34 protein-coding genes and 2 pseudogenes are annotated in these 40492 nt (G+C 69.5%); 19 read left to right on the top strand and 17 right to left on the bottom strand.

Annotated elements, in window-relative coordinates:
• Nucleotides 1-230: 230 nt before the first annotated feature.
• On the bottom strand, nt 231-722 hold the full coding sequence (locus tag AB0J09_RS11485) for a hypothetical protein (RefSeq protein ID WP_360688841.1): 492 nt from the start codon (nt 720-722) through the stop codon (nt 231-233).
• A 738-nt stretch (nt 723-1460) separates the two neighbouring features.
• A complete protein-coding gene (locus AB0J09_RS11480) occupies nt 1461-2222 on the bottom strand; it encodes a DUF1963 domain-containing protein (RefSeq protein WP_360688847.1) in 762 nt (253 codons plus the stop codon).
• Between the two features lie 287 nt (nt 2223-2509).
• Between AB0J09_RS11480 and AB0J09_RS11475 the strand changes: the two genes are divergently transcribed.
• The 3 genes from AB0J09_RS11475 to AB0J09_RS11465 all read left to right on the top strand — a co-directional run bounded on the left by AB0J09_RS11475 (nt 2510) and on the right by AB0J09_RS11465 (nt 5942).
• Entirely contained in the window at nt 2510-3460 is a 951-nt protein-coding gene (locus AB0J09_RS11475; protein WP_360688839.1) for an SDR family NAD(P)-dependent oxidoreductase, read from the top strand.
• 116 nt (nt 3461-3576) lie between these two features.
• Nucleotides 3577-4221, top strand: coding sequence for a TetR/AcrR family transcriptional regulator (locus AB0J09_RS11470; RefSeq protein WP_360688837.1), 645 nt, complete (start codon nt 3577-3579; stop codon nt 4219-4221).
• 839 nt (nt 4222-5060) lie between these two features.
• Entirely contained in the window at nt 5061-5942 is an 882-nt protein-coding gene (locus AB0J09_RS11465; RefSeq protein ID WP_360688836.1) for an MBL fold metallo-hydrolase, read from the top strand.
• A gap of 3 nt (nt 5943-5945) precedes the next feature.
• Here AB0J09_RS11465 and AB0J09_RS11460 read toward each other — a convergent pair whose 3' ends face one another.
• The 4 genes from AB0J09_RS11460 to AB0J09_RS11445 all read right to left on the bottom strand — a co-directional run bounded on the left by AB0J09_RS11460 (nt 5946) and on the right by AB0J09_RS11445 (nt 9548).
• Nucleotides 5946-6392, bottom strand: coding sequence for a helix-turn-helix domain-containing protein (locus AB0J09_RS11460; protein ID WP_360688834.1), 447 nt, complete (start codon nt 6390-6392; stop codon nt 5946-5948).
• Nucleotides 6393-6948: 556 nt separating this feature from the next.
• Nucleotides 6949-7461, bottom strand: a complete 513-nt coding sequence (locus AB0J09_RS11455; RefSeq protein WP_360688832.1) for a flavin reductase — start codon at nt 7459-7461, stop codon at nt 6949-6951.
• 32 nt (nt 7462-7493) lie between these two features.
• Nucleotides 7494-8636 carry an acyl-CoA dehydrogenase family protein gene (locus AB0J09_RS11450; protein WP_360688830.1) on the bottom strand — a complete coding sequence of 381 codons (1143 nt, stop codon included), beginning with the start codon at nt 8634-8636 and terminating at the stop codon, nt 7494-7496.
• 120 nt (nt 8637-8756) lie between these two features.
• Nucleotides 8757-9548, bottom strand: a complete 792-nt coding sequence (locus tag AB0J09_RS11445; RefSeq protein WP_360688828.1) for an SDR family oxidoreductase — start codon at nt 9546-9548, stop codon at nt 8757-8759.
• A gap of 247 nt (nt 9549-9795) precedes the next feature.
• Between AB0J09_RS11445 and AB0J09_RS11440 the strand changes: the two genes are divergently transcribed.
• The 7 genes and pseudogenes from AB0J09_RS11440 to AB0J09_RS11410 all read left to right on the top strand — a co-directional run bounded on the left by AB0J09_RS11440 (nt 9796) and on the right by AB0J09_RS11410 (nt 16613).
• Nucleotides 9796-10134, top strand: coding sequence for a metalloregulator ArsR/SmtB family transcription factor (locus tag AB0J09_RS11440; RefSeq protein WP_360688826.1), 339 nt, complete (start codon nt 9796-9798; stop codon nt 10132-10134).
• Between the two features lie 80 nt (nt 10135-10214).
• On the top strand, nt 10215-10514 hold the full coding sequence (locus tag AB0J09_RS11435; RefSeq protein WP_360688824.1) for a hypothetical protein: 300 nt from the start codon (nt 10215-10217) through the stop codon (nt 10512-10514).
• 468 nt (nt 10515-10982) lie between these two features.
• Nucleotides 10983-11570, top strand: a pseudogene (locus AB0J09_RS11430) (LLM class flavin-dependent oxidoreductase); the annotation flags it as partial.
• A gap of 585 nt (nt 11571-12155) precedes the next feature.
• Nucleotides 12156-13274, top strand: a complete 1119-nt coding sequence (locus AB0J09_RS11425; protein WP_360688822.1) for a substrate-binding domain-containing protein — start codon at nt 12156-12158, stop codon at nt 13272-13274.
• A 50-nt stretch (nt 13275-13324) separates the two neighbouring features.
• Entirely contained in the window at nt 13325-14089 is a 765-nt protein-coding gene (locus tag AB0J09_RS11420) for an ATP-binding cassette domain-containing protein (RefSeq protein WP_360688820.1), read from the top strand.
• A complete protein-coding gene (locus AB0J09_RS11415) occupies nt 14086-15348 on the top strand; it encodes an ABC transporter permease (protein ID WP_360688818.1) in 1263 nt (420 codons plus the stop codon). Before AB0J09_RS11420 ends, AB0J09_RS11415 begins: the two co-directional genes overlap by 4 nt.
• Before the next feature lie 38 nt (nt 15349-15386).
• On the top strand, nt 15387-16613 hold the full coding sequence (locus AB0J09_RS11410; protein WP_360688816.1) for an ROK family transcriptional regulator: 1227 nt from the start codon (nt 15387-15389) through the stop codon (nt 16611-16613).
• Here the strand turns inward: AB0J09_RS11410 and AB0J09_RS11405 are convergent.
• From AB0J09_RS11405 to AB0J09_RS11395, 3 genes are read right to left on the bottom strand one after another with little or no spacing between them, the layout of a single operon-like run.
• Complete coding sequence (locus AB0J09_RS11405; protein WP_360688814.1) at nt 16606-17349, bottom strand: neutral zinc metallopeptidase; 744 nt, start codon at nt 17347-17349, stop codon at nt 16606-16608. The two genes, AB0J09_RS11410 and AB0J09_RS11405, sit on opposite strands and share 8 nt — an antisense overlap.
• A 19-nt stretch (nt 17350-17368) precedes the next feature.
• Entirely contained in the window at nt 17369-18181 is an 813-nt protein-coding gene (locus tag AB0J09_RS11400; protein WP_360688812.1) for a neutral zinc metallopeptidase, read from the bottom strand.
• Nucleotides 18182-18224: 43 nt separating this feature from the next.
• Nucleotides 18225-19067, bottom strand: coding sequence for a neutral zinc metallopeptidase (locus tag AB0J09_RS11395; RefSeq protein ID WP_360688810.1), 843 nt, complete (start codon nt 19065-19067; stop codon nt 18225-18227).
• Between the two features lie 177 nt (nt 19068-19244).
• Here AB0J09_RS11395 and dxs point away from each other — a divergent pair, with 177 nt between their 5' ends.
• Together dxs and AB0J09_RS11385 are read left to right on the top strand one after the other, a co-directional pair.
• A complete protein-coding gene (gene dxs, locus AB0J09_RS11390; RefSeq protein ID WP_360688845.1) occupies nt 19245-21125 on the top strand; it encodes a 1-deoxy-D-xylulose-5-phosphate synthase in 1881 nt (626 codons plus the stop codon).
• Between the two features lie 461 nt (nt 21126-21586).
• Nucleotides 21587-23059: an amino acid permease gene (locus AB0J09_RS11385; RefSeq protein WP_360688808.1), complete on the top strand. Its 1473-nt coding sequence runs from the start codon at nt 21587-21589 to the stop codon at nt 23057-23059.
• 34 nt (nt 23060-23093) lie between these two features.
• Here the strand turns inward: AB0J09_RS11385 and AB0J09_RS11380 are convergent, their stop codons facing one another.
• From AB0J09_RS11380 to AB0J09_RS11365, 4 genes are all read right to left on the bottom strand, one after another.
• Nucleotides 23094-23483, bottom strand: a complete 390-nt coding sequence (locus AB0J09_RS11380; RefSeq protein ID WP_360688806.1) for an SSI family serine proteinase inhibitor — start codon at nt 23481-23483, stop codon at nt 23094-23096.
• Between the two features lie 90 nt (nt 23484-23573).
• Entirely contained in the window at nt 23574-25664 is a 2091-nt protein-coding gene (locus AB0J09_RS11375; protein WP_360688804.1) for a 3-hydroxyacyl-CoA dehydrogenase NAD-binding domain-containing protein, read from the bottom strand.
• A 64-nt stretch (nt 25665-25728) separates the two neighbouring features.
• A complete protein-coding gene (locus tag AB0J09_RS11370; protein WP_360688802.1) occupies nt 25729-26913 on the bottom strand; it encodes a thiolase family protein in 1185 nt (394 codons plus the stop codon).
• A gap of 39 nt (nt 26914-26952) precedes the next feature.
• Nucleotides 26953-27681, bottom strand: a complete 729-nt coding sequence (locus tag AB0J09_RS11365; RefSeq protein WP_360688800.1) for a hypothetical protein — start codon at nt 27679-27681, stop codon at nt 26953-26955.
• Nucleotides 27682-27965: 284 nt separating this feature from the next.
• Here AB0J09_RS11365 and AB0J09_RS11360 point away from each other — a divergent pair, with 284 nt between their 5' ends.
• From AB0J09_RS11360 to AB0J09_RS11330, 7 genes are all read left to right on the top strand, one after another.
• Nucleotides 27966-29381, top strand: coding sequence for an LCP family protein (locus AB0J09_RS11360; protein WP_360688798.1), 1416 nt, complete (start codon nt 27966-27968; stop codon nt 29379-29381).
• Nucleotides 29382-29695: 314 nt separating this feature from the next.
• The gene (locus AB0J09_RS11355; RefSeq protein WP_360688796.1) at nt 29696-30766 is read left to right on the top strand and encodes a hypothetical protein; all 1071 of its coding nucleotides are present in this window, start codon (nt 29696-29698) and stop codon (nt 30764-30766) included.
• An 80-nt stretch (nt 30767-30846) separates the two neighbouring features.
• Nucleotides 30847-31839 carry a LacI family DNA-binding transcriptional regulator gene (locus AB0J09_RS11350; protein ID WP_360688794.1) on the top strand — a complete coding sequence of 331 codons (993 nt, stop codon included), beginning with the start codon at nt 30847-30849 and terminating at the stop codon, nt 31837-31839.
• Entirely contained in the window at nt 31836-32609 is a 774-nt protein-coding gene (locus AB0J09_RS11345; RefSeq protein WP_360688793.1) for a sugar phosphate isomerase/epimerase, read from the top strand. Before AB0J09_RS11350 ends, AB0J09_RS11345 begins: the two co-directional genes overlap by 4 nt.
• A gap of 25 nt (nt 32610-32634) precedes the next feature.
• The gene (locus AB0J09_RS11340) at nt 32635-33561 is read left to right on the top strand and encodes an alkaline phosphatase family protein (RefSeq protein ID WP_360688791.1); all 927 of its coding nucleotides are present in this window, start codon (nt 32635-32637) and stop codon (nt 33559-33561) included.
• 60 nt (nt 33562-33621) lie between these two features.
• On the top strand, nt 33622-36192 hold the full coding sequence (locus tag AB0J09_RS11335; RefSeq protein ID WP_360688789.1) for a PEP/pyruvate-binding domain-containing protein: 2571 nt from the start codon (nt 33622-33624) through the stop codon (nt 36190-36192).
• A 4-nt stretch (nt 36193-36196) separates the two neighbouring features.
• On the top strand, nt 36197-36805 hold the full coding sequence (locus AB0J09_RS11330) for a class I SAM-dependent methyltransferase (RefSeq protein WP_360688787.1): 609 nt from the start codon (nt 36197-36199) through the stop codon (nt 36803-36805).
• Nucleotide 36806: 1 nt separating this feature from the next.
• Here the strand turns inward: AB0J09_RS11330 and AB0J09_RS11325 are convergent, their stop codons facing one another.
• From AB0J09_RS11325 to AB0J09_RS11310, 4 genes and pseudogenes are all read right to left on the bottom strand, one after another.
• The gene (locus AB0J09_RS11325; protein WP_360688785.1) at nt 36807-37673 is read right to left on the bottom strand and encodes a sugar phosphate isomerase/epimerase; all 867 of its coding nucleotides are present in this window, start codon (nt 37671-37673) and stop codon (nt 36807-36809) included.
• A complete protein-coding gene (locus AB0J09_RS11320) occupies nt 37670-38782 on the bottom strand; it encodes a dihydrodipicolinate synthase family protein (protein WP_360688843.1) in 1113 nt (370 codons plus the stop codon). The genes AB0J09_RS11325 and AB0J09_RS11320 overlap by 4 nt, the downstream gene beginning before the upstream one ends.
• 20 nt (nt 38783-38802) lie before the next feature.
• Complete coding sequence (locus tag AB0J09_RS11315) at nt 38803-39948, bottom strand: Gfo/Idh/MocA family oxidoreductase (RefSeq protein WP_360688783.1); 1146 nt, start codon at nt 39946-39948, stop codon at nt 38803-38805.
• Between the two features lie 288 nt (nt 39949-40236).
• A pseudogene (locus AB0J09_RS11310) lies at nt 40237-40492 on the bottom strand (ribonuclease D); the annotation flags it as partial.

Here is a 40492-nt window from a genome sequence, read left to right as displayed (position 1 = left end):
GCTCGACGGCCTGCCGCCAGGCCGCCACCGCAAGGCCGGTTGCCGCCGTGGCCGCCAGCACCAATCCGGCGGCGATCCCCGCTAGCACCGAGCGTTTCATCTCGGCCTCCAACACCCGGCTCAGAGCGTCCCCTACCCTCCTGCCTGGGGCAATGCACCACAGGGGCGCCAGCGCGCCTGTTCCAGGTAGGGGGCAGTACTGGAGAAAGGGATAGTGGGGTGCTGAGCTGCTAGTCAGAGGGGGTGTTCCTCGATGATGTGACTCTCCGCTTGGATTGCGGTTTGGTGAACAAGGCATTCGTTGGAGTTGATCGTCGCAACGGTTTCGGCGTCTGGCCCAGCAGCTGCTGCCCGGCGTCCTGCTGGTCAAGGCCTTCAACAACATCCTGGCCCATCACATCCCCCTGCTCGCCCGGCCCGCCGGAGCCCCGGACCGCAGCGCCCTGCCCATCGCCGGCGATAACGTCGACGCGAAGGTTCGGGCAGCGGAGCTGATCGGCCGGCTCGGGTTCGACACCGTCGATGCCGGATCTCTGGCCGACAGCTGGCGTTTTGAGTCCGAGTCCGGCGCCTACACCCAGATCTACCTCGCCGATCCCGACGTGCCGGTCGAGCGCATCCTTCAGACCCCCGCCGCGTCGTTGCCAGCCGACAAGCTGCGCGCCGCGTTGCAGGCAAGTCGGCGGGTGAAGGTCGCCGAGCGCGTTTTCTAAAGTGCGCACCGAGGCCTCCGCCCGGAACCGGCGGGGCCTCGCCTGGCTGGCGCGAGCCGGCGAAACTCATCACCTTGACCCACGTCGGATGGCGTCCGAATTGCCCGGTGTCGGCGTAAGGCTTCAAGTGCAGAGCCATGTCATCTCGGACGCGACCATTCCAGCGGCAGCAGGTCGCTCTCGAACAGCGGGTGCGCGGGCAAGAGTGGAGTGGGCCTGACTAGGTCAGTAGGGCCTGCCCAGATCCGGTATGACGATCGACACGCTGGCGCCGTTCCGCTGGCTGCGACCGCCGTACGGTGATCAGGGCAACCTTCTCGGCGAAATCTACTGCATGACCTTGCTGCGCGGCTCGACCCGGCCGAGGTGCTGCGCCGGTTCGGCGCCTGCACGAGTACGGAGATGAGCTTCGCCGAGCTGAATCGCGCGGTCTCCGACTTCACGATGGCGACCGGTGGCGGTGAGGGAGGTGGCCACGTTGGAGCGGTCGCAACCCGCGATGGGTGCGGTGGTGGAACCGTCCGGCTGGTCGGGGACGGACGACCCGATGCTGGCGCGGCTGTTGGCCGGTGTCCGTTCCGGCCGAACCTTGCAGGGGCCGGGACGCTGACCTGTGGATTGAAAGGTAGATCCGAACGGCGACCGCCGAGCTTGTTCAGACTTAATTTGCATCTTCCGTGGAAGTGGTCACCGGGGATCTGACGGTAAGCAGATCGATCCTGCCGGGGCCCGCCCGTATCCCAATGGTCACCAGATGTCCGGGGTTGGGATCGCCCGGCTGAAGTCGCCAGTCCGCAGCGCTTCGGTGGGGATCGACCAGTGCATCAAGCCGCCGTCCCCGCCGATGCGCCACTCATGCTGGTCAGACAGCTGGAGCAGGTGTTGGTAGCGGTTCGGGTCGTCCTTGCCGGGAAGAAACGGCGAACTTCCCGTAGGGAAGATCGGCCAGCCGAAGGCGGCGTCCCGGCCGTAGAGTGCGCCCGGCCGTTCCGGCCAGTCGCTGTCGAGGTTCGTGAAGTTGGTGTACTCGATGATGTAGTCGCTGTCGTAGGCGCCGGGTTCCAAGTCGATGGTCCACCAGGCCGGGTCAAAGGTGTCGGGGAAGGCGAACCCCGGCGAGGCCGCCCATGCGACCGGCGCGAAGACACTGGACCGGGCGGGTGGGTCCGTCTCCACGGCGTGCCCGGATCGGGCGGCGACCACGGCTCCCATCTGAGGGGCGTGAATGCCGAATCTGCCGGCCAGCTCGGCGGCGGCAGGGTCACACGGCTCGGAGTCGCTGTCGAGGTAGAAGAAGTTGAGCAGGCCTGTGCCGGCCGGAAGGAGGTCTCCGAGCCAGGGGGCCAGGGCGTCGGTGTCGAGGACGGCGAACAGGCTCAGCGGGAAACCCTCGCAGGTGGGCCAGGGCGTTCCGGGTTCGAGCATGGCCCGGCCACCGAAGCGGCTGTGTCCGGCTGCCTCATCCGGCGCGGCTCTGGTCAGTTCGAAACCGGGCCGGGCAAGACCCATGACGCGGGAGGCGAGCTCCGCGCCGAAACGGTCGGTACAGAATTCGTGCAGGGCGGCACGTGTTGTCGTTGGTTCCGTATGGGCCGTCAAATCGGTCATAGCTGGCATCTTCCTCTGCCACATCTCTTGTCGCAGGGTTGGTGCGGACGTTGCAAGATCGATCGCAGGGTAGGTCCGGACGTCGCAAGGTTTGCGCGGCCAGGACAGCCGGCACAGCCGTCTCGCCCCCGACGGACTCTATGGGACGACTAGCTCGGCTGCCTAACCAGACTTGCTAGTATGCTTTTGTGAACGATCGCGTATGCCGACGGTGTGAGTGGAGGAGAGTCGTCGCGCCGTGTGGCCGACGCGGCCAAAGGGCACCGTGTATAGCCGGTGAATCCGCACATGACAACGACAAGGACGCCGATTTGATGAAGACCTATGTGATCACCGGTGGCACCGACGGCATCGGTGCGGCAATGGCCCGCACGTTGTTCTCCCGGGGCGACAGGACCGTGATAATCGGGACCAACCCTAAGAAGGGCGAACCACTAGTCGCCGAGGCCGCCTCAGCCCCGGGAAGCGCGGCGTTCATCAAGGCCGATCTCAGCCTGGTCTCGAACACCCGCCGCATCGTCGACATGCTCGCCGAGGAGTACCCGGCCATCGATGGCGTGGTGCTGTGCGCGCGGTTCATGCGGTCCTACCGGTCGGTGACCGCCGAGGGATTTGAGAGCAACTTCGCACTGTTCTATCTCAGCCGCCTGCTGTTGAGTTACGGGCTGCTCGGCCCGCTGGAGCAGGCGGACCGGCCAGTGATTGTGAACGTCGCCGGCCCCGGCCACGACACTACGGTGGCCTGGGACGATCTGCAGAGCATCCGGCACTACGACCTGGTGCACGCCATGTTCATGACCGGACGCCTAAACGATCTGCTCGGTGTGACCTTCGCGGAGCGGCACGGTAGGGGTCCGGTGCGGTACGTGCTCTTCCATCCCGGCACCACGGCGACCAGCTACGCGGGGGAGTTCGACTCGCAGACCGCGCTCTACCTTCAGCAGCAGCGGATGATGGCCAAGCCCGCAACAGACGTGGTCCCGCCGCTCCTGCGGCTGCTCGACGATCCGCCGACGCCACCGTTGACCGCGTTCAACCTGTTCACCGAGCTGAACGTGCATACCGAACTGTTCTCCGCAAAGGATGCGGAACGACTGTCTGGCCTCACCGACGAGTTGCTCGCCAAGGTCGCCGGGTAACCGTCGGGCGCCGGCCACTGGCCGATCCCGATCCACCGGTTGAGGAGCCCGACCGCTTAGGCTAGTTAATTGGATCGATGAGTCTGGTTTGGCAGGCTGTTGCGTATGCTGAGCGCATGAGTGAAGCCATCGCGGCGCGTGGCCGGATCGACAAGCGGCAGGCGATCCTGGACGCCGCGTTTACTGTTTTCGCCCGGACGGGATACGCCCAGGCGGGGGTGGACGTGATCGCGGCTGAGGCGGGAGTGGCCAAGGCCACCGTGTACAGCCACTTCGGTGACAAGGAGAACCTGCTCCGCGAGGCCATCGCCGCCTCCGCCGACCAAGCGCTGGCCGACAACCTGGCCGCGGTCGACCGGCTCACCGACTGCGGCACCGACCTACGCGCAACTCTGGAAGGTGTCGGCATGCGCCTGCTCCAGTGCTACTGCGACGACCGATCCTGGGCGCTACGTCGGCTGCTGTCCGCCGAGATCAACCATTTCCCTGACCTGCTCGACATCATCCACACCCGCGCGGCCGACCGCATCACCGAAACCCTGGCCGACCGACTCGCGCGCCTTACCGTCGCTGGACACCTGCATACCCCGGATCCACTCTTGGCCGCCGAACAGTTCTTCGCCCTGCTATGCGGTCCGATGGACAAACGAGCACGCCTCGGCACCCGGCACGTTCCCAACACCGAACTGCGCGTCCTCTCGCGCGCCGCGGTCCACACCTTCCTGCAGGCATTCACCCCGAAACCAACCGGAACCGCCTAACGAGCCTGAGCGGTCCAGGCCGAGACCTGTACAGCGTGAAGGGCGGCAGAGCCGTCCTATCGAGGAATGGCTTTCAACGCCAACAAGCTCGTGGGCGCGAGGACCAGTACCTACGCTCTGGCGGCGCACCGGCGCGCGGACCGGCCTTTCGACCAGGCGCGCACCGAACTGGCGTACGGCGAGCGGCTGCGCCGGGCCCGGCGCCGCAGCGACGCCCGCGCCGCTCGGGCCCCGCCCCTGGGTCTCTGGCCCCGATTTGACCCCGCTCTGCCTGCTCGCCGAGGGCCTGTTCCATGCCGGCCACATCGACCGCGGCGAGGATGCCTCCGCTGCCACCGGGCACTCGGCACGCGCCGCCTCCTGAACCCGGGGCCGTCTCACGCCGCCTGGCCAGATCTTGGGCGTTGCGCTGCTTCCAGCCGGTCGGGCACGCACTGATCGCGGCGATCTTCACCGGCACAGGGCGAAAAGGGTGCCCGAGCTGGGCGAACGTCGCCTGCGTCTTTGAGGTCTTGCGTGAGGAACTGGCCAAAACCGGCGTCGACCCAGACGCGCAGATGCGCCCGTGTCAGAGGGCGCATCCCCACAGCCCGTCGGCCGGGGGCTTTGCGTGAGGTGACGCGCACTGAGGTGAGAACTTCAGCCCACGCCGGCCTGTCGTTGACGAAGCTGTCGCCAAGTGCACGAGTGAGGAGCCTGTCCATGGAACCGGCCTCAACGACGTCCCGGAGATCCTCGCGCTCACCCGCGTACGCACTTGCAAGTGCGTACTTGCCGCCTGCCGATCACTAACCAATAGTTAGTGAAGAAGCCAAGCCCGGCAAACAAGGAGGCACCCCATGCTCGACCCGGCGTCGCGCAGCCAGATCACCCTAGGGACGACCACCGTCACCTACCTGCCCGACGGCGAGGCGCATCTCGACCCCGCCGTCCTGTTCCCCGCGTCGGGGTCGGACGGCTGGGCCGCCCACGCGCCCTACCTCGACGCCGACGGCCGGCTCCCGGTCAGCATCGGCTCGTTCCTCATAGACACCGGCGCGCACCGGGTCCTGGTGGACCTCGGGCTGGGGGCGGTCGACTTCGAGGCGCCGGGGATCGGCTCGTTCCGCGCCGGCGCGCTGCTCGACAGCCTGGCCGCCGAGGGCTTGCGGCCGGACGGCGTCGACACCGTCGTCTTCACCCATCTGCACCACGACCACGTCGGCTGGACCAGTGACGTCGCCCCCGCCCCCGGCAACGAGCCCGCCAAGCCGGAGCGGGGCCTGACCTTCGCCCGCGCGCGGCACCTCGTGGACCGCGCCGAGTGGGTCCATTGGCGCGGCACCGCCGAGGTCACCGGTCCCGACCCGCTGGCCGTGCAGGAGCCGCTCAGCGAGGCCATCGAGTTCGCGCGGCGCGGCGAGCCGATCGTGCCCGGCGTCCTGGCGGTCTCCACGCCCGGGCACACCCCCGGCCACCTCAGCCTGCTGGTCACCGACCCGGGCACGGACCGGCGGCTGCTCGTCCTCGGCGACGTCATGCACACGCAGGCGCAGGTCAGCGAGACGCACTGGAACTTTCTGTTCGACGTCGACGCCGAGCAGGGCACCAAGACCCGCCGCGCGCTGCTGGAGGACTACCAGGACGAGCGCACGCTCATCGCGGGCGGCCACTTCGCCGGCGAGGTGTTCGGCCGGTTTCTCCCAGCGCGGCGCCTGCACCGCTGGGCCGTCGCCCGCTGACGGTCATGCCCCGCCACCGAGGGCCGGGCTCGCACCGGCGTCGGTGGCCTCTCGGGCCTGTTCGACGTCGTTGATGTAGCGCTCGGCCCAGGCGCGGATGGCGTCCATCGGCTCGCGCAGGGTCCGGCCCAGCGGCGTGAGGCGGTAAGTGACGCCCCGGTCCGGGCCGGGCCTTCGGGAGACCAGCCCGTCGCGCTCCAGGCTGCGCAGCGTCTGGGCGAGCATCTTCTCGCTGATGCCGTCGACCCGCTCGCGCAGCTGCCCGAAGCGCAGCGGACCGTTCTCCAGGGCGCCGACCAGCAGCACACTCCACTTGTCAGCCAGCCGGTCGAGAGCCTGGCGCGAAGGACAGACCGCGCTGTAGACGCTCGCCAGATGGCCGTCGGGCAGGCGAGCGCGAGAAGGCCTCCGACTGCCCGGACGCGGACGGGGCACTGGGTTGTTCGGCATGCCTGATAGCTAACCAATGGAAAGCTCGCCGGGCAAGAGCCGCCCGGAACGCATGCCGACGGCCAGGGCTGTTGCGGGGGCATGAGGGCGGCGATCCGTGCCGCCCTGTCGGTGGCCGGCCGGCGGTCGAAGCTCAGCAGGCCCGGGTGGAGTTCCCGGGCGCGGACCAGGTCGGAGCCGTAGCCGCCGTCGCGGTTGAGGAAGTCCACGGCTTCGAACGTGGCGTTCTGCGCCCGGACGTCCTCGAGCGGGACCGGGACGTACGGGACGTCACGGCTGAGGACCTGGCTCGCCGCCCGCGCGATCCGCGGCGGGGTGAGCGCGTCGCCGGCGATGAGGCATCCCCGGGCGGGCGAGCTCGCCGCCCGCCACCCGACCGTACGGGTGAGGAGCGCGCCGGTGCCCGACGACGGCGACGACCTGCGGCCGGCCGTGGTCATCGCCTGTGCCTGCGGCAACCTGCGGCGCGGCGTCGCGACCACCGCCGGGCCTTCCGTCACTACCCTCAACCGCGCTGATCCGGGCTCGTGCCTGCCCGGGCGTGGGCGCCCACGCCTCAGAGTCCAGAGCCAACGCGATGGAAGCCCCGGTTGAAGTAGACGAGGCTCTGGCCGCCCTTCCGGGTGCGGATCTGCTCGATCTCGACGAACAGCACGCTGTGCGATCCCAGGGGCTTGCAGTCTTTCACCATGCCGAGGAGGGTCACCAACGCGTCTGTGAGGACCGGCACTGTCTGACCGCGGTCCCAGACGTCCCAGGAGAAGCGCTCCGCCATCGGAACGGCTGTCGCCCCGGCGAAGTGCATCGCCAGGTCCTGCTGGTCGCCGCCCAGGACGTTCACGCAGACTCTGCCGTTGGCTCTGAACACGTTGTGCATGGCGCTCTTGTGGTTGAGACAGACCAGGACCGTCGGCGGATCGTCGGTTACCGAGCAGACCGCGCTGACGGTGACGCCGCAGCGGCCGTACGGACCATCGGTGGTCATGATGCTGACCGCCGCGGGCAGGTGCGCCATCGCCTCCCGGAATTCGGCTTGAGAGGGGGCCCGCGCGGGTTCTCTGACCGTCACTGCTTGCTCCTTTCCTGCGGAGGGGACGGATCTCACAGATAGCCGGGGAAGGGAGGTACGCCCATGAGGACCGCACCGGCGCCGTCGTAGATGCCTTCCTGGAGGAAGGCGTGCTGGGGGACCACCGAGGCGTCGCGCAGGTAGCGCTGCATCGGGCTGTCGTCGGCGATGGCGGGGATGCCGCTCAGCTGGTAGGCCGTGCGAACGACGTCGAAGGAGCTTCTGGCCAGGTGGGCGGAGGCCAGGCGGAGCAGGCTGGTCTGGTTCGCGGTCGCCGGATCGCCGGCCAGGATCGTTTCGTACACCTCGTGGGTGGTCTCGTAGAAGAACGCGCGCGCGGATCGCAGTTCGGCCTCGGCCTTGCCGACCGAGATCCGGTAGGCGGCGCGATCGGCCGGCTTGGGGCCGCCCGTGTAGCCGCCGCGTATGACGTGGTCGAGGGCGGCGCGTGCGATGCCGAGACCGACGACCGCCAGGACCTGGGAGGCGTAGGGGACGCTAGGATAGCGGTACAGCGGCTCGTCCACGGTGGCCTCGGCCCCGCGCACGAACGTCCACTCGGCGGGGACGATGACATTGTCCACCTTGAGGTCGTGACTGCCGGTGCCGCGCAACCCGATGACGTCCCAGTTCTCGACGATCTCCACCTGGTCAGGGGGTAGCACGGCCTTCAGGGGGCGGTTGCCGTTCTGCGCGCCGGCGGTGATGCCCACACTGAGCAAGTCGGCGCCCAGGCAGCCGCTGGCGAACTTCCAGCGGCCCGCGACCCGGTATCCGCCCTCGACGATCTGGGCGGGCTGCACCGGGTACAGACCGCCCGCGAAGGCGACGTCCGGTCCGTCGGCGTACAGCTCGGCCTGCGTCTCCAGCGGTAGCGCCGCCAGGTAGATCAGTGAGGAGCCGAAGCTGGCGACCCACCCCGCGGAGCCGTCGATCATCGAGATCCGCTCGATGCGCGAGAGGAATTCGGCAGGTGGCAGCGCGTCGCCGCCGAAGCGTCGGGGGGCGCTGGCCCGGTAGATTCCCGCGCGCTTGAACTCGGCGATCATGTCGCGCGGGACATGTCGCTTCTGGTCGAATTCCGCTCGCCGTTCGGCTACCTGGACCAGGATGTCTTCAAAGGCATGCGTCGCATGCTGGTCGGGTGAGGTCGCCGAGTCCAACGACTGCGTCATGATGATCCTCCTCATACTTTCCGCTCGACCGGTCAACCGGCCTGCCACGGCCTGGCTCCCGTCGGGAACCAGGCCGCGCCGGCCGTGGCCAGGCCACCTTGCCGGACCTTGCGGGCATCGTCAGTCGATGACCATGCCGCCGGTGAGGTTGGCGATCGCCCCGGTGATCGCGCCGGCGCGGTCCGAGGCGACGAAGGCGGCCACGTTGGCGATCTCGGCGACCGTGGGCAACTGCTTGCGCAGGGTCCGCTCCGTCATCAGGGCCCCGAATGCCTCACTGCTGATGCCGTAGGCATCGGCGTGCAGGCCGTACACCTCCGAGAGCTGCGGCGTCTCCGGCATCCCCGCCGCGTTCAGGCATACGACCCGGACGCCCTGCGGTCCGACCTCGGCGGCCAGACCTCGCGACAGCGACTCGATCGCCGCCCACGCCGGCGCCATGCCTCCCATGAGGGCAAGGGCCGACCGCGACGGGCTGGCCGTGATCGTCACGATCACGCCTGATCCCTGGCCGGTCATGCGCCGCGCGGCTGCGCGGGTGGTCAGGAAGTTGGCCTTGGGGTAGGTGGACATGGGCAGGTCGAAGTTGTCGACCGGCAGATCGACGATCCGGGTGCCCTGAATGCCGGTCTGCGGGAGGCTGAAGGCGTTGAAGGAGACGTCGATGGAACCGGCTGCCCGGACCACCGCGTCGGCGTGCGCCTCGACGGCGTTCTCGTCCAGTACGTCCACCGTGGCGACGTCGGCGACGCCCCCCGAGGCCTGGATCTTCTCGGCGACCGCCTCCAGCGCGGCGCTGTTGCGCCCCACGAGGAAGACCCGTGCCCCTTCCGCGGCGAAGGTCTGAGCGACCACGCCCCCGATGTTCCCACTCGCTCCGTAGATGATCGCGTTCTTCTTTTCGAGCAGCACAGATACTCCTGAAATGTGTCGATAGGTGCGCGCAGCCTGTCGCGATGCAGGCGGCGCAGATGGATGTCACGTCTTTAGACTTGGCGCCCCGCCGAAAGGAATCGGTCAAGGCCGCGGACCGCACGGGCCGCCGTGGGCATGGCGTGGTCGTCGATCATGGGCCTTGCGGCACCATTGATGGTTCCAAATCTTTCGAACAGTTGGAAGCTTTGCGCAGCCGGCCCTACTGTTCAACTATTATCGAACCATGCCTGGATCGTCGTCCCGTGAGCTGTTCCACCCCGAAGCCGCCGACCTCGTCCTGACCGACGTGCTGTTCGCGCTCAGCGACCCGGCGCGCCTGGAGATCACCAGGCGCCTCGCCGGGGGACCCCTGGAGGTCGCGGCCTGCCAGCCCACCGGTGGCGACATGCCCAAGTCGACCCTGTCCCACCACATCAAGATCCTGCGCGAGGCCGGAGTTGTCCGCAACGACCCGCACGGCCGCCAGCGCTATGTCACCCTGCGCCGCCAGGACCTGGAAAAACGCTTCCCCGGCATACTCGACCTCATTCTTCGCGAGGCCTCCGATGGCGACCGGCTCTGAACCGCCCACCGTACGGCCCGCGGCGGGCGGATCGGCCGTCGCTCTTCCGTTACCGGGAGGGCAGTGTCATAGTGATCGCCGTGAACCACCGCAAACCGCTGCATAGGTTGCGTGGCTCGATACGTCTGGGCAACGCCACATCGGCCGATCAACACCCTGTCGCAGCTTGGCTGCTGACGGTTGTCGCCGCCTGGAGCGTTTTCACCCACATCACCGGCATCATCTCAGGCCATCCGCAAAGCTTCGCGCTATCAGGATGGGGCGTCGGCGCCCAATGGATTGAGCACGTCCTCGTCCTGGGCGTCATGCTCTTTCTTCTCGTGGGCATGGTCGAGTCCCTGCTGCACAGATATCGGCGCAGTCACGGCGACAGAGAATAACTTGGGGCGTCCTGCCTTGCGATTTCCGACCATGGTTGCCTCTGGGACCTAGGTCGCTGACTCTTCGTTTTCAGGTCAAGAGCGCTTGAGGCCGGCCGGGGGGACCTGAGGTGGCGTGGGGCAAGGATTGGCCTGCGCGTGCGTGAACGCTTTCAATCGACCTCGCCCGCTGGTGCTGCCCCCTTATTGAGAGGGGCTGGTCTTCCGCGCCGCGGCACCGGCCTCATCGTCCTCACCCTCACTGGCGACCGGATCAGCGGCATGACCCGCTTCGACAACAGCGTGTTCCCATGGCTCGGGCTGCCGCGATCGCTGCCCGGCCGCCAGCCGACCGGGGCTGAGAGGGACGGCGCACCTCGTGGAGATCGGCCCAGCCCCTTGCCCGACGCTGCATGCTCCACACCGAAATCCCTCGGCTCGCCGTCGCCCCACGCTGATGAGGAAATTGGGCTGGAGCGACGAACGGACCCGTTGAACGGGGTGCCGCCGTTCGTCTGGCACGGATCCATCCGCTCACCAGAGATCGCCGAGCAGGCCGCGTACTACGGCGACGGTTTCTTCGCCAGCAACATCCTGTGGCCTAAGGAGCACTTCCAGCGCCTGATCGGGCTGTACCGCGAGCGTTACGCGCACTACGGGCACGGAACGCCCGAGGAGGCCATCGTCGGGCTCGGCGGGCAGGCGTTCATGCGGAAGAACTCGCAGGACGCGATCCGGGAGTTCCGGCCGTACTTCGACCACGCTCCCGTGTACGGCCACGGCCCCTCGCTGGAGGATTTCATGGCCGAGACCCCGCTGACGGTCGGCAGCCCTCAGCAGGTCATCGACAGGACCCTGAAGTTCCGCGACTACTTCGGTGACTACCAGCGGCAGATGTTCATCATGGACCACGCGGGAGTGCCGCTGAAGACGGTGCTCGAACAGCTCGATCTGCTCGGCGAGCAGGTCGTGCCGGTACTGCGCAAGGAATTCGCCGCGCTCAGGCCCGCCGGGGTGCCCGACGTTCCCGGTGCCCCGTCCGTGAGGATCGATCGGGGATCGGCTGACATCTCTTAGTCGTCGCGGCCGCGGTAGGCAAACCAGGGCATGAAGAACTGGGCGGTCGGGCCGACCATGAGCGCGTACAGCAGAGTGCCGACGCCCACACTTCCCCCAGCAGCCAGCCTGCGGCGAGCACCCGGGGCTGCTCGTCCGAGTCAATGGGGAGATCGACGGCGTGGTGGCGGTGCGGGTCGAGAACGGCTACGTCACCGGCGCCTACCACGTGCGCAATCCCGAGAAGCTGTCGCGTGTGGAGCGGGAGACCACCGTGAGCCGCTGAGGCCGGAACGACCTACTGCCCGCCAGGAAAACTACTTTCCCAGAACACTTGCGTGCCGGGTCGCGCGTCTGCCGGCGGCGCGGAAGGCTCCGGGCGCAGCACCGCCTGCCCGGCCGGGACCCCCAGGGAGGAGCGACCTCCGCCCTCTATCGTTCACAGCCTCAACGAGCAGGAGTCGGGGAGATTGAGGTGGCGTTTCTGGATTGTTACTCGAAACAACAAACTCTCGGCCGACAGGGTCTTCCAAAGCAGGCCATCCCGGAATACGTTGCCGCAAACAACATTCATCCGGGCCCCTCCGGAAGAAAGGACCCTGCACCATGCGCAAGGGGATCCTCAGCCTGACCGCCGCGGCAGCCGTGCTCGCCCTCGGTCTCACCGCCTGCGGGGGCAACAGCGGTCAGACCAACGCGTCGACCTCGTCAGCCTCGGCCTCAGCCTCAGCGGCGAAGGCCGGCAAGATCGGCGTCATCCTGCCGGACAGCAAGTCCTCGGCCCGGTGGGAGACAGCGGACCGCAAGTACCTCGAAGAGGCGTTCAAGGCCGCCGGCGTCCAGTACGACATCCAGAACGCCCAGAACGACAAGACGGCGTTCCAGACCATCGCCGACCAGATGGTCACCAACGGCGCCACCGTCCTGATGATCGTGAACCTGGACAGCGGCAGCGGCAAGGCCGTCATCGACAAGGCCAAGTCCCAGGGCGTGGCCACGATCGACTACGACCGGCTGACGCTCGGCGGCGGCGCCGCGTACTACGTCAGCTTCGACAACACCAAGGTCGGCACGTTGCAGGGCGAGGGCCTGAGCAAGTGCCTGGCCGACAAGAAGGCCAGCAAGCCCATCGTGGCCTACCTGAACGGCTCTCCCACCGACAACAACGCCACCCTGTTCAAGAACGGCTATGACGGGGTGCTCAAGCCGAAGTTCGACTCCGGCGAGTACGTCAAGGGCCCCGACCAGGCCGTGCCCGACTGGGACAACACCCAGGCCGGCACGATCTTCGAGCAGATGCTGACCCAGCAGCCGAAGATCGCCGGCGTGCTGGCCGCCAACGACGGCCTGGGCAACGCCGCCATCACCGTGCTGAAGAAGAACAACCTCAACGGCAAGGTGCCCGTCACCGGCCAGGACGCCACCGTCCAGGGCCTGCAGAACATCCTCGCCGGCGACCAGTGCATGACGGTCTACAAGGCCGTCAAGAAGGAGGCCGACGCCGCGGCCAAGCTCGCGGTGGCGCTGGCCAAGGGCGAGAAGCCCACGGCGAGCAGCAGCGTCAAGGACCCGGAGACCGGTCAGGACGTGCCCTCCGAACTGATGGAGCCGCAGGCCATCTACCTCGACAACGTCAAGGACGTGGTGGCCGACGGCTACGTGACCAAGGAGGAACTGTGCACGGGTGACTTCGCCAAGAAGTGCACCGAGGCAGGCATTCAATAACACCGAAGGGGGCGCGGCCGGACCGGTCGTGCCCCCTCTTAGGGAGCCCCATGACCCCCCTCCTTGAAGTGCGCGGGATCGACAAGAGCTTCGGCCCGGTGAAGGTCCTGCACCAGGTCGAGTTTGCGGCGTACCCCGGCGAGGTGACGGCCCTGGTCGGCGACAACGGCGCCGGCAAGTCCACTCTGGTCAAGTGCGTCGGCGGCATCTATCCGATCGACGGCGGTGAGATCCTCTTCGACGGGCGCCCGGTGCAGGTCCACAGCCCGCGCGACGCGGGCGAGCTCGGGATCGAGATCGTGTACCAGGACCTGGCCCTGTGCGACAACCTCGACATCGTCCAGAACATGTTCCTCGGAAGGGAGCGCAAGAACGGCCTCCTGCTCGACGAGGACAGCATGGAGGAACTGGCCGCGCAGACCCTCAGCAGCCTGTCCGTGCGCACGGTGAAGTCCATCAGGCAGCTGGTCTCCAGCCTGTCCGGCGGGCAGCGGCAGACCGTGGCCATCGCCAAGGCCGTGCTGTGGAACAGCAAGGTCGTCATCCTCGACGAGCCGACCGCGGCACTGGGCGTGGCCCAGACCGCGCAGGTCCTGGAGCTGGTGCGCCGGCTGGCCGACACCGGTCTGGCCGTCGTCCTCATCTCGCACAACATGAACGACGTCTTCGCCGTCTCCGACCGGATCGCGGCGCTCTACCTCGGCAGGATGGCCGCCCAGGTCAGGACCGCCGACGTGACGCACGCCCAGGTCGTCGAACTGATCACCTCAGGCCGCAGCGGGGAACTCGGCCTCAAGAACGGGGTCACCCCATGAGCAAGGTCAAGGAACTCCCCGGCGAGGCCATCGCCGCCGCTACGCAGTCCCCGTCGATCGGCAACAGCTTCCTCGCCTACGTCGAGCGGGTACGCGGCGGGGACATGGGCGCGCTGCCCGCTGTGCTGGGCCTGATCGTGCTCTGCACGGTCTTCGCCATCGCGCGGCCCGCCTTCGTCACCTCCATCAACTTCGCCAACCTCTTCACCCAGGGCGCCGCGATCACCCTGATCGCGATGGGCCTGGTGTTCGTGCTGCTGCTCGGCGAGATCGACCTGTCCGCCGGCTTCGCCAGCGGCGTGTGCGCGGCGGTGCTCGCCGTAACACTCACCAGCATGGGCCTGCCCTGGTACGTGTGCGTGCTGGCCGCCATCGTCACCGGCGTGGTCATCGGCACCTTGCTCGGCTCACTGGTCGCCAAGGTCGGCATCCCGTCGTTCGTGGTCACGCTGGCCGCGTTCCTGGCCTTCCAGGGCCTGGTCCTGGTGCTGGTCCAGGAGGGCACGAACATCTCCATCAGGGACAACGTGATCGTCGCCGTCGCGAACAGGAACCTGCCGCCCTGGCTCGGCTGGGCGCTCTACGCGGTCTGCGTGGCGGTCTTCGCCGCCGTGCAGCTCCTCCGGGCCAGGAAGCGTTCCAAGCGCGGGCTGGTGGCCGACCCGCTGTCGCTGATCGCGGCCCGCGTGGGCGCGCTGGCGGTGCTGGCCGGGCTCGCGGTCTACGTGCTCAACCTGGAGCGCAGCCGCAACCCGGCGCTGGTCTCGCTCACGGGCGTGCCGATCGTGGTGCCCGTGATCCTGGTGCTGCTGGTCGTGTGGACGCTGGTGCTGCGTCGTACCGCGTTCGGACGTCACCTCTACGCGGTCGGCGGGAACACCGAGGCCGCACGGAGGGCGGGCATCCCGGTCGACAGGATCAAGATCAGCGCGTTCGTGATCTGCTCCTCGATGGCCGCGATCGGCGGGATCGTCGCCGCGTCGAGGGCCAGCTCCGTCGACCCCAACACGGGCGGCAGTTCCGTCCTGCTGTACGCGGTCGGCGCGGCGGTCATCGGCGGCACGAGCCTGTTCGGCGGCAAGGGCAGGGTGCTGGACGCCGTGCTCGGCGGCGCCGTGGTGGCGGTGATCGAGAACGGCATGGGTCTGATGGGGTATGGGGCCAGTGTGAAGTACCTGGTCACGGGTTCTGTGCTGCTGCTCGCTGCGGGGGTGGACGCCCTGGCGCGCAGGCGGGCTGCTGCCGCTGGTCTAAGGTGATCAGCGACTCACAGCCCCCCTTGAAGGAACCCCAGACGATGCGTGCCGGCCCTTCCCAAGAGGACATCAGGCGCCACAATCTCGGCGCGCTGCTTCGCCATGTCCACCTGGGCGGGCCGATCTCGCGTGCCGAGCTGACCACGAAGATGGGGCTCAACCGCAGCACGATCATGGCACTGACCTCCGACCTCACCGCGGCGGGGCTGGTGCGTGAGGAACTGCCCCGTGAGACGGGCCGCGCGGGGCGGCCCTCGCTCGTGGTGCGGCCCGAGTCGGCGCGGGTCTACGTGTTCGCCTTCGACGTGGGCCCCGACCGGCTCGCGGTCGCGCGCGTGGGGCTGGGCGGGGTGATACTCGACCGCCGCGACACTGCACGCGAGCGTGGCCCGTTCCAGCTGGACGAGCTGACGGGGGCGCTGGCCGGCTTCGCCAGGCAGATGCGGCGCAAGACCAGGGACGACACCGTCTGCGTCGGGGCGGCGGCGGCCGTGTCCGGCGGCGTGCGCAAGGCCGACGGGGTGGTGCGGTTCGGGCCCAACCTGCTGGCCGAGGAGGTGCCGTTCGGCGAGGAGCTGGGCCGCAGGCTCGGCCTGGGGCTGCCGGTCAGCGTGGGCAACGACGCCAACCTGGCCGCGCTCGCCGAGCACAGCCGCGGCGTCGGGGCCGCCGTCAGGGACCTCATCTACCTGCACGGCGACGTGGGCATCGGCGGCGGCATCATCGCGGGCGGCCACCTGCTGGGCGGCCACGACGGTTACGGTGGCGAGGTCGGCCACATGGTCATCAACCCGGGGGGCCGCGCCTGCGGCTGCGGCTCGCACGGGTGCCTCGAGGCGGAGGTGGGGGAGCGGGCCCTGCTGGAGGCCGCGGGCCGCGTCGGTCCCGGGCAGCACGGGCGGGACGCGGTACGTGCCGTGGTCGAGGCCGCCGACCGGGGCGACATCGAGGCACAGGACGCGCTGAGCAAGGTCGGCGACTGGCTCGGGCTCGGCGTGGCGAACCTGGTGAACATCTTCAACCCGGAAATGGTGATCTTCGGGGGGATGCTGCGGGAGATCTACCTCGGGTCGGCGGCGCAGGTGCGTACCCAGCTCGCCCTGCACGCGATGGCGCCGCAGCGGGAGAGGCTGCGGTTGCGCACGTCGTCACTCGGGGACGCCGCCACTCTGGTGGGCGCGGCCGAGCTGGCCTTCGCCCACGTCCTCGCCGACCCCCTGGAGGTCCTGGCCCGCGCGGGCGGTTCGTACGAACGGACGGTCAGGTGACCTTGGACGTGGCGGCCGTCCACGTGTTGCAGAAGCCCGTGGCGCCGCCGCGGTAGCCGCGGTCCTGCCAGAAGGCGAGGTTGCGCGGCTTGCCGTGGATCTTGCTCTCGTCCGCTCTGCGCACGGCATCGATCCAGTCGTCCCACTCGATCCCGGGGTTGATCGACTCGAGGGTGGCGCTGTAGAAGACGCCGGCGAAGCATTCGGCCTGCATCTCCAGCCGGTGGCTCAGCAGGGCCCTGGCGCCGTCCGACGCGGGCCAGTACAGCGCGTTCTGCGCGTCCAGCACCCCGATGAGCTGCTGCACGTGGTGCCCCCACTCGTGGGCGATCGAGTGCGCGATGTTCATCCTGAACGGGTCGCCCAGGTCGTGCTTCATGATGCGGATGACGATCGTGCGCTGCTCCGGGCAGTATTGCGCGCCGTTGCTGGTGATCTTGCCGCAGACCGAGTCGCTCCCCGTCGTGATCGTGACCTCGGGCGAGGTGTACGTCAGCCCGGCAGCCGCGAACCGGGCGGCCCAGAAGCGGTCGGCGCATGCGGCCATCGCGCGGTGGAAGGACTTGAGCGAGGCGACGCTCCCCCCGCGGATCTGCGGGATCGCGCACTTCTGGACGGCCACGCGACCGCCCGTCGCCCCTGATAGACCGGCCTGGGCGATGCTCGACGCCGCCCAGGCCGGATCGGAGAAGAGGACCAGACCCGCGACCATGCCCACTAAGAGGGAAATACGCATGATCGCGGATCCTAGAGGACTACTTGGACACCTTGGACTTGGGTGCCGTCCAGGTGTTGCAGCCGCCGGCCGACTCGGTGTCGAAGCCGCTCTTGAGCCAGTGCCCGATGTTCGCGGCGTTGCCGTGCGTCTTCTCGCCCCAGCCCTCGACCTTCACGCCGATGGCTGACAGGTCGAGGCCGGTGCCGCCGTTCTTGACGAGGTAGGTGAAGTCGGTGTCCGGGCGGCCCAGGGAGTGCCAGACGCTGCCGATGAACACGCCTCCCAGGCACTCCGCCTGGAGCTCGAAGCGCCGTGCCTCGTCGAGCACGCGGGCCTCGTTCTTGCCGTTGTACCGCGTCTCGGCCTTGAACATGCCCGTGAGCTGCTGGACGTGGTGGCCGTACTCGTGGGCCAGGACCAGCATCAGTATCAGGTCGTTCGGCTCCTCGACGAGGTTCCAGCTCAGCAGGTAGGTGATCTTCTTGTTCCCCGGGCAGTAGATCGCCTGCGCGCCCTCCGGGAACTTGCCGCAGCCCGTGGCGGTGCCGACCTTCGTGATCACCTGCAGTGAGGGCTTGCTGAAGGCGTAACCCGCCTTCTTGATCTTGGGCTTCCAGGCGGCGTTGAGGCAGTCGAGCACGACTTCGAGGTAGCCCTTGACCTCGTCCAGGCTCCCGGACGGCACTTTCGGCTCCTCGCACGTGTCGAAGCCGAGCTTGCCCGTCTTGTAGATCGGGTTTTTCGCCAGTACGGGCTTGTATGCCGGAGCAGCGGTGGCCGCGTGGGCCGTGCCGGCGAAGAGCAGGCTCGCCAGAGCGCCTGCCATGAGCGCCAATCGGGGGATACGCATGAGAAGGCACCCTATTAAAGAGGGAGTTCCAGGTAAAGGAACATTAAAGTGTATTCGTGGGGGAGGCGGACCAGGTGTTACATGCGCCCGGAGTCCCGCGGTTGAAGCCACGCGTCATCCAGGCCGCCTGCGTGGGGCCCCTGCCGTGGTCGTTCTGCGGCCAGCCTTTGGCGCCGTTCTTCCTGAACCAGTCCACGGTGTACGCCCAGTCGGCGTCCGTGACCAGCTCCGTCCCCTTGAGGGTGCTCATGAAGACCGAGGAGAGGCATTCGGCCTGCAACTCCGAATTGCGCGAGAGCTGCAGCCGCTTGGCCTTTCCCGCCACGTTCCTGGCGGCCCAGTAATAGTTCCAGATGCCGGAGGTCTGCTGGACGTGGTGGCCGTACTCGTGGGCGATCAGGCGGGTGATGCCCAGCGGGAACGGGTTCCTTAACTGGTCCCTGCTGATCATCAGGTACATCGTGCGGTCGGTGGAGCAGTAGACGCCGTCGGCGCCCGCGTTCCACGCGCCGCAGGGCGTCTTGATCTTGGTGGTGATGATGCGCAGCCGCGGCTTGGCGAAGGGCAGCCCGGCCTTTTGGAACTGGGCGCCCCACGCCTTGTTGAGGCAGTTGGTCACACGGGTCAGGAAGCGCCGGTAGGCGGTCATGCTTCCGGCCGGCAGGTCGCCCGGCGTGCAGTTCACGTCGGTCAGGCGCCCGGTCCTGTAGAGCGGGTTCGCCGTCGCCAGCGCCCTGCCGATCGACGGGCCTTTCTGCGACTGGCTGGAGACCTTGGCGGGCGGGGAGGCGAGCTGCTGGGCCTCGTTCTGCGGCTCCGTCGAGGTGGTGGCCACGTCGGCCAGCACGAGCACCAAACCGGCCGCTGCCAGGGCAAGTGCCAGCATGGCGACCGCGAGAGCCGCAAGTTTGCTTTTGGGGACGGAGTTCATATGTCCCGAAAGACTAGGTCAAGATCGGACATATGTGGGTGGATTTGACTCGATGGAGTCAGTGAGGCGTCCGGGAACTAGACTCGGAGCGTCGGCGCACAAGAGCAGAGGGGAGTCGGATCCGTGAGCGGGTTGCTGGGCTCGATTAAGGGACCGCACGACGTCAAACGGCTCGCTGTCGAGGAGTTGCCACGACTCGCGGGGGAGATCCGTGATCTGCTCGTCGACTCGTGCGCCAGATTCGGCGGCCACCTCGGCCCCAACCTCGGTGTGGTCGAGCTGACCATCGCCGTGCACCGGGTCTTCGACTCGCCGGACGACCCCATTGTCTGGGACACCGGCCACCAGGCGTACGTGCATAAACTGCTGACAGGCAGGGCCTCGGGCTTCGAGGCGCTCAAGCAGGAGGGCGGCCTGTCGGGTTACCCGAGCCAGGCCGAGTCCGAGCACGACTTCGTCGAGAACTCCCACGCCTCGACCGCGCTCTCCTACGCCGACGGCCTGGCCAAGGCGTTCAAGCTGCGCCGCGAGCACGACCGCACGGTGGTCGCGGTGATCGGCGACGGTGCCCTGACCGGTGGCATGGCCTGGGAGGCGCTCAACAACATCGCCGCCGGCAAAGACCTGCCGGTCGTGATCGTGGTCAACGACAACGGCCGCTCCTACTCGCCCACGATCGGCGGCCTGGCCTCCCACCTGTCCTCCCTGCGGGTCAACCGCAGGTATGAGGACATGCTCGAATACGTCAAGGAGAAGTTGGGGAACGTTCCCGTCCTCTACGACGCGCTCCACGGCTTCAAGAAGGGCGTCAAGGACGTCCTGGCGCCGCAGGTCATGTTCGAGGACCTCGGGCTGAAATACGTGGGCCCCATCGACGGCCACGACGAGCAGGCCATGGAGGCGGCGCTACGCAAGGCCCGCGACTTCCGCGGCCCCGTCATCGTCCACGCGCTCACCCAGAAGGGCCGCGGCTACACGCCCGCGGAAAACCACGACGAGGACCAGTTCCACTCGCCCGGCGCCTTCGACCGGGCCACCGGCGCGGAGAAGCCCAAGGGCCGCATCTGGACCAACGTGTTCAGCGAGGAGCTCGTCCGGCTCGGCAAGGAGCGCGAGGACCTCGTCGCGATCACCGCGGCCATGCTCCACCCGACCGGCCTCAACGCGTTCGCCGACGCCTTCCCCGACCGCATCTACGACGTCGGCATCGCCGAGCAGCACGCGCTGACGAGCGCCGCCGGGCTGGCACTCGGCGGCATGCACCCGGTGGTGGCCGTCTACGCCACGTTCCTCAACCGGGCCTTCGACCAGCTCCTCATGGACGTCGCCCTGCACCGGCTGCCCGTCACCGTGGTGCTCGACCGGGCGGGCGTCACGGGCGACGACGGCGCCAGCCACAACGGCATGTGGGACCTGTCGATTCTCCAGGTCGTCCCGGGCCTGAGGATCGCCGTGCCGCGCGACGGCGACCGGGTGACCGAGCTGCTGCGCGAGGCCGTGGAGGTCACCGAGGGGCCGACCGTGCTGCGCTTCCCCAAGGGCCCGGTCGCCGAATCGATCGAGCCGGTGGGCAAGCTGGGCGAGATGGACCTGCTGCGGGCCCCCGAGGGCGAGCCCGACGTGCTGCTGGTCGGCGTGGGCCCGATGGCGCAGGTCTGCATGGACGCCTCGGTCCTGCTCGACGCCCAGGGCATCTCGGCCACCGTCGTCGACCCCCGCTGGGTCAAGCCGCTCGACGAGGCGCTGGTGCTGGCCTCGAGCGCCCACAAGCTGGTGGCCGTCGTCGAGGACAACGGCCGCGTGGGTGCCGTGGGCGACGCCGTGGCCCGCCTGCTGCGCGACTCGGACGTCGACGTGCCGGTGCGTACGTACGGCATCCCGCAGGAGTTCCTCGACCACGCCAAGCGGGCCGCGATCCTCGGCAGGATCGGCCTGACCGGACAGGACCTCGCCCGGCAGATCACCGAGGCCGTCGCCAAGCGCACCTCCCACGAGGAGCCCGCCCGCCGTTGACCACCCCGCGGCGTTGATCCCCCATCACGGCGATCAACGCCGCGGCCGCCATCGGCGGCACATCCACTTCGCGTGCTGCCACACCACCCCGCCCCGCGCCGACCCGCTCCGCCCGGCGCCGTCCCGCTCCGCCCAGCTCGGCCGCGACGCCCCCTCCGCCTCCGCCTCCGCGCGGTGCGGTCGCGGCGGCGACTGGCTGTCGCGACCCCGGCACCCTGGCCTGCGGTGCGGCGTGGGCGCCGTGACGTGGGCGGGGGGAAGTGGCTGTTTGTGGCGTCCGTCGAGCGTGCCGGCCCGCCCGAGCCGGCCGGCGACGGCGCCTCGCCGGTGGTGCGAGGCGCATCCGCGTCATTCCGGCGCCTCGTTCGCGGTCCGCGTGGCGGCGTCCGCGGACGGCGGACGGGCCGTTGTCGCCGTGTGGCCAGGCATGATCACCCAGGGCGTGGGAAGGATCACTCGCTGTGGAGATCTTTCGCACGAAGAGTGTCGAGCAGTCGATCCGCGACACCGAAGACCCCGAACACCAGTTGCGTAAGCGCCTCACCGCCACCGACCTGACGATCTTCGGCATCGGGGTGATCGTCGGCACCGGGATCTTCGTGCTCACGGGAGAGGTCGCCAGGGAGGTGGCGGGGCCCGCGGTGGCGGTCTCGTTCGTCGTGGCGGGCATCGTCTGCGGGCTCGCGGCCCTGTGCTACGCCGAGTTCGCCTCCACGATCCCGGTCGCCGGCTCGGCCTACACCTTCGCCTTCGCCACCCTGGGCGAGTTCCCCGCGTGGGTGATCGGCTGGGACCTGACCCTGGAGCTGGCGCTGGCCGCGGCCGTGGTGTCGGTCGGCTGGTCGGGCTACTTCGCCTCGATGCTCTCGTCCGTCGGCATCCACCTGCCCAGCGCCATCGCGGGCGACAACCCCGTGGTCAACGTGCCCGCCATCGTGATCGTCCTCCTCCTCACCTCGATCCTGGTCGCCGGGATCAAGGTGTCCTCGCGGGTCAACCTCATCCTCGTGATCACCAAGATCCTGGTGGTGCTGCTGGTGATCGGGGCCGGGCTGTTCTTCGTCAAGGCCGCCAACTACACGCCGTTCATCCCCGAGGCGGTGTCCACGCCGCGCGTGGGAGGGCTGAAGGCGCCGCTGATCCAGGTGCTGTTCGGCGTCACGCCCGTCGCGTTCGGCGTGCTCGGCATCTTCTCCGCCGCGGCGATCGTGTTCTTCGCGTTCATCGGCTTCGACATCGTGGCCACGGCCGCGGAGGAGACCATCCATCCGCAGCGCGACGTGCCGCGCGGCATCATCGGCTCGCTGGCCATCTGCACGGCTCTCTATGTCGCCGTCTCGCTCGTCGTCGTCGGCATGCAGCGCTACGACCGGCTGAGCACCTCGGCGCCGCTGTCCGACGCGTTCACCTCGGTCGGCTACGCCTGGCTGGCCACGATCATCAGCGTCGGCGCCATCGCCGGGCTGACGACCGTGGTGCTGGTGCTGCTGCTGGGCCAGACCCGGGTGCTGTTCGCGATGTGCCGCGACGGGCTCCTGCCGCGCCGGCTGGCCAAGGTCCACCCTCGCTTCGGCACGCCGGCCCGGCTCACGATCGTCATCGGAGTGGTGACGATGGCGCTGGCCGGGTTCGTGTCGTTCGGCGAGCTGGCCGAGCTGGTGAACATCGGCACGCTCTTCGCGTTCGTGGTGGTCTCGATCGGCGTGGTCATACTCAGGCGCACGAGGCCCGACCTGGAGCGGGCGTTCCGCGCGCCGCTGGTGCCGGCGCTGCCGATCCTGTCCGTGCTGGCCTGCCTCTACCTCATGCTCAACCTGCCGGTGGAGACGTGGCTGAGGTTCCTGGTCTGGATGCTCGTCGGCGTCATCGTCTACTTCTTCTACGGCTACCGCCACAGCAGGACCGCGACCCCCGGGGCCAAGAGCGACGACTGAGGGGGCGGGCGCGATCCCCGCCCCCTGAGTCGTGTCAGAGGGTGAAGACCTCTCCTGTCGCGGCCTTCACCAGGCAGGCGTTGTCGAAGACCTTGCCCCAGCGCACCTTCTTGCCGTCCCAGCGGCCCGAGATCGCGACGGCCTGCGGCTGCAGCTCCCGGGTGCAGGCGGCGTCCGGCGAGACGTTGAGCCGCTCGGGATGCCCGTCGACCTTCTCCAGCAGCTGGCAGGCCGCGCGGGCGTCCGGGTGGGTACCCCCGGCGGGCCCGCACTGGAGCCGGACCGTTGTCGGCGACCCGCCCTTCACCGCGATGCCGACCTTGAGCTGGGCCTTCGGCGCCTTCGGGCGCGTGGCCACGGCGGGCGACGACATGCCCAGCATGACGATTCCGCAGACCGCGACGGTGCCAAGTACTCGAATCATGACTACTCTCCGTTCGTAGGACGCTACAAAACGCTACGACGGAGGTCGATATAGGTTAAGGAGGCCCGCCGGACGGGCCTCCTTAAAGGATCAGACAGGCACTGAGGCGATTCCCGGGGCGAGGAAGCGCGGCTGGGCGATGCCCGTCCTGTCCAGGTACGGAGTGATCCCGCCCAGATGGAACGGCCAGCCCGCCCCGAGGATCATGCACAGGTCGATGTCCTGCGGTGCGGCGACCACACCCTCGTCCAGCATGATGCGGATCTCCCCGGCCAGCGCCGCCAGGACGCGGTCGCGTACCTGCTCGGCGGTGGACGGTGACGAGCCGCCGGAGAAGACGGCCACCGCCTCGGGGTCCAACGTGAAGTCGGGGCGGTACACGCCCGGCTTGCCCGTGGCGACCAGCTTGGCCATGTTCTCCGAGACGCCGAACCGGTCGGGGAAGGCCTCGTGCAGCGTCTCGGCCACGTGCAGGCCGACGGCCGGGCCGACGAGCTGCAGCAGCGCGAACGGCGTCATCGGCAGCCCGAGCCCGTCCAGCGCGTGCTCGGCCACCTCCAGCGGCGTGCCCTCGTCCACGGCCGCCACGACCTCGCCCATGAAGCAGGTCAGCAGCCGGTTGACCACGAACGCGGGGGCGTCCTTGACCAGTACAGACGACTTCTTCAGAGTCTTGCCCACCGCGAACGCCGTGGCCAGCGTGGCGTCGTCCGTCGCGGCGCCGCGGATGATCTCCAGCAGCGGCATGACGGCCACCGGGTTGAAGAAGTGGAACCCGACCAGCCGCTCGGGATGCTCCAGATCGGCGCCCATCTCGGTCAGGGAGAGCGAGGAGGTGTTCGTGGCCAGCACGCACTCGGCCGAGACCACGGCCTCCACCTCGGCGAACACCTGCTTCTTGACAGTCAGGTCCTCGAACACGGCCTCGATCACGAAGTCGGCGTCGGCGAAGGCTTCCTTGGTCAGGGCGCCGGTCACCAGACCCTTGATCCGGTTGGCATGGTCGTTCGAGATGCGGCCCTTGCCGAGGAGCTTGTCGACCTCGGCGTGCACGTACCCGACGCCCTTGTCGAGCCTGGCCTGGTCGAGGTCGGTCAGCACGACCGGCACCTCCAGGCGGCGCGCGAACAGCAGCGCCATCTGCGAGGCCATCAGCCCCGCGCCCACCACGCCGACCTTGGTGACCTTGCGGGCCAGCGACGCGTCGGGCGCGCCCGCGGGCCGCTTGGCGCGGCGCTGCACCAGGTCGAACGAGTAGAGCCCGGCCCGCAGTTCGTCGCCCATCAGCAGGTCGGCCAGCGCCTGGTCCTCGGCGGCGAAGCCCTCGTCGCGGGAGGCCGTGCGGGCCTGGGCGACCAGGTCGAGCGCGCGGTAGGGGGCGGGCGAGGCGCCGCGCAGCTTCATGTCCACCAGGAAGCGCGCGTCGCCGACCACCTTGTCCCAGTCCTCGTCGTGGGACGGCCGCTCCACGGCCAGCTCGCCCTTGATCACGCGGGCGGCCCAGCGCAGGGACTCCTCCAGGAAGTCGGCGGGCTCGAACACCGCGTCCGCGACGCCCAGCTCGTACGCCTCCTTCCCCTTGATCATGCGGTTCTGCGAGAGCGGGTTGTCGATGATCAGCTTGATCGCGTTCGCCGGGCCGATCAGGCGGGGGAGGAGCTGTGTGCCGCCCCAGCCGGGCACCAGGCCGAGGAAGCACTCCGGCAGCGCCACCGCGGGCACGCCGGAGGAGATGGTCCGGTACGTGCAGTGCAGCGCCACCTCGAGCCCGCCGCCCATCGCGGCGCCGTTCACGAACGCGAACGACGGGATCGGCAGCTCGCCCAGCCTGCGGAAGACGTGGTGGCCCAGCGCGCCGATGGCCAGGGCCTCTTCGTGCGTGGTCAGGGCGGCCGCGCCCTTGAGGTCGGCGCCGACGGCGAAGATGAACGGCTTGCCCGTCACGCCCACGGCGGCCAGGTCGGTGCGCTCGGCGATCTCCGACAGCGCGCCGTTGAGCGCGAACAGGCCGTGCGGGCCGAACGTGTTGGGCTTGGTGTGGTCGAACCCGTTGTCCAGCGTGATCAGCGCCATCGTGCCCGCGCCGTGGGGGAGCTGCACATCGCGAACGAGCGCCTTGGTGACGACTTCGTCGGTGTTGCGCTCGCTCAGCAGCGCCCGCCAGGTCTCGAGGTTGCTCACAGGCCCTCCTTCGTCGGTCCTGCGAGCAGGCTGCTGTGTCTAATTGTTCTCTCGCTTCGCTCGATCACGTCAAGTTCTCCCAGATCACAGTGCCGCCCATGCCCATGCCGACGCACATGGTGGTGATGCCGTACCGCACGTCGGGACGCTCGCCGAACTGCCGCGCGAGCTGCGTCATCAGCCGCACGCCCGAGGAGGCCAGCGGGTGGCCGTAGGCGATGGCGCCGCCGTACTGGTTCACGCGGGGGTCGTCCTCCGCGATCCCGAAGTGGTCGAGGAAGGCCAGCACCTGTACGGCGAACGCCTCGTTGATCTCGAACAGCCCGATATCCGAAATGTCCAGGCCCGCCAGCCGGAGCGCCCGCTCCGTGGACGGGATCGGCCCCACGCCCATGACCTCGGGGTCCACGCCCGCGAACGCGTAGGAGACGAGCCGCATCTTCGCGCCCAGCCCCAGCTCGTCCGCCACCTCCTTGGCCGCCACGACGCAGCCGGTGGCGCCGTCGTTGATGCCGGAGGAGTTGCCCGCCGTGACGTTGCCGTGCGGCCTGAACGGCGTCTTCAGCGCGCTCAGCCCCTCCATCGTGGTGCCGGGCCGCGGCGCCTCGTCCTCGACCGCCAGGCCCCAGCCCTTCTCCGCCGTCCTGATCGCGGTCGGCACCAGGTCGAGCTGGATCTTGCCGTCGGCGTACGCCTTGGCCGCCCGCTCCTGCGACAGCACCGCGTACGCGTCCGCGCGCTCCTTCGTGATCGCCGGGTAGCGGTCGTGCAGGTTCTCCGCCGTCATGCCCATGACCAGCGCGCTCGGATCGACCAGCTTCTCCGACAGGAACCGCGGGTTCGGGTCGACGCCCTCGCCCATCGGATGCCGGCCCATGTGCTCGACGCCGCCCGCGATGGCCACGTCGTACGCGCCGAACGCGATGCCGCCCGCGACCGTGGTGACCGCGGTCATCGCGCCCGCGCACATGCGGTCGATGGCGTAGCCGGGCACGCTCTTGGGCAGCCCGGCCAGCACCGCCGCCGCCCGGCCGATGGTCAGGCCCTGGTCGCCGATCTGCGTGGTCGCGGCGATGGCGACCTCGTCCACCCGCTCGGGGGGCAGGTCGGGGTTGCGCCTGATGAGCTCGCGGATGACGCGGACGACCAGGTCGTCCGCGCGGGTCTCCGCGTACAGCCCCTTCGGTCCTGACCGGCCGAAAGGCGTGCGCACGCCGTCGACGAACACGACGTCACGAGAGGAAGGCACGGATTCGCTCCTCGTTGGAGAGTGGGTTCCGTGCCTATGCTACTCGCCAGTAACTACTCCGCAGACGAGGGCGACGGTCAGCAACGCGTAAATGACGGCCGTGCCCGGCTCCCAGAGATGGGCGCGGGCCCCGACCAGGGCCGCGACCGCCACGGCCGCGCCCGTCCAGAGCGCCGCGCCCTCTCGCGGGCACGCGCCCCGGCCGGGGTCCCACGGATCGCCAGGTGATCCACCCGGCCGCAGGGCACGCACCAGCATCCCCACCGCGTCACGTGCCCACCACAGGACGAACAACACTCCTGCCGCGAGACTCATCACCGCCAGCGCCTCGGCGGCCCAGGCCAGGACGTCGGCGAAGGCGTACAGGGCGGCCTCGCGGAAGAAGTGCGGCGCCGTCCAGCCGAGCAGCAGCGTCACCGCCCAGCCGCAGGCCACGGCCAGCCGGCTGAGTGGCCGCGCCCATCCCGAGCGGGCCACGGCGTAGAGCTCGCGTTCCCTCTGGTGGACGAGCCGGGCATGGGCGCCCCAGACGTACTGGGTGATCGCCAGCGCGGGCAGCGCCATCATGAAGACCGCCAGCGACAGCACGGCCAGCGGCAGCGTCTGCTCCTTGGTCGGGGCCCGGTCGGCGAGCAACTGGGCGGTGGCCAGCAGCGCGATGGCGGCGGAGAGTGCGACGAAGGCCCGGCGGCGGGCGGCCCTGGCCGTGGCCCGCAACTCGGTCAGCTCCTGAGCGCCTGGAGGGGGCGCCGTCTCGGTCAACAGCATGCATGTCATGATGGCGTCACTCCCCGTAGCGACGCCCCGGATTCGCGGGCTTTGGATGGAGCCCTCGCTAGCACGGAAGAGTGGCACCCCGGTGAATTGCCGCCGTCGTCGAGATGGCGCGACAGTCCTTGAGTCACGCGTTTTCTCAGTACACTGCGCGTCACCGGAAGGGGAACGCGTTTCTCTTCTGCGGAGGGGGGCGTGTGAGACAGAGCGCGAAATATCCGGTGGAAGCTCCACCTCGGCGGCGGAGCCGCGAGCCGGGCCCGCGAAGGCGGGTCTCCGTGCTGGGGTGGGTCAGCATCGGACTGACGTTCGTGCTGGTGGCCGTCTCGCTCGCGGCGTACGCGTACTACCGGCGCATCGAGGGCGGGATCGACCGCGTGCCCATCGAAGTCGGCGCGAGCCGCCCACCGGAGACCGGCGCGCTCAACGTGCTGCTGGTCGGCTCCGACTCCCGTGAGGGCGACAACAAGAGGTACGGGCCCCATCTCAAGGAGATCGGCGAGCGCACCGACACGATCATGCTGCTGCACATCTCCCCGAACCGGGACAAGGCCACCATGATCAGCTTCCCGCGCGACTCCATGGTGATGATTCCCGAGTGCCGGAGCCGTACCGGCACCGTGCTCCCCGGGGGGCTGCGCCAGATCAACTCCGCCTTCAACGACGGCGGCATCAACTGCACGATCAAGACCCTCGAGTCGCTCACCAACATCAAGATCAACCATTTCGTGAAGGTCGACTTCACCGGCTTCAAGGGCATCATCGACGCCATCGGCGGCATCGAGATCTGCCTGCCCAAGGCCGTCAACGACCCCAAGTCCAAGCTGGTGCTCGGCGCGGGCAAGCACGTGGTGAACGGCGAGCAGGCGCTGGGATACGTACGCACCAGGTACGCGCTGGGCGACGGCAGCGACCTGAGCAGGATCCAGCGGCAGCAGGTCTTCCTCACCAAGGTGCTCGAGGCGGTCACCAACGGCGGCCTGCTCACCAATCCGGCCAGGCTGAACGCGTTCCTGGAGGCGTCCGCCGCCGCCGTGACCGTGGACAGCGGGCTGACGCTGGACCGGATGCTGGACATCGCCAACAGCGTCAAGGGCCTGACGGCCAAGGAGCTCAAGGGCATCACCGTGCCCACCGAGCCCTATCCACAGGACAAGAACCGGGTCCAGTTCAGCCAGCCGGCCGCGCGCGACTTCTTCGAGGGCGTACGCAACGACGTCGAGGTCACCGCGACCCTCGCGCCCGGCAAGTCCGCCGCTCCCAAGATCGAGAACAAGCAGGTGCGCGTCCAGGTGCTCAACGGCACGGGGGAGCCGGGCAAGGCGGTCCAGGTGGCCGACCAGCTGGCCGCGCAGGGGTTCGTGATCACGGAGGTCGGCAACGCCGCCACGACCGCGAACACCGCCATCCGGTACGCGAAGAAGGACACCGCGGACGGGCCCACCTATGGGGACGTGGTGGCCGCGCGGCTGTCCAAGGAGAAGAAGACGCCGGTGGCGGGCAAGGTCCGGCCGGTAAACACGCAGCCGTACAAACCGCAGGCCGCCCAGATCGCCCAGGACGCCCAGACGCCGGACGGGCCGATCATCCAGCTCGTCATCGGGGCGGACTGGCCCGGGGTGCGCGTGGTCTCGGCGATCCCTGACTCGCTCAAGGACAAGGTCGTCGACTCCAGCACCAACCCGTGCCTGTGACACCTGCTCCCGGGTCAGACGGGCCGCGACAGTCGTAACGCGTCCGTTCCGTTCGGCGCCGGTCCGTAGCGCTCATCCGGTCTTTTGCATGCCTTCGTAAGCAGGCCGCAGCACTATCCTTGCCCAAAGTGACGAATGTTACAGAGAGTGTTTTTAGGGAAACGTGTGAAATTTCCGGACAAGCTGAGGTTGGGTCTGCTAGGAAAGGGCGCGGTCCGAATTCGTATCAGAGAGGTTCCATCGTGGCGCGCGACGAGAACGACAGGCCTTATGAGGATGGGCAGGGGAGGTCGTTAAACCCCGAGATGGGTGACGTGCTTTCCCCACGGTGGAGCACTGAGGACACCGACGAGCAGCCCGCCATCCAGGTCGTCGGCAACGAGACCTACATCCTCCCGCTCGACAAGGGTGAGCCGCAGCTCATCGAGGGCCGTGACGTGCTCGACGACGGCCCCCACGACGTGCTCGGCGGCTCAAGCGGCTCGCATGACCCGTACGCCGGGGCCGGCGGCTCCCATGACCTGCTGGGCGCGCATGACCTCGGCGGCCCCAGCGGCCCGCACGACGTGCTCGGCGAGCCCAGTGCGAGCGGCACGCGGGACCTGTTCGATGAGCCGAGCGGCCCGCACCGCATCGAGGACGACAACCCGTACCTCCCGCTCGACCGCAGCTACGAGGGGGGCCTCGACGACGACCGCGAGGACGAGCGGCCCAAGCGCGGCTTCCTCGGCTCCGGCTGGACGGACGACTCGGACGAGGGGCGCTCGCGCGGCCGTTCCGGTGACGGCGAGGGACGTGGCCGTTCCGGTGGCGGTGAGGGCGAGGTGCGCCGCCGTACCAGGAAGCTGCTGGTGGCGGCCGCCGCAGTGGTGCTGGTCGGCGTGGGCGCGGGGTTCCTGCTCACCGGCAACTCCTCCGACGACCCCTGCAAGGCCGGTCAGTGCGCCAGCGCGGGCGAGGTGACCTCTCCTTCGGAGTCCGCGGCACCCGAGGACACGGCCTCGGACGAGGACACTTCGGAGCCCACCGATTCGGACACCCCTGAGCCGACCGACTCCGAGGAACCGACCACCCAACCGACGCAGCGGGTCCGGCACACGCGCGAGCCCTCGGCCCGCCCGACGAACACGCGCATCGGCCAGCCCACGTCGAAGGCGAGCACCCGGCCTACCCGCGCCCCGCAGACCCAGGAGCCGGACAGCAACGACATCGGTTCCGGCGACCCCGCCGACAACACGGTGCGGACCAAGGCACCGGAGCCCAAGTCCACCCAGGCGCCCCAGACCCAGGCGCCCCAGACTCAGGCGCCCCAGACCCAGGCGCCCGCGCCCACGCCGACGAAGGAGAGCAAAGGCCTGCTCGACATCCTGTTCCCCTGGGCCTGAGCCCCATAGGGTGCTCACCAGGGGATGCGGATCCAGGTGCTGGTCTGGCAGACTTGGAAACCGCTTTCCGGGGAGGTCTCGTGGTCACGCTTGAAGACGTCGCCAGGCAGGCTGGCGTCTCGCTCGCGACCGCCTCGCGGGTGCTCAACGGCAGCACCCGCCAGGTGGGCGCCGCCCTGCGCGCGCGCGTCGAGCAAGCCGCTGACGAACTGGGCTACCGCGCCAACATCGCAGCCCAGACGCTTGCCCGCGGGGCGAGCAACGTCATCGGCATCGTCGTGCACGACCTGACCGACCCCTACTTCGCGGCCCTGGCGGACGGGGCGATGCGGGCGGCCGCCACCGAGGGCCTGCTGGTCATGGTGGGCACCACGCACCGCGACCCCGAACAGGAGATCGCCTACGTGGCCACGCTGCACGCCCAGCGCGTGCGGGCGGTGCTGCTGGTCGGCTCCCGCGTCGCCGATCCAGCCGTCACGGGGCGGCTCCGCGACGAGCTGGCCCGATATCAGTCGGGCGGCGGCCGTGCCGCCTGCGTGGGTCAGGACCTCCTCGGCGTCGACACCGTCGCGCCCGCCAACAGGGAAGGGGCGGCCGAGCTGGCCCGCGCGCTGGCCGGGCTCGGGCACACGCGGTTCGCGGTGCTGGCCGGGCCGCCGCACCTCGTCACGGCGGCCGACCGGTGCGCCGGATTCGCCGAGGCGCTGGAGGAGCTGGGGCTGCCCGCGCCCCAGGTGATCCAGGGGCCGTTCGACCGCGACGGCGGCTATGCCGCGGCCCAGCAGGTCGGGGACGCGACCTGCGTGTTCGCGGTCAACGACGTGATGGCGGTCGGTGCGCTGGCGGCCTACAGGGAGCGCGGGGTCAGGGTTCCTGAGGACGTCTCGGTGGCCGGGTTCGACGACATCGTGACACTGCGCGATCATGTGCCCGCGCTGACGACAGTGCGGCTGCCGTTGAAGGACATGGGGGCGCGGGCGTTGGAGCTGGCGCTGGGCGAGGAGGACGCCGTAGTGGTCGAGCAGGTGGCCGGCGAGGTCGTGCTGCGGGAGAGCGTACGGAGGCTGGCATGAAGCTGGCGGTCAGCACGCTGGGGATGCCCGGCGAGGGGCTCGACAGGGCGATCGGGATCGCGGCCGGAGGCGGCTGCCAGGGCCTCGAGCTTCGCCTGCACAAGGACACCGGGGTGCACAGCGGGCTCGACGCCGCGGGGCGGCGCTCGGTGCGGGAGCGGGTGGAGCGGGCAGGTCTAGAAATTTCAGCGCTCGCCGGATATGTCGGCATTTGTGAGCCGGGGGCTGACGAACCGGTCATCGAGGCGCTGACCGCCGATCTCCAGCTGGCCGCCGATCTGGGGGCGCCCGGCGTGCGGGTGTTCCCGCGCGGCGGCGACGCCGCCGTCGGCGCCCGCAGGCTCAAAGCCGTCTCCGGTACGGCCTCCGCGCTCGGCACGCTCGTCCTCGTCGAGACGCACGACCTCATGGCCACCGGCGCGGCGGTGGCCGGGCTGCTGGCCGAGGCCGGCTGCCCCGAGACCACCGGCGCGATCTGGGACCTGCTGCACCCGTGGCGCCACGGTGAGTCCCCGGCCGACACACTGGCCGCGCTGGGCCCGTACCTCACGTACGTCCAGGTCAAGGATGCCGTCTCGGCCGAGGACACCACGCCGGTGCCCATGTGGACGGGGTCGGTGCCGCTGGACGAGTCGGGCGAGCTGCTGCGCGGAGCGGGCTACGACGGGTGGGTGTCGCTGGAGTGGGAGCGTACGTGGTATCCGCAGGTCGCCCCGGTCGAGGAGATCGTGCCGGGAGCGGCTGACTGGGTGCGGCGCTTCGCCCCTTAGATGGCATCGCCGCTTAGATAGGGGCATGCCCCCTTCTAAGCGGAACAAGGTGCTCGTCGTCGGCATGGACGGCCTGCGGTTCGACCGGCTCCAAGCCCTGGGTGCGCCCGTGCTGGACGCACTGATGTCCTCCGGCGCGTACGGCACCAGCAAGCTCCCCTACGGCGAGGCGGGAACGCCGCGTACGGAGTCGCCCGGCGAGGTCGTCCCCAAGTCGCCCGAGCCGGGCAGCCGGATCATCGCCTCGCGTACCGACTCGGGTCCCGGCTGGTCGTCGATCGCCACCGGGGTCTGGCCGGACAAGCACGGCGTGGTGGACAACGGCTTCGCCAACCCCAACTTCACGAAATTTCCGGACTTCCTGACTCGTGCGAAGAACGCCCGGCCAGAGCTGAGCACCGCCGCGTTCTTCTCCTGGACGGCGCTCGACGAGCACGGCGCCTTCAGCCGGGCGATCGACCACCGGCTGGTGCTGGACGGGTACGGGATGGCCACCTGGGCCGCCGCCGACAAGCAGGTCGCTGAGGCCGCCGAGCGGCACCTGGCGGCGGCCGACCCCGATGCCGTCTTCGTGTACCTGGGCGACACTGACGAGGTGGCCCACGACCTCGGCCCGCACTGCCCCGAGTACTTCGCCGCGCTCCAGACGCAGGACACCTACCTGGGCTACCTGCTCGACGCCGTCCGCGGCCGGTCCACGTACCCCGATGAGCGATGGACGGTGCTGATCACGACCGACCACGGGCATGTGGACGGGGGCGGGCACGGGGGGACCTCGGACGAGGAGCGCACGGTGTTCGTGATCGCGAACCGGTTGGGCGATGACCTGGGCGGCCGCCCGCTCGGCGAGCCGCGGCTGGTCGACGTGGGGCCGACGGCGCTGGGCGTGCTGGGCATAGCGACCGACCCCGCCTGGGATCTGGACGGCACGGATCTTTTCATCAACTGTTGAATTTCTGCCGGGAAAGCGTGAAACTGAGTGACAGGACGCTGAACCGCAGAGGAGCACGCGATGAACACGGCACTGGACTTCGCCGAGGTAGACGCGGGGATGCTGGCCGAGGTGGGCGGCAAGGCCGCGAACCTGGGTGAGCTGACCAGGGCCGGCCTGCCCGTCCCGCCGGGATGGGTGCTGACCACGGAGGCGTACCGGCAGGTGGCGCAGGGCCTCGAGACGAGCGGCGAAGGGCTCGCCGAGAGGGCCAGGCGGCACCTGCTCGAGGCGCCCGTGCCGGAGGCCGTCCACGAGGCGATCGTGAAGTCCTACACCGCCCTGGGCGACGACGTGCCCGTCGCGGTCCGCTCGTCGGCCACGGCCGAGGACCTGCCGTTCGCCAGCTTCGCCGGGCAGCAGGACACCTTCCTCAACGTGGTCGGCGCCGAGGCGGTGGTGGACGCCGTGCGCCGCTGCTGGGCCTCGCTCTGGACCGACCGCGCGGTCGCCTACCGCGAGTCCAACGGCATCGACCACGCCGCCGTGCGGCTCGCGGTGGTCGTCCAGGTGATGGTGGACTCGCGGATGGCGGGGGTGATGTTCACCGCCAACCCGGTGACCGGACGGCGGCGTGAGGCCGTCATCGACGCGAACCCCGGCCTCGGCGAGGCCGTCGTCTCCGGCGCCGTGAACCCCGACCGCTTCGTCGTGTACGGCGGCGAGATCCTCGAACGGCACGCCGGCGACAAGCGCCTGATCATCCGCTCGGTGCCCGGCGGCGGCACGGAACGCGTCGAGACCTCTCACGAGGATCTCTGCCTGACCGACGATCAGGTGCGCGCGCTGGCCGGCCTGGGCGTCCGCGTCGAGGACCATTACGGCGCGCCCCAGGACACCGAGTGGGCCATCGACGAGGACGGCAAGATCTGGCTCACCCAGGCCAGGCCGATCACCACTCTCTACCCGCTGCCCGAGCAGACCCGGGCCGGCCTGCGGGTGTACTTCTCGGTCAACGTGGTTCAGGGCGTCATGGCGCCCTTCACTCCGATGGGGCTGTCAGCGTTCCGGCTGATCAGCGGTGGAGCGGCGAGGCTGTTCGGTTACGGACCGGCCGACCCGCTCGACGGCGCGCCGTTCGCGGCCGCGTCGGGGCAGCGCATGTGGCTCGACCTGACCGCGGCCATCCGCAGCCGCTTCGGCCGCGCTGTGCTGCCACGCATGCTCGCGCTGGGCGAGGCCCGCGCCGTCCCCCTCTTCGAGCAGTTGATGCAAGATCCGCGGCTCTCTCTGACGTACACCTCACGCCGCCCCGTCCTGCGCGCCGTGCGCAGGTTCGCCCGCGGCATCCACGCCCCCTCCAGGGCCCTGCTCGCGCTGACCAGACCCCGCGAGGCCCTCGAGTACACCGCCCGCCTCGGAACAGAGCTGGACCGGCGCCTCGTGCCGCCTGCGTCGGCCACCCCGGAGCAGCGTCTGGACCATGCCGAGCGCCTGCTCGCCGGCACCTTCCCGGTCATCCTCTCGATCATGCCGATCGTGATCACCGGCTACGGCCTGTTCGCGCTGGCCTCCAAGCTCTCCGGCGTGCCGCTGAACGACATGCAGGACGTCCTGCGCAGCGTCCCCCACAACCCGACCACGGAGATGGACCTGGAGCTGTGGGACCTGTCCACCCGCGTCGAGCCGGAGCCGTTCAGGGAGAAGCCGGTAGCCGAGCTGGTCGACCTCTACCAGGCCGGGGGGCTCCCGCCGGTCGCCCAGCGGGAGATCACCGCGTTCCTGGACAAGTACGGCCACCGGGGTGTCGCGGAGATCGACCTGGGGGTGCCGCGCTGGTCGGAGGAGCCCGCGCACATCATCGGCGTGCTGGCCAACTACCTGCGCATGGACGGCGGCGCCGACCTCGCACCCTCCGCGCTGTTCGCCAGGGGCGCCGAGCAGGCGCGCTCGGCCATCGCCCACGTGGTGTCCGCGGCCCGGCGCAAAGGCTGGTGGCGGGCCCCCGTGGTGCGCTTCGGGCTGCGGCGTACCCGGGAGTTCGCGGGGCTGCGCGAACTGCCCAAGTTCTACCTGGTCAAGACCCTCGCCGGGGTGCGGCAGAGCATGCTGGTGGTCGGGGAGCACCTGGTGGAGCTCGGCGTCGTGGACTCGGCGCGCGACGTGTTCTTCCTGAGCTTCCAGGAGGCCAGGGCCGCCCTGGGCGGGGGCGACCTGCGCGAGGTCGTGGAGGAGCGGCGGTCGGCGTACGGGCAGGAGTCGCGCCGCAGGCACGTGCCCAGGGTGCTGCTGTCCGACGGCACCGAGCCCGAGGCGCTCGCGTCCGCGGCCGCGGATGGCGCTCTGACGGGCACGGCCGCCTCGGCGGGCACCGTCACGGGCGTGGCCAGGGTGGTGCTCGATCCGATCGGCGCCCACCTGGAGCCGGGCGAGATCCTGGTCTGCCCCTCGACGGATCCCGGCTGGACGCCGCTGTTCCTGACGGCGGGCGGGCTGGTGATGGAGATGGGCGGCGCCATGTCGCACGGCGCGGTGGTGGCCAGGGAGTACGGCATCCCGGCCGTCGTCGGGGTGCCCGACGCCACCCACCGCATCACCACGGGCCAGGAGATCGAAGTGAACGGCGCGGCGGGCACCGTGACGCTAATGTGATCAAATGCCCGAGGCCTACTGGAACCACAACGTGCACTACCAGCGGCTCGTCCTGCGGCTCGTGCCCGAGGGGCGCGAGCGGGCGCTCGACGTCGGATGCGGCGACGGGCTGCTGGCGAGCAAGCTCGCGGCCCGCGTCGCCACCGTGACGGGCGCGGACCGGCACACCGAGGCGATCGCGATGGCCCGCCGCCGGCACGGCCACCTGGACAACGTCACATTCGTGGAGGCGGACTACCTCGACGATCCGGAGGGGGCACTTCCGGAGGGCAAGTACGACCTCGTCACCGCCGTCGCCGTCCTCCACCACGCTGACTTCCGCGAGGCCGTGGACGCCCTGGTGCGGCTGCTCGAGCCCGGCGGGCGGCTGGTGGTCGTCGGCCTCGGCAGGGACCGCTCGCCTCTGGACTGGGTCGTCCGCCTCGCCGGGCAGGCGGCCTCGCGCGTGCTGCAGCTGCGCCACGGCCGCAAGAGTGGGGCGGGCATGCCGGCCATGGATCCCGTCATGCCGTGGGGAGAGGTGGGGCGGGCGGCCCGCCGGTTGCTGCCCGGCTGCCGCTTCCGCCGCCTCCTGCTCCGGCGCTACCTGCTCGTGTGGGACAAGCCGAGGTAGCTCAGGGGAGCACCAGCTCCTCATACCTGGCCTTCATCGTGGCCACCACCTCGTCGGGGTCGGCGGCCCAGATGTCGGCGTTGAAGATCTCCACCTCGATGTCGCCCGTGTACCCGGCGGCCTTCACGGCCTCGGTGATCGGCCTGAAGTCGATCACGCCGTCGCCCATCATGCCCCGCCCGAGCAGGATGTCCTGTGGCAGCGGGTGCAGGTAGTCGCACACCTGGTACGAGGCGATCCTGCGGCCGGCCCGCGCGATGTCCTCGAACACCCGCGGGTCCCACCACACGTGGAACGTGTCGACCACCACGCCGACCTGGTCCTCCGGGTACGCCAGGCTCAGATCGAGCGCCTGGCCCAGGGTGGACAGGACCGCCCGGTCGGGGCAGTAGATCGGGTGCAGCGGCTCCAGGGCCAGCTTGACCCCGCGCTCCCCGGCGTAAGGCGCCAGCTCCGCCAGCGCCTCCGCCACCCGCTCGCGCGCCCCGGCCACGTCGCGCGAGAAACCGCTCGCGGGCAGCGGCTCGCCCGGTTTCACGCCCGGCAGGCCGCCGACCACCATGACCAGGCACGCCGCCGACAGCTCGGCCGCCTCGTCGATGGCCCGCCGGTTGTCGTCCAGCGCCTGCGCGAAGGCACGCCGCCCCTCCTCGCCCGGCAGCCCGCCGGCCGTGAGGAAGCCGCCCCGGCAGAGCGACGACACCCGCAGCCCGGCCTCGCGTACCAGCTTCACGCTCTCCGCGAGACCCTGCTCGGCGACCTTCTCCCGCCACAGCCCGACCGCCTCCAGGCCGTGCCGCACGCACCCGTCCACGGCCTCGGCCACGGACCAGCGCCTGGTGGTCCACTGGTTCAGTGCAAGGCTCACAGGCCGTTCACCGCCAGCAGCGCCTTCATCCGGCGTACGGCGAGCTCCTGGTCGGCCAGCAGCCCGGCCTGGTCGGCGAGATGGAACACCTCCGACAGGTGGAGCAGCGAGCGGGCCGACTGGGCGCCGTTCACCATGGCGAACGCGTCCTGGTGGCCATTGAGCCAGGCCAGGAAGACGATGCCGGTCTTGTAGTTGTACGTCGGCGCCTCGAAGATCTTCCGCGACAGAGGGACGGTCGGGGTGAAGATCTCGTCATAGCGGTCCAGGTCGCCGGAGTCGAGCGCCTGGAGGGCCGCCGCCGCTGCCGGGGCGATGGCGTCGAAGATGCCCAGCAGCGCGTGCGAGCCCGACTTGATCAGCGACGGGTAGTTGAAGTCGTCGCCCGTGTACAGCTTGACGCCCTCGGGAAGCGCGGCGCGCAGTCGTACCTCGTGCTCCTCGTCCAGCAGCGACACCTTCACGCCGTCCACCATCGCGGGATGGGCGTGGATCAGCTCCAGGAACGACTCCGTCGCCGCCGCCACGTCCCGCGAACCCCAGTAGCCGGCCAGCTGCGGGTCGAACATCTCGCCCAGCCAGTGCAGGATCACCGGCCGGTCGGCCAGGCCGAACAGCTTGCCGTAAACCTGGTGGTAGTCGTCGGGACCCGTCGCCACCTTGGCGAGCTGGCGGGAGGCCATGACGATCACCCCGGCGCCGGCCGACTGGACGGTCTCGATCTGCTCGGCGTACGCGGCGGTGATCGTGTTCAGGTCGGCGGCCTGAGGCGCGTGGTCGGTGCCCGCGCCGCAGGAGACCAGCGTCGCCGGGTCGCCGTACGAGCGGGCCTCGGCGGCGCTGCGCCGGATGAGCTCCTTGGTCGCCGCCCAGTCCAGGCCCATGTTGCGCTGGGCGGTGTCCATGGCGTCCGCGACACGCAGGCCGTGCGACCACAGGTGGCGGCGGAAGCGCAGGGTGGCCTCCCAGTCCACGGCGGCGGGAGAGCCGGGCGTGTTGTCGCCGAGCGGGTCGGCCACCACATGGGCGGCGGCGTACACGATGCGGCTGGCGGGCGGCTTGTCCGGCACCGCCCACGTCACCGGCTCGCGCAGCTCGTAAGCCCCGATCCCGGGCAGGTCGATCGTCGTCACAGCTGCGGCACCTCGATCTTGCGGCCCTCGGCGTTCGAACGCAGCCCCAGCTCGGCGAGCTGCACGCCGCGGGCGCCCGAGGCGAAGTCGTTGGGGAAGGGCGCGTCCTCCAGCACGTGCCTGATGAACGCCTCCCACTGCACCTTGAACCCGTTGTCGAACTCGGCGTTGTCCGGCACCTCCTGCCACCCGTCGCGGAAGCGGGCGGTGGCGGGCAGGTCAGGGTTCCAGACGGGCTTGGGGGTGGCGGAGCGGTGCTGGGCCCGGCAGTTGCGCAGCCCGGCGACCGCGCTGCCGTGCGTGCCGTCCACCTGGAACTCGACCAGCTCGTCGCGGTTCACGCGAACCGTCCAGGACGAGTTGATCTGCGCGACGATGCCGCCTTCGAGCTCGAAGATCCCGTACGCGGCGTCGTCCGCGGTGGCCTGGTACGTCTTGCCCTGCTCGTCCACACGTGACGGGATGTGCGTTACAGCGCGGGCGTAGACGGACTGGACGCGGCCGAACAGGTTCTCCATCACGTAGTGCCAGTGCGGGAACATGTCGAGCACGATGCCGCCGCCGTCCTCGGCCCGGTAGTTCCACGACGGGCGCTGCGCCTCCTGCCAGTCGCCCTCGAACACCCAGTAGCCGAACTCACCGCGCACTGACAGGATCCGGCCGAAGAAGCCGCCGTCGATCAGCCGCTTGAGCTTGAGCAGGCCGGGGAGGAACAGCTTGTCCTGCACGACGCCGTTCTTCACGCCCTTGGCCGCGGCCGCCTCGGCCAGCGCCATCGCCTCCTGCGTCGACTCGGCGGTGGGCTTCTCGGCGTAGATGTGCTTGCCCGCTTCGATGGCCTTCAGGACGGCTTTGACGCGGGCGCTGGTGACCTGGGCATCGAAGTAGATCAGGTTGTCGTCGTTGGCGAGGGCGGAGTCGAGGTCCGTGGTGAACTCTGAAATCCCATGCTTCTCCGCGATGTCTGCCAATTTGTCGGCGTTTCTCCCGACAAGTACGGGCTTGAGCTTCACCTTGGTGCTGTCCGAGAGCGTGACACCGCCCTGCTCGTTGATGGCCAGGACGGAACGGACCAGGTGCTGGCGGTAGCCCATCCGTCCGGTGACGCCGTTCATCACGACGCCGATGGTGCGCACGCTCATTGAGGATCCCTTCAGGACAAACGTGGGGAAAGCGCTTTCCCGAACCGTACGGCCGCCCCACCAACCACGTCAAGTAGCCCCCGCCGCTCGTCCCCCGAAACCCTGTGTCCGGGCTGTCTGGAGCGAGCACACCATGGACCCGAGGGCTGCGACCACCGGCGTGCGTCGGCGTCGCCACGACCGGCCCTTGAACGCATTGGTGGATGCCGCGACGGCCGGGCCCGGCCGGAGAAGCACGGGCTCCAGCCGGGCCGCAGCGTTGGACCCCACCTGGAGGCCGGCCTGGGGCTACAGGTCGCGGGTTTCCAGGCGGGCCAGGGCCTTGGTGATGGGGTGGGAGGTCAGGGAGAGCTGCCACTCGCGGGCCCCCAGCTCGCGCAGCCGAGCGGTGACGGTCTCCTCGTTGATCTCCGCGGGTGGCTCCCACGTGAGCCGTCGTACCGCATCCGGCTGCAGCAGGTTCTCCGTGGGCATGTGGTGCTGCTCGGCCAGCCCCGCCACCACCGCGCGGGCGGCGGCCAGGCGTTTCGCGGCGGCCGGGTCG

The organism is Nonomuraea sp. NPDC049784 (assembly GCF_040659615.1).
Classification (GTDB): Bacteria; Actinomycetota; Actinomycetes; order Streptosporangiales; family Streptosporangiaceae; genus Nonomuraea.
This window is presented reverse-complemented; position numbering and strand designations above follow the sequence as displayed.

Coding starts and splice junctions, on each gene's coding strand:
- AB0J09_RS11425 (WP_360688822.1), top strand. CDS start 12,156: ATGCGCAAGGGGATCCTCAGCCTGACCGCCGCGGCAGCCGTGCTCGCC.
- AB0J09_RS11400 (WP_360688812.1), bottom strand. CDS start 18,181: ATGCGTATCCCCCGATTGGCGCTCATGGCAGGCGCTCTGGCGAGCCTG.
- AB0J09_RS11405 (WP_360688814.1), bottom strand. CDS start 17,349: ATGCGTATTTCCCTCTTAGTGGGCATGGTCGCGGGTCTGGTCCTCTTC.
- AB0J09_RS11410 (WP_360688816.1), top strand. CDS start 15,387: ATGCGTGCCGGCCCTTCCCAAGAGGACATCAGGCGCCACAATCTCGGC.
- AB0J09_RS11380 (WP_360688806.1), bottom strand. CDS start 23,483: ATGATTCGAGTACTTGGCACCGTCGCGGTCTGCGGAATCGTCATGCTG.
- AB0J09_RS11450 (WP_360688830.1), bottom strand. CDS start 8,636: ATGACGCAGTCGTTGGACTCGGCGACCTCACCCGACCAGCATGCGACG.
- AB0J09_RS11330 (WP_360688787.1), top strand. CDS start 36,197: ATGCCCGAGGCCTACTGGAACCACAACGTGCACTACCAGCGGCTCGTC.
- AB0J09_RS11315 (WP_360688783.1), bottom strand. CDS start 39,948: ATGAGCGTGCGCACCATCGGCGTCGTGATGAACGGCGTCACCGGACGG.
- AB0J09_RS11365 (WP_360688800.1), bottom strand. CDS start 27,681: ATGCTGTTGACCGAGACGGCGCCCCCTCCAGGCGCTCAGGAGCTGACC.
- AB0J09_RS11460 (WP_360688834.1), bottom strand. CDS start 6,392: ATGCCGAACAACCCAGTGCCCCGTCCGCGTCCGGGCAGTCGGAGGCCT.
- AB0J09_RS11335 (WP_360688789.1), top strand. CDS start 33,622: ATGAACACGGCACTGGACTTCGCCGAGGTAGACGCGGGGATGCTGGCC.
- AB0J09_RS11340 (WP_360688791.1), top strand. CDS start 32,635: ATGCCCCCTTCTAAGCGGAACAAGGTGCTCGTCGTCGGCATGGACGGC.
- AB0J09_RS11465 (WP_360688836.1), top strand. CDS start 5,061: ATGCTCGACCCGGCGTCGCGCAGCCAGATCACCCTAGGGACGACCACC.
- AB0J09_RS11470 (WP_360688837.1), top strand. CDS start 3,577: ATGAGTGAAGCCATCGCGGCGCGTGGCCGGATCGACAAGCGGCAGGCG.
- AB0J09_RS11440 (WP_360688826.1), top strand. CDS start 9,796: ATGCCTGGATCGTCGTCCCGTGAGCTGTTCCACCCCGAAGCCGCCGAC.
- AB0J09_RS11420 (WP_360688820.1), top strand. CDS start 13,325: ATGACCCCCCTCCTTGAAGTGCGCGGGATCGACAAGAGCTTCGGCCCG.
- AB0J09_RS11480 (WP_360688847.1), bottom strand. CDS start 2,222: ATGGGTCTTGCCCGGCCCGGTTTCGAACTGACCAGAGCCGCGCCGGAT.
- AB0J09_RS11395 (WP_360688810.1), bottom strand. CDS start 19,067: ATGCTGGCACTTGCCCTGGCAGCGGCCGGTTTGGTGCTCGTGCTGGCC.
- AB0J09_RS11415 (WP_360688818.1), top strand. CDS start 14,086: ATGAGCAAGGTCAAGGAACTCCCCGGCGAGGCCATCGCCGCCGCTACG.
- AB0J09_RS11345 (WP_360688793.1), top strand. CDS start 31,836: ATGAAGCTGGCGGTCAGCACGCTGGGGATGCCCGGCGAGGGGCTCGAC.